The sequence below is a fragment of the Enterococcus lactis genome (genome assembly GCF_015751045.1).
Classification (GTDB): Bacteria; Bacillota; Bacilli; order Lactobacillales; family Enterococcaceae; genus Enterococcus_B; species Enterococcus_B lactis.
The window spans coordinates 57,672-112,130 of sequence record NZ_BNJW01000008.1 but is presented as its reverse complement, the minus strand read 5'-3'; the positions used below and the strand labels follow the sequence as shown (position 1 = coordinate 112,130).

The window sequence follows — 54,459 nt, the reverse complement described above, 5'->3', positions numbered from 1 at the left end:
ACCATTAACTAAACCACTTACAGTATACCACTTCTTTGCCCAGATCGAAAATTTTTTACGAACGGGGCTTTATTTGGTGTGCCTTGATTTTGTCGCTTTCGTTTACGAGCTATTTTTCTTGCACCTTTTACTTGACTAATCGTAGGAAGAAGGCTGTGACGGGTCTTTGCCAGCGGAATAGTCGATTTTATCTAGTTGAGCTTGTTCGAAAGTCAATGGGTAATGGCGGTATCCAAGATGGAAATGGATATCTTGCATAACACCATTGCGAATCCCTTTTGATTGGGAGGGACTATTCAATTTTGCACCGTAATTGACTCTTCCTAAATTCTCAACTAGAACATCTAATGTGATAGTGGGCTGATTTTTTTGTCCTTCAATCATCATTTCATCACCCAGTGTTTCTTGTGTTTGCGTTTGATTGTATTTGCCGTCAATATATATTTGTGCACGATCGTTTGTTTCGATTAAACGTAATTTATTTTTATGTCCGTAGTTTTTTAAGGTAAGTGAATATAATAAATAGCCGTAGCCATTGCTTGCTTGTTCCATTGTCAAAGGGTAATCTGTTTTGATTTCTTCACAAATCTGTTCTTTTATATGAAATAGAGAAACGCTTTTATTTACCGGATAAGTCCCTAGATTTTTTAACGTTTTTGTTCGGGGCTCTGCTTGCCAAACAGATGGACAAACTTCTTTGATGACCCTTTGAACTGCATAATATTTCTCAGTAGGTTGTCCAGCTTCGTTTAATAGTGCATCGTAATCATAGCTTGTGATTTGCGGAAGATCTGTATTGCCTCGAGCAGAACACCCATTATAAAAACCAAAATTTGTTCCCCCGTGGAACATATAAAGATTCAAGGAACCAATTTCTAACATCTCTTTTACTTCAGTTGCTAATTCTTCGGGATCACGCGTAATGATAGGTTCTCCCCATCGATTAAACCATCCATCCCAATACTCCATACACATGATCGGCCAATTTTTTTGATGATTCTGCATAAATTCTTTTAAGACCTGCGCATTTTCTTTTGAGTGGCTTCCAAAATTACCAGTCACAAAAATGTCTTCATCAATTAATGTACCAGCATCTAACACCTCTAGCCAAGCACCATCGGAGGTAAATAAAGGAACATCAATCGAATGTGCAAGCATCAATTCTTTTGTTTGGCGTAAATAAGATTTTTCCATTCCGTAAGAACCGTATTCATTTTCGAGCTGCATCATGATGACTGGACCACCTTGTGTGATCTGAAGAGGTGCAAGTTTTGGTAGAAGTACTTGATAATAATTTTTCAATTTTTCCATAAATCGAGGATCGGTAGAACGTACTCTTATATCAGGTTCTTTCAATAACCAAGCAGGTAATCCACCAAATTCCCATTCAGCGCAAATGTAGGCGCAAGGACGTAAAATTACCATCAAGTCTAATTCTTGAGCAATTTTTACAAATTGAACGATATCTTTGAATCCGGAAAAATCAAAGGAACCTTCTTGTGGTTCGTGAAGATTCCACGGAATATAAGTTTCAACCGTATTTGCTCCTAGTGCTTTTAAATTATATAAACTGTGCTCCCATTGAGAAGGGGGTATTCTGAAATAATGGATTGCCCCACTAATGATTTTTGTAGGAATACCGTCGACTAAAAATTCGTCTTTTATTTTAAATGTTTGCATGTCTATTCATTCTCCTTACCAGTAAGTGTTCCATTCAGGTTTTGCTAAACGCATAAGTGCTTCTAAATAAAAGTAGTCGCCCCATAGATTTGGCTCATCGACTCCTTTTCCTTCCGCATGAGCATAAACGCCACGTAAAAGCAATCCTTCATTTTCTGGATCATTTTTAGCAGTATAGTGTGTTCCTAATTGATAAATCATTCCTTTTGCTATTTCTTTTGCTTTAGGATACGCTTCCATTTTTTCTGCTTCTAATAATCCACATGCAGCAATCGCTAGAGAAGAACTGTCTTTATCTGATGGAAAATCATCATTGAAATCAAAATCCCAGTAAGGTACAAAATCTTGAGGTAAATGTTCTAAGAAAACATCGACGATCGCTTTGTAGTTCAATGGAAAAGGAACAGAATGCAAGTATCGCTCGTTTAGTGGAATCCCTAAAATCGCCCAACTTTGCCCTCTAGCCCAGATCGACTCATCACTATGACCTTGATGCGTTGCACCATGTGTTGGAACTCCTGTGTTTGAGTCAAAGTAATAGGTATGGAAAGTGGTGGCATCTTCACGAATCACGGTATGCAACAATGTCTGGTAATGCTTGAAAGCCACTTCTTTATAATGTGGGTCATTAGAAAGCGTACATGCTTGGAACAACAAAGGAAGATTGATCAAAGAATCAATAATCAAACGGTATTCGAGAGGATCACCGTATGCTCCCCAAGCTTGGATAAAATTCCCTTTGTTCTGAAATCTTGCCACTAAAATATTTGCAGCTTGTAAAAACGATTCTTTACACAACTGACTATCCACGACTTTATACCCGGCTCCAGCGGATAAACTATAAAGAAAACCGATATCATGATGATCAAGGACGAAGTGTTGGTCTAAGCGTTTTTGAAAGCTATGGATATTTTCCATTGCACGTACTAGAAATTTCTCTTCTTTTGTCCATTCATAAGATAACCAAAGCATTCCCGTCCAAAAACCATTTGTCCAATCATCATTTTTTTTGATTCGATATTTTCCGTTTGTTGCACAAGCTGAAGGGAAATCTAACCCGAAACGAACCATATTTTTTTTGATACGCATCATGCACCATTCAAATTGTTCATCCAACCAATTTTTATCTACAAATGTTCCCAATTCAATCAACATTTCCTTTTTTTGTTGAATATTCATAGTTACCTCCTCTTAAAATGTTAACATATTAACTTAAAAGTAGTATACCGTATTTAGGAAAAAAAAGCGAGTATTGAAGAGGATTTAAAAAAGTTTATTAGAAGAGAGCAAACAAAAAAGTGAAAGCTATTCCGCTTCCACTTCAATTTTTGTTTTAAAGTATTTCCAATGTTTATAACTGATGATATATTCTGCTACACTTTGATCTGCTAAGTAAGAGTGTTTGATTTGTTGGACAACAGGTTCTCGGAAACTTAGATTTAATAGATTAAGTAGTTCTGCATTCTCTGGGAAAACAATTTCATTTGTTTCCACAGAAGCAAGGGAAAAAAGATCAATCCCAAAATCTTTACGAACTTTTTCGTATATACTTGAATAGACAGAAATATCTTTTGCTATTGGTTCTTTCACTAATTTTTTTGGTAAGTGAGTGATGTGGACCAAAAAGGGTGTATCTTCAAAGAAACGAACACGTTTAATTTTATAGTAAGAAGCATTTGCTGGTAAGCCTAATTCCTTTAAAATATCCATTTCATTTTCTTCCTCAATCGAGAGTACTTTAACTTTTTCTTTATCTAAAGAATGTAGTTCGATATCAGAGAATTTCACACTTTGAGAAACTTTTGATTTTGAAACGAATGTTCCTTTTCCTTGGATACGATAGAGATAGCCTGCAGCAGTTAGTTCATTGAGAGCCTTGACTGCAGTAATTGAACTAACAGAATATTTCCGTTTGATATCTGCTTCTGAGTAAAATTTATCACCAGGAATAAAGTGGTGGTTTTTGATTTCTTCAAGTAAGTCTTGCTTGATTTGCTCGTATTTAGGAATCATACTAGAAGTCTTCCTTTCTTACAACATCATTATCTAATAGGATAACATGTTAACATATCTAAATCAATTAAAACCCATGAATTCTGCTGTTGCAGAAGTAAATAAAATTATGATGGTAGATGAAATTAGTGGAACTTTATAAAAATAATAGAAGTAGAATTGGAATAAATCACACTTTAGAAAGCGGATACAAAAATGTCTGATGCAATGGACAAATTTTAGTGAAACAGATGGAATAAAAATGGTTATGATAAAGATGCAAAGGGGGAAGGATCATGACTAGTCAAATGAATCGAGAAAATAAATTAGTGTTGCTCTTGTCAAAACAAAATCATTACATGACTTCAGAAGAATTAGCTGATTTATTAGATACCTCGACTAAAACGGTCTACCGCTTAGTAAAAAAAATAAATACAGAATTTCAAAATGGTCACTTGATTTTATCAGAAAAGGGGAAAGGGTATAAATTAGACTACGAAAAATTTATTGAACGAAACAAAGAAACAAATAATCTATCGATTAGTCTATCGCCAAATGAACGTCAGAATCGTGTAATGGAGGAACTTTTACTGTCTTCACCAAGAGCAATCAGGATATCTGAGCTTTTTAGTGCCTACGAGGTGGGTGATTCGGCAATTTCCAATGATGAGAAAAGTATCGCACAAAAGTTGAGGAAGTTTGATCTTCAATTGATTCGAAAAAATCGGACATTAGCCATCAAAGGTTTAGAAGAAGATATACGTAGAGGGCTTGCAGAAGTTATTTGGCGCATGAATATCCTTGATATCGATGAAATAAATGCTTCGAAAACGTTCAACTTCAATCGTTACGATGTCTTGTTCGTTTCAGATCAATTAAAGCTAATCGAAAAAATATTAGAAGGTGGACTTCCTTATCCTTACAATGTCAATATTTTTTCACATCTGTATATCTTGATCAGTCGCTCAAGGAAAAGGAGTGCTCCCGCCAGAGAAGAGGAACTAACCACGGAACAAATTGAATTCTTTGAAAAAGATAACCAAATTAAAAAAACAGCCGAAATCGTTATACAAAATGTTGAAAAATATCTGGCAACTTCGTTATCTGTGAATGAATCTTACTATCTCTATCAGTATCTAGTTTCCTCAAGAATGGAAAAAACAACAAAAGAAATAAAAAAATTTCCAGAAGAGGTAGAAAAAATCACTACTTACTATTTAGAAGAAGTAGGCAAACGAATCAATATGAAAGTGACAAATGAAAGTATTTTTATTGATCTAGCCAATCATATCAAACCAATGATCAATCGCTTAAAAAATCGTATCCACGTAAAAAATGGCTTGTTGGACCAAATTCAGCTGACCTATGAAAAAATCTATAACAGTGTGTCTGAAGTATCTAAAGAAGTCAGTCAGCACTTCAAATTACCTCTAATCAATGCAGATGAGATTGGCTTCATAACGTTGTATTTCGCACGGATGTTAGAAACACAACAATTACCGATTCAGACATTGATTATGTGTACGACAGGTATTGGAACTTCTGAATTGTTGAAAGCAAAAATCATCAAAAAATTTCCAGACTTAAATATAGTAGATGTCATTGCGACAAAAAACTATCGTACGGCTTTAGAAAAAAATCCGAACATCGAATTGATTTTGACAACTGTTGGAATCCGCTCACGATTAGGAGTCCATACATTACTTGTTAGTGCGATGCTAACAGCAGATGATCAATCACGAATCCAGAAAAAGATTGGGGAAATCTATAATGAAAGATGAGTTCATCGAAAGAATCGAAGTATCCGTTACTTCTCAACGAGAGGCATATCATTGGTTAGCAAGTTCACTTTACCCTGGAGAAGAAGAGAAAATAAGCATATTGATGGAAGCTTTTCTTATGCGTGAACAAAATGGAAATATTCAAATCGAAGAGGGGATCATTCTTCCTCATATTGAACATGAGTTGATCACTGAATCAAAAATCATCATTTTGTATCCCAAAAAAACCATTTTTCAATGGAACGAAGCAATCGAACAAGTCGATTTGATTCTTTTTGTATTGCTTTCACCAAACGAAACTACGGAAAAAAAGAAGAAAATAGCAAATTTTATGAGATGTTTAGCGGACGAAACATTTATGCAAACATTAAAGAAAATAAGGAGAGATAAAAGATGAAAATCGTAGGAGTAGCCGCATGCACAGTTGGGATTGCCCATACGTATATTGCACAAGAAAAATTAGAAAATGCAGCCAAAAAAGCAGGATACGAGATGCATATCGAAACGCAAGGAACGATTGGTATCGAGAATGAATTAACCCCAGAACAAATAAAAGAAGCAGATTTCGTGATTCTGGCAATTGATGTAAAAATAAGTGGCAGAGAACGATTTGAAGGAAAACGTATCATTCAAGTACCGACAGAAATCGCCATCAAATCACCCAATAAACTAATCGAAAAAGGCGTTGAAGTCGTAAAACAAGCGTGAAGGAGTGGAAATGCCATGGAAGTAACAAACATTATCGATCCGAATACGATCAAAACAAACTTAGCAGGAACGACAAAAGAAGAAGTACTTGAAGAATTAGCAACTATATTGTTGGAAAATGCGTATATCACCGATGTAAAAGAATTTATGAAAGATATATATGCTCGTGAGAAAGAAGGGCAGACAGGTATTGGGAACTACATTGCAATTCCTCATGGAAAAAGTGCATCTGTCAAAAAGATCGGGGTAGCAATTGGAGTGACAGCTCGAGAAATCCCTTGGGAAACATTAGATGGTAAAGGGGTAAAAGGAATTATTTTGTTTGCTGTGGGCAATGATAATGAAGGGGCTAAAACTCACTTGAAGTTGTTATCTTTATTTGCAAGGAAACTAGGAAATGATGAAGTTGTTGAGCAATTGATCAAAGCAAAAGAGACAAAAGAGGTCATCGCAGCATTTGCATCATAAAAAGGAGGAAGAAAACATGAAGATCATAGGAGTAGCTGCATGTACAGTTGGGATTGCCCATACGTATATTGCACAAGAAAAATTAGAAAATGCAGCCAAAAAAGCAGGACACGAGATGCATATCGAAACACAAGGAACGATTGGAATCGAGAATGAATTAACCCCAGAGCAAATAAAAGAAGCAGATCTCGTGATTCTGGCAATTGATGTGAAAATAAGCGGCAGAGAACGATTTGAAGGAAAACGTATCATTCAAGTCCCCACTGAAATAGCCGTAAAGTCACCCAATAAACTGATCGAAAAAGCACAAGAAATAATTGAAAAACAACTTGTTTGATCATAAGGAGGGAAAAAAGATGGAAAAGATAAAAAAGTTAAATTTAAAGGGACATTTATTGACAGCGATTTCTTATTTGATTCCAATCGTTTGTGGAGCAGGGTTCTTGATTGCTATCGGGATGGCGTTCGGTGGAACAAGTCAAGGGACACTGGTACAAGGTAAATTTTCTTTTTTTGATGCTTTAGCAACAATGGGAGGCGCTGGTTTAGGGTTACTTCCTGTAGTCATTGCAACAGGGATTTCTTATTCTATTGCAGCAAAACCAGGGATTGCTCCAGGGTTCATCATCGGATTGACAGCGAATGCTATTGGGGCTGGTTTTATTGGGGGGATATTAGGTGGCTATCTTTCTGGATTTCTCGTGTTAGCTATTTTAAACCATGTGAAAGTCCCAAATTGGGCAAAAGGACTGATGCCAACATTGATTATTCCATTTGTTGCTTCTATCCTAGGTGGGTTAATCATGGTCTATATCATTGGAACACCTGTTGCCTTGTTTACGTCTTTTCTTACGAATTTCTTAGATGGATTAGGTAATTCGTCCTTGTTGATTTTTGGCGGTGTAATCGGCTTACTAAGTGGCGTTGATTATGGTGGACCAATTAACAAAACTGTTTTTGCCTTTGTTCTCACAATGCAAGCAGAAGGAATCAATGGGCCAATTACAGCCCTCCAATTGGTAAATACGGCGACGCCTATCGGTTTTGGATTAGCTTACTTTGTCGCAAAAATATTTCGGAAAAACATCTATACAAAAGTGGAAGTCGAAACATTGAAATCAGCTGTTCCAATGGGTGTGATCAATATCGTCGAAGGTGTGATCCCACTAGTGATGAATGATATCGTCCGAGGTGTGGTTGCTACGGCTATTGGCGGATTTGCTGGTGGTGCAACGACAATGATCCTAGGCGCCGATGCAACAGTACCCTTTGGCGGCGTATTGATGATTCCGACGATGTCCAGACCTTGGGCAGGCGTGATAGCAATCTTAGTGAATGTTCTTGTGACAGCCGTTGTTTTGGCAATTATCAAAAAAGATGTGGGGAAAGAAGTCGAATCCGTAGTGGAAAAGGAAGAAGAAGATATTGACTTGGGAGACATTCAGATTTTCTAAGTCCTACATTTAGTCGGGGATTCAATCATTGATTTTTAAATAAAGGAGTCTTATATATGAGTAAAGTTTTGTTCTCACCATCTTTAATGACGATGGATCTAGATAAATTTAAGGAACAAATTGAATTTTTGAATCAGCATGTCGATTCTTATCATATCGATATCATGGATGGACATTATGTACCTAATCTGACATTGTCTCCATGGTTCATTGAGGAAGTACGAAAAATCAGTCATTTACCAATGTCTGCCCATTTAATGGTCACAGACCAAAGTTTTTGGGTGAATCAATTGATTGCACAAAAATGCGAATGGATTTGTATGCATGTCGAATGTTTAGACGGGCTAGCCTTTCGATTGATCGATCAGATCCATGCTGCAGGGCTAAAAGCAGGAGTCGTATTAAATCCTGAAACACCTATTGAAACTATTTTCCCTTATATTGATTTAGTGGATAAAATCACTATCATGACAGTCGATCCCGGTTTTGCTGGACAGCGCTTCATCGAAAGCACATTAGATAAAATCGTTGATTTAAGAAAACTTCGTCAAGAAAAGGGATATCATTATTTGATCGAAATGGACGGATCTTCGAATCGAAAATCATTTAAGCGAATTGATCATGCCGGACCAGATATCTATATCATCGGCCGTAGTGGATTATTTGGTTTAGACGAAGACATTGAGAAATCATGGACCATCATGAAAAGAGACTATGAGGAAACAACTGGAAAAAGTATAGAATAAGGAAATAGTTAAAAAGGTGAGAGGCAAAAGTTTAAGAGCTACTTTTGCCTCTCACCTTTTTTGTATGCTGATACTTTTTAGATAATTGTACAGAAATAAAAAAACATAACATGTTAAGATGTTAGGTTTACGAATGAGATAAACTATGTTATAGTGTGTTTGTACAAAAGATAATATGTTAAGTAGGATTTTATTTTTGGGGAGGAAAAGTGATGCAGAATATTATATTGATTAGTCATGGCAGTATGGCTGAAGGCGTCAAGGCAAGTTTAGAAATGATCGTCGGAAAGCAAGATCATGTTCATGTCGTTGCGTTGACGCCTGATGGAGACAATCGGCAATTCGAAGAAGAATTATTAAAAAAAATGAAAGCCCTTAACGGCTCATCCTTGATTATTGCAGATCTTTTAGGTGGTACGCCATGTAATGTAGCATTAAGCAACTATCTAGAATCAGAAAATGTAGAAATTATTGCAGGGATGTCTTTACCATTAGTCATAGAAGCAACGTTGAATTCAACTGCTACGGTAAAAGAATTGATCCAAGCAGCAACAACTGGCATTGTTGATGTGAAGCAAAAAATGAAACAAACAGAAATCGAAAAAGAACCAAGCCTTCCAATGGATAATAGCCAATTGTATGAGGCATATAAAGGAAAAGAAAATATCGTGAATGTCAGGATAGACGAGCGTTTGATCCATGGACAAGTTGCGGGCATCTGGGCGCCCAGTTTGCACACACAGCGAATCATTGTGATCAACGATGAAGCAGCAGCAGATACGTTACAAAAATCTTCCTTAAGAATGGCAGCGCCTACATCAATGAGACTTTCAGTTTTGTCGGTTGAATCTGCTGCGAAAAATATACGTTCAGGAAAGTATGGAAAACAGCGTCTATTCCTAGTATTCAAAAATCCAACAGATGTCTTACGTTATTTGAAAGCCGGAGGAAAGCTAACACACGTAAATGTTGGAAATATGAGTTATAAAGAGGGATCAAAAGATATAACAAAAAGTATCCAAGTATTAGAAGAAGAAATTGATGTGTTCGAATCAATTGCAGCAATGGATATAAATGTAACCGCTCAATTGGTACCAAATGATCCAGTTATTGACTTCATGGATAAACTGAGAAATTAAACAAAAATGAGGAGGAAGAAAGTATGCACTTAGCAGCGTATCAAATTATTCTTATTACGGTTTATGCTTTTATTGCAATCAATGATTCGCTTATTTCAAATACATTAACACAACCAGCCATCGCAGGTATGATTTCTGGAATGATCATGGGAGACTTAAAAACAGGCTTGATGGTTGGAGGTACATTGCAACTAATGAGACTAGGGATTGCGGCTTTCAGTGGGGCATCAGTTCCTGATTATTTCACAGGAGCCGTCTTGGGAACAGTATTTGCGGTTATCTCTGGGAAAGGTGCAGAGTATGGTATAGGATTGGCTGTTCCAGTATCTTTATTGATGTTGCAACTTGATGTAGTCGCTCGCTTTTGTAATGTTTATCTCTTGCATCGTGTAGATAGAGCAATTGATGATATGAAAATCAATCGTATACCGCGATTAGTCTTATCTGGCTCTTTTCTTTGGGGATTGTCACGAGCCATTCCGATTTTATTGATGCTTTTAGTCGGTGATGCTGCTGTTTCAACGATCACAGAAAATACACCAGAATGGTTGATGAATGGACTAAAAACTGCTGGTGGGGTGTTACCAGTCGTTGGTGTAGGAATCTTGTTGCATTACCTTCCAACAAAACAATATATTCCTTATTTACTATTGGGTTTCTTTTTAGCCGCTTATTTACAAGTGCCAATGCTTGGTATCTCAATCGTCGGTGTGATTGCTGCAATTATTGTATTTAAAAAAGATAGTGAAAAAGCAGAACATCCGACAATGACAGCCACAAATAATGGAACATTTGAAGGAGGATATGATGGGGATGAATAACCAGAAATTAACAAAGCAAGAGCTGAATGCGATTAGTTGGCGCTATATTTTAGGAAGTCAGCTGAACTGGAACTATGAACGAATGATGAGTTCTGGCTATTTATATGGGATATTACCAGTATTGAAAAAATTCTATGGTAATGACGAATCACAATTACAGGATATGATGCGTACACATAATCAATTCTTCAATACCAACGCGATTTTCGGAAATTTGATCATGGGGATTGATGTGGCAATCGAAGAAGAAGATGGTTACAAAGCAAAAGACACAATCATTGCCTTAAAAACAGCTTTAATGGGTTCTCTTGCTGGCGTAGGTGATTCATTGTTCCATGTGATTTGGGGAACGATTTTTGGATCGATCGCAGGAACATTAGCTCAAAGTGGCTCAATTGTTGGGTGTGTGATTTGGGTCATCGCGAATATCGCTTTATTATTTGGACGGGCTGCATTATTACCATTAGGATACAAACAAGGAGTCAAACTTGTCACAACTTTGAAAAACAAATTATCTGCATTCACTAATGCCGCAACAGTTTTAGGTGTCACGGTAATTGGTGCTTTGATTCCTTCCGTGGTAAAGGCAACGGTCCCATTTGTTTATAAAAAAGATGGGGTGGAATTAGTTATCCAAGATACATTAGACGCTATTTTACCCTCTCTTGTTCCAGTATTACTTGTTTTATTAACTTATTGGATGTTGGGACAAAAGAAATTGAATTCCACACGAGTAATCTGGATCATTTTGATTCTTTCCATTGCATTAAGTGCGTTTGGTATTTTAGCTTAAAAAAGGAAAAGTGAGATACGTCCGTTCACACATTTGTCCAAAAAGTAGAGGCTAAGCGGTTTTCTCATTCACTAAGATAAATGTGATTTTAGCCTCTGTATATTCATACAATCTGATGAGAAAGAGGGAGCAAAGATGGAGAAAAAAGGTTTGGGTAAAAGGCTTCTTTTGATGAGTATGCTTAGTTTAATTAGTTTATTTGGAATGAGTATATCAACCTTTGCCGAGGAAGATGAATTTCAAAAGATGGAAGAACGATGGAAAAGTCAACTTGTCTTTGAAAAAGAAAGTCCGGAAAATGAGTCATTAAGAGCATATATAGAAGCGTTATCAAAAGAAGCGGAAAATTTATATCAAACATTGGATCAATCACCTGACCGGACCTATCTATGGCCACTTGAATCGGGAAATACTTCTTCAGCAGATTTGACGACACAATTTATGAAACTCCAGAAACTTACTTATGCCTATAAAACAAAAGGGACAACACTTTATCAACAGCCAGAGGTTGCTGCAGCAATTAAAGAGGGAATCGATTTTATGATTACCAAAAAAGGATATGATGGGAAAAAGTATTATGGAAATTGGTGGGATTGGCAAATTGGTATCCCACAAAAATTTGTGAATATCCTTCTACTGTTGCACCAAGAGCTATCCAGTGAAAAAATCCAACAATATACAGCTATTTTGAGTCAATATGTACCTGATCCATTCCAGCAATTATATACTAAACCACAAGATTCATTTGTAGACCTTGCATTTATCCCTAACTTTTCAACGACCGGTGCCAATCGAACAGACTTATCATTGACTGTTTTAGGAGTAGGTATTTTACAAAAAGATGCCACAAAAATCCATCAAGCAGTGAATGGGATCAAAGATGTTTTTCAACTCGTGGCAAGTGGAGATGGGTTTTACGCAGATGGTTCCTTTATCCAGCATAATGATATTCCTTATACAGGTTCTTACGGGAATGTACTAATCAAAGGAGTTGGACAGATTTTTACGATTGTGGATGGGACTTCTTATACAGCAGCTTCTGATGCCATTCACGCTTTCGTAGAAAATGTAGAGAAGGCCTTTATTCCTTTGATTTACCAAGGTGAAATGCTTCCCATGGTGAATGGACGCGCTATTTCACGTGCGCCTTCAAAGACGAAGGTAGGATACGGGTCTTCAACGATGTATAATTTATTGATTGTTTCAAAATTTGCACCAGAAGATAAGCAAAAGGAACTAAAAGAAGCAGTCAAATATTGGATGCAATTGAACCCTTCGTATTATATAACGAATGTAAGAGATTATAATGACCTGGTCATGACACTATCCTTATTAGAAGACCAGACGATTTTAGGGAAGGATTTACCATTCATAGGGACAAAAATGTATCATAAAATGGATCGTTTTGTTCAGCGTACCAGTAAGTATATGGTAGGAATCAGTATGTATTCGAACCGTATCTCTTCTTTTGAAGCAGGAAATAAAGAAAACAAACGTGGCTGGCATACATCGGATGGGATGGTCTACTTATATAATGAGGATGATGTACAATTCGGTAAAAGCTATTGGCCGACTGTCGATCCTTATCGATTGCCAGGAACAACGGTCGATACAGTCCCTTTAAAAGATGAAATCTCTTCTTTTACGACTGTGCGATCAAATGAAAAAGCCGTTGGCGGTGTATCAAATGAAGGTCAGGCAGTGGTAGGTATGGCTCTAAATAAAACTGGAACAAAGAATAATGGGACAGTTTTGCCAATGGATGTCAAAGGGAAAAAATCGTGGTTTGTGCTTGACGATCAATTGATTGCGCTTGGTTCGGGAATTACCGGTAACACAAATGCGTCTATTGAAACGGTTATAGATAATCGTTTATTAAACGATCAGTTTACTTATAAAGTTGTAACAGAAACAGGAGAAGTTACCCAGCCAACCGAACAAAGTGAAAAAGAATGGTTATTGTTACAATCAAGTCAACCAGAAACATCGATCGGTTATTATTTTCCTGAGAAAGAAACAGTAAAAGTGATAAGTGAAGAACGGCAAGGTACTTATAGGGAAATAAACGAATCATTTCCCAGTGATGAAGTTTATCATGGAAGTTATCGGAAGTTTTTGATCAATCATGGAAAACATCCAATCAATGAAGCTTATGCATATGTGATATTACCAGGAGTGAACGAAAAAGGATTAAAAGAATATGCAGAAAAAGAACCAGTTACTATTCTTCAAAATACTCCAAAAATTCAAGCAGTAAAAGTAAAAGAATCCGGTTATTTGGGTATCAATTTTTGGGATAATACTGGTGGAGAATTAGATGGATTAAAAACAGATAAACCACTTTCTGTATTAAAGAAAATAAACGAACAAGAAAAAAGTTATACGTTTGCTGATCTTGCTCATACAAAGACGAAAATAACAATTGAATTACCAAATAATTTTGAAGCTATTCGAAGCATGAGTGAAGGAATCACCTATGATGAGCAGATGGGTCGCTTTACTATTGATTTTTCGCAAACATCGGATACACAAAAACAAATTGTCGTGGAATAAAAAAAGCGCACAAGAATAGAATATTCTTGTGCGTAATTTTTTATCCTTATTCCAATCCAATCAAATAATCGTCATCTTTCATGGCTTCTACATGACCTAACAAATAGCCGTTTCCGACTTGTGAGAAGAAGTCATGGTTGCTTGTGCCTGTTGAAATCCCGTTCATTACGATTGGGTTGACATCATTGGCAGTATCTGGGAAGAGTGGATCCATCCCTAGGTTCATCAATGCTTTGTTGGCATTATAGCGTAGGAATGTTTTGACTTCTTCTGTCCAACCGATTGGATCGTATAATTCTTCTGTATAACGTTCTTCGTTTTCATAAAGTTCATAAAGAAGGTTGTACATCCAGTCTTTCAACGTTTCTTGTTCTGCTTCAGGCAATTCGTTGAAACCTAATTGGAACTTGTAACCGATGTAGGTTCCATGTACCGATTCATCTCGGATGATCAGTTTGATGATCTCTGCTACGTTTGCCAATTTGTTGTTTCCTAAATAATAAAGAGGAGTATAAAAACCTGAATAGAACAAGAATGTTTCTAAAAAGACGCTGGCAATTTTCTTTTCTAGCGGTGTACCGTGTTTGTAGATTTCATTGATACGCTCAGCTTTTTTTTGCAGATAAGGATTCGTATTCGTCCAGTCAAAAATTTCTTCGATTTCTTTTTTCGTGTTCAGTGTACTAAAAATAGAAGAATAACTTTTGGCATGAACGGATTCCATGAATTGGATATTGTTCAAAACGGCTTCTTCATGGGGAGTGCGGACATCTTTACGCAACTGATCCATGCCGCTTTCAGATTGGACAGTATCCAGCAGTGTCAAACCGCCGAATACATGTCCTACTGTATCTTTTTCCAATTGAGACAATGTGCGCCAATCATCTAGGTCATTTGAAAGTGGGATACGTGTATCTAGCCAAAATTGCTCCGTCAGCTTCTCCCAAGTGGATTTATCAATGATATCTTCAATTTCATTCCAGTTTATTGCTTCATAATATGTTTCTGACATGAGAATGCTCCTTTAATTAAAATATGAATAAGCGAATCTATCTATGATATTAGATCACGCAGCTTTCACATTGATTGCTTCCGATTTCTTCTGCATCATCAGTAAAGGTACGTACATAATAAATGGATTTGATTCCTTTATGGAAAGCGTAATGTCTTAAAATATTCAAATCACGTGTCGTTTGCTTCGTTGTTGTCTTCCATTCATAAATACCTTCTGGGATTTCAGAACGCATGAATAAAGTCAAACTCATGCCTTGATCGACGTGTTGTTGTGCTGTTGCATAAACATCGATCACTTTACGCATGTCCATATCATAAGCAGAAGTGTAATATGGAATCGTCTCATTGGATAAATAAGGCGCTGGGTAATAAATTTTACCGATTTTCTTCTCTTGGCGTTCTTCGATCATGCGAGTGATAGGATGAATGCTTGCACTCGTATCATTGATATATGAAATTGAGCCATTTGGTGCTACTGCCAAGCGATTTTGGTGATATAGCCCATCTTTCATTACTGCTTGTTTCAAGGCATTCCAATCTTCAGCAGTTGGAATAAAGATTCCTTCAAATAATGCTTTGACTTTTTCTGATTTTGGCTGGAATTCTCCAGTTACGTATTTTTCGAAATAAGTGCCATCAGCATAAGCTGATTTTTCAAAATTATGGAAAACTTGTTTTCTTTCACGAGCGATATTATTGCTTTCAACAAGTGTCCAATAATTCAACAGCATGAAATAAATATTTGTAAAGTCTAATGAATCCTCTGAGCCATATTCCATTTGTTCTTTTGCAAGATAAGTGTGTAAGCCCATGGCACCTAATCCAATCGTATGATTCAGCTTATTTCCGTTTTGGATCGGCGGTACGACATCGATATCAGATGCATCTGTAATAAATGTCAATGCACGAGTCATCGTACGCACAGATTTACCAAAGTTAGGGCTTTGCATCAAATTCACGATATTTGTCGAACCTAAGTTACATGAGATATCTGTTCCTAATACTTCATACTCCTGTTTGCCGTTGATCACAGAAGGCGTTTGAACTTGTAAAATCTCTGAACATAAATTACTCATGATAATCTTGCCGTCGATTGGATTCTCGCGGTTCGCTGTATCAATATTGATTACGTAAGGATAGCCAGATTCTTGTTGTAATTTTGAGATTTCATTTTCAAGATCACGCGCTTTGATTTTTTGTTTGCGAATGTTTGGATTTGCAACTAGATGATCATACTCAGCTGTAATATCTACATAAGAGAATGGGACACCATATTCTTTTTCGACACTATACGGACTAAATAAATACATGTCTTCGTTTTTACGTGTCAATTCATAAAATTTATCAGGTACGATCACACCAAGAGAAAGAGTTTTTACGCGAATCTTTTCATCTGCATTTTCTTTTTTTGCTGAAAGGAAAGCAATAATGTCTGGATGGAACACATTCAAATAAACCACACCAGCTCCTTGACGCTGACCTAATTGATTAGAATAGCTGAAACTATCTTCGAATAATTTCATGACTGGAACGACACCACTCGCAGCACCCTCGTATCCTTTGATAGGAGCGCCGGCTTCACGAAGATTTGATAAAGTAATCCCCACGCCGCCGCCAATACGGGACAATTGCAAAGCAGAGTTGATTGAGCGCCCGATAGAGTTCATATCGTCAGTGACTTGAGTCAAGAAACAAGACACCAATTCGCCCCGACGTTTACGTCCAGCATTCAAGAAAGAAGGTGTAGCTGGCTGATAACGTTGATGGATCATTTCATCTGCAAGAGCAAGTGCTAATTCTTCATCTCCGTTCGCAAAGTAAAGCGCATTGAAGGCTACTCGATCTTCATAAGTTTCCAGATAAGCGGAACCGTCGTTGGTTTTCAACGCATATTGAGAATAAAATTTGTAAGCAGCCATAAAAGATTTGAAAGAAAAATGTTGTTCGTCCAAAAATTGATATAGCTTTTCAATAAATGATGGTGAATATAATTGGATGAATTCTGCTTCTATATATTCTTGATCGATCAAGTAATTGATTTTTTCCATAATAGATGGAAAAGTCATCGTATTTGGTTTGACATTTTCTTCAAAAAAGGCAGCCAAAGCTTCTTTATCCTTATTCAAAGGGATTTGACCATTGACTGGTCGATTGATTTCATTATTCAGCTTGAAATAACTGACATCTTGTAAATTTTTAAGACTCATACGTACGCCCAACCTTCATTTCGTATTTAATGATGCTTGATTGCAAATCATTGCATTGTTTTTAAGCTTTAAAAAAGGATTTGGAAGTTTGCGACAAAAACTGGTGCTGTCTCAAGCCCTTCAAATCCATGTATCTTGTTTTGATTCTTTTAGTCATGTTAGCTGGCAAGTTTACGCAACTGATCAGGACGGAATCCGATAACTGTTTCTGCATCGGAAGTAATGACAGGAACACTTTGGAATCCTTGTGCTTTCAACCAGTCTACTGCTTCCGGTTGTTCATCGATATTGACTTCTTCAAAAGCGATTTGATTTTCTGTTAAAAAACGTTTGACCATCTTGCATTGCATACAATTATTTTTAGAAAAGATTTTTACGTTCATGATGAGTGCCTCCTCTAAACACATTCTTATTATCTATAATAGATAGTATAAAACTCTTAGTAAAAAAGTCAAACAACAAACACTACATATTGTGTTGTGGAAACTGTGGAATACTAAGTTTTGTGTTTTTGAAAAAAGAGCTGAAAACAAGTATCGTGTGGGAAAATAGCAAATCTAATAGAGAAAAAATTGTGGAAAACTATGAAAAAATATTTTTTTCTTATTTTTGTCTATCAATACTAAAGATTCGCTCATAATATCACAAGTGTAATTGACATTCTCAATTACCGAGAGTATTCTATGTGAGAATGATTCTCATTTATTTGCGTAATACGTAAGAAAACTAGAACATAGAATGAATGGTTTCAACACATGGTTTATTTCACAAGAGAGGAATCAATATGCAGACCTTAGCGCAGGCAAAGCAAAACTTCGTTTATCAAGTCGAACGAATTGAAACAGAAGAAAAAACAAAACGCCATTTGCAAAATATTGGGGTCGTTGTCGGAAGTAAAATCGTCGTCGTCAATTTATCAGGCAACAATGCCATTTTACTGATAAAAAGTCATCGAGTGGCAGTAAGTCGGGAAATACTAAGTCAGATCTTTGTCAATAAAAAGACTGCTTCCTCTGAAAGCTGGACTTCTCTTGATCAATTAAAAGCAGGAGAGACGGGGATCGTCGTAGCCATCCACGGACAAGGCGCAGTGAAGCGGCGGTTGATGGATATGGGATTGACGCGAAATGTAAAAATAGTCATCCGAAAACTAGCCCCTCTAGGAGATCCAATCGAACTGACAGTGCGAGGATATGAATTGACGTTACGAAAGTCAGAGGCTGAACTAATCTTGGTACAAAGGGAGGAAAACGAATGAATATCGCGTTAGTCGGAAATCCAAACAGCGGGAAAACGAGCTTGTTCAATCTCTTGACTGGTTCGAATCAATATGTAGGGAATTGGCCGGGCGTAACAGTAGAAAAAAAAGAAGGATCGTTGAAAAAAAATCCGAACATTCACATTCAAGACCTACCCGGTATCTATTCTTTGTCTCCTTATACACCCGAAGAAGTGATTGCAAGAGATTATTTGGTTCATGAACAGCCTGAACTGATCATCAACATCATTGATGCTACCAATTTAGAGCGGAATCTATATTTAACTACGCAGTTATTGGACTTAGACATTCCTATGATCATTGGTCTGAATATGATGGATGTCATCAAAAAAGAAGGAAAAAAAATCAACCTAGAAAAGCTTTCCTATGGTCTTGGTGTACCAGTTTTACCAATCAGCGTATCGAAAAAGCAAGGAATCGAAAAATTAATCGAAAAGATTCAGGAGTCTGCAAAAAAACGGCCTTCTATTCCTGTTCCCTGTACATACGATCCGCGTTTAGAAGCAGCTTTACATGAAATTGAAGATGTACTAGGAGAAAAAAGCAGCAAGAAACGCTGGTATGCAATGAAATATTTTGAAAGAGATCAGAAGGTGAATGAGGATGATGAGATAACAATTTCTCAGCAAAAAGAAATCGAACAACTGATCCAGTTGACAGAGAAACTATTGGATGACGATAGTGAAACGATTCTAGTCAATGAACGTTATGAATTTATTACCCAATTATGTGCACTATCTGTCGTGTCAAATGATTCTTTCCAATTATCGATGAGTGACAAAATCGATCAGATTGCAACGAATCGTTGGTTAGCCTTGCCAATCTTTGCATTTGTGATGTGGCTGATTTATTACTTGGCTATTCAAACAGTAGGAACAATGGGGACAGATTGGATCAATGATACATTGTTTGGAACGTGGCTACCAGAACATGTTGGCAGACTGCTAGCTGAATGGCAAGTAGCGGAATGGATGCAGGAGCTGATCTTGAACGGCATCATCGCAGGCGTAGGAGCAGTATTAGGATTTTTACCGCAATTGATCGTATTGTTTTTATGCTTGAGCTTTCTAGAAGACTGCGGATATATGGCGAGGATCGCTTTTGTCATGGATCGACTTTTCCGGAAATTCGGGCTTTCAGGAAAATCCTTTATTCCTATGCTGATTGCCACAGGATGTGGCGTACCAGGCGTCATGGCTACTCGCACGATTGAAAACGAGCAAGATCGTCGGTTGACGATCATGGTCACGACATTCATGCCTTGTTCTGCAAAATTGCCGATTATTGCCTTAGTGGCAGGGGCCTTTTTTCCTCACCAATCTTGGGTAGCTCCTTCTGCCTATTTTCTTGGTATGACTGCAATTATTTTCTCTGGAATCAGCTTGAAAAAAACGCGTTTGTTTGCTGGAGAAACAGCTCCGTTTATCATGGAATTGCCCGCATATCATTTTCCTCAATGGTCGACGATCCTAAGACAAACCTATGACCGCAGCAAGTCTTTTGTAAAAAAAGCAGGAACGATTATCTTTGTTTCTAGTATCGTGATCTGGTTTAGCTCTTCTTATAATTTTTATGCTCAACCTGTTCCTGAAGACCAAAGTATCCTAGCCTTTTTCGGACGAATCCTAGCTGTTGTTTTTCAGCCGCTTGGTTGGGGGAATTGGCAAGGAACTGTCGCAGCGATTACAGGATTAGTTGCTAAAGAAAATATTATTGGCACATTCGGTATTTTGTTTGGACATGCGGAAGTATCCGAAAATGGCAGAGAAATCTGGCAAGTGCTACAACACACATATACTCCCGCAGCAGCTTATTCATTGTTAGCCTTCAATTTACTTTGTGCGCCTTGTTTTGCGGCAATTGGGGCTATCCATCGGGAAATGAATGCCAAGAAATGGACTTGGATCGCCATAGGCTATCAATGCGGTTTAGCTTATTTAGTTAGTTTTGTGATCTATCAGTTGGGACACTTATTGGAAGGTGGACAGGTAGCGTTAGGGACGTATCTTGCTATTTTATTGATGATAGGACTCGTTTATGTTTTGTTCCGTCAGCCAAAATCCAAGAACCAGTTTTATGCTATATTGTCATTAGAAGGAGAGGAATAGGATGGCGACATTCTTATTAAGTGTATTAATCTTTGGAAGTGCAGGGGCGATTGTCTATACTCGTTTAAAATCCGGAAAGAATTGTGATGACTGTCAAACAGCTTGCCCAGTAAAAAAGGAACAGATCAAGCGATGATCAGTCGTTGCAAGAGTCTGTTCTCCCCTTTTTTGCTTATTTTGCTAGAGCATAGTAAGATGAGGGAAAGTAAAAAAAGAAAGAGGAAAGAAAATGTCTGGAAAGAAAAAAATCGTCCGCCCGCGCTATCAGCAGATTGCTGTTGATTTAGCCGAACGTATCGTTGAAAACCGATATAAAGTGGGTGAGAAGATCCATGCTCGCTCAACGCTTGCCAGTACGTACAATGCTTCTCCTGAGACTACTCGAAAGGCTATCAATGTGCTGGTAGATCTTGGGATCATGGAAGTACGGCATGGGAGTGGGGCATTTGTTGCCTCGAAAGAAAAAGCAAAAGATTTCCTATTGCAGTATCAAGATGTACAATCTATCCAAGATACAAAAGCAGAAATCATGGCGAGTGTGGAGAAGCAACAAGATGAGCTGAATCATTTTTCTCAATTATTGGATCAGCTGGTCAATCAAACGAAGCGAATACATAAGATGAACCCTTTACTTCCGTTTGAATTGTCTTTATCAGAAAAAGCAATGCATCTGGACCGCTCGATTAGCGAGTTGAATATCTGGCAGGCGACTGGTGCTACAGTTATCGCAATTTCTCATAACGAAGAACTACTTGTTTCACCTGGACCTTATGCTAAATTTACGGCAGGGGATATCGTTCATTTTATTGGAAATGAGTATACGCTACAGCGTATGACAAACTTTTTTTACCCGGAACATCAGCTTGCAGAATGATTGTGTGAAATATTATAAAAATATTAACTTGGCTAAACCTTTTATTTATAAAGATTTAACCAAGTTTTTTTTCTGTTTGGACAAGCAAATTTCTTTCATTTTTGACAAAGTGACTACATGATGTTAACATAGTGTGGTCACTTTTTTCAGAAAGAAAAATGAATTTACATAAAAAAGGAGAATTTGTTTGGTAAAAGTAGAAGTAAAACATTTAACAAAGATATTTGGTAAAAAGACACAAGCCGCTTTAGATATGATGAATGATCACCAGCCGAAAACGGAGATTTTAAAGAAAACCGGTGCGACGGTTGGTGTGTATGACGTGAATTTTGACGTAAAAGAAGGAGAAATCTTCGTGATCATGGGGCTTTCCGGGAGTGGGAAATCCACATTGATCCGTCTATTGAATCGTCTGATCGAGCCAACTTCAGGCAGTATCTATATTGATGGAGAAGATGTATCGAAGTTAAGCAAAGAAGAATTGCGAGAAGTCCGTCGTCATAAAATCAATATGGTTTTCCAAAACTTCGGTCTGTTTCCACACCGAACGATCTTGGAAAATACAGAATACGGGTTAGAAGTCCGTGGTGTACCTAAAGAAGAACGACAAGAAAAAGCAGAAAAAGCATTAGAAAATTCTAGTCTGCTTTCATTTAAAGACCAATATCCTAGTCAGTTATCTGGTGGGATGCAGCAACGGGTCGGCTTAGCCAGAGCTTTAGCGAATGATCCTGAGATCTTGCTGATGGACGAAGCGTTCTCGGCTCTTGATCCGCTGATCCGACGAGAAATGCAAGACGAATTACTGGACCTGCAAGCCAATGTTCAAAAAACGATTATTTTCATTACCCATGATTTGAATGAAGCTTTACGGATCGGGGACAGAATCGCATTAATGAAAGACGGCGAAATCATGCAGATCGGAACAGGTGAAGAAATATTGACCAATCCAGCAAATGATTACGTACGTGAATTTGTGGAAGAAGTCGATCGTTCCAAAGTGCTTACTGCTCAAAACATCATGGTACCTGCATTGACGACGAATATCGAATCTGATGGACCAAATGTCGCATTGACAAGGATGCGTAATGAAGAAGTCAGCATGCTGATGGCTGTTGACCGAAAGAGAAACCTGAAAGGAATCATTACTGCAGATCAGGCGTTAGAAGCTAGGAAGCAAAAACGTCCATTGATCGACTTCTTAGATGAAAATGTGACGGTGATCGGAAAAGACATGGTTGTAAGTGATATTTTCAATATTATTTATGATTCACCGACTCCGCTTGCAGTTGTAGAGGATGGAAAATTAAAAGGTGTCGTCATCCGAGGTAGTGTGATTGAAGCATTAGCAGAAACAAGCGAGGTGAGTGAACATGAATAATCTATTAAACTATCAATTACCAGTGGCAAACTGGGTAGAAAATATCACAGAATGGTTTACGACAACTTTTTCTGGCCTATTTTCATTTTTACAAACGATCGGACAGGCAGTGATGTCTGGGATTACAAATTTACTGTTAGTGATCCCAGCGCCTTTGTTTATCTTGTTATTGACGATAGCAGCTTTCTTTATTTCTAAGAAACGTCCAGGACTTACGTTGTTCACATTGATTGGTCTATGGTTTATTTATAACCAAGGTCTATGGAATGACTTGATGAATACTGTCACACTTGTTCTTTTATCTAGTGTGATCTCCATCATCATAGGTGTACCGTTAGGGATCTTGATGGCAAAAAGCAGTAAAGCTCAAAGCATCATCAAGCCAATCCTTGACTTTATGCAGACGATGCCAGGATTCGTTTATTTGATTCCAGCAGTTGCATTTTTCGGTATCGGGATGGTGCCAGGGGTATTTGCCTCAGTCATCTTTGCTTTGCCACCAACCGTTCGTTTTACGAATTTAGGGATTCGACAAGTACCGAAAGAGTTAGTAGAAGCTTCTGATTCATTCGGGAGCACAAGTCGTCAAAAACTATTCAAACTAGAATTGCCTTTAGCTAAAAGTACGATCATGGCAGGGATCAATCAAACAACGATGCTGTCACTTTCAATGGTCGTTATTGCCTCTATGATCGGTGCACCCGGCTTAGGACGGGGAGTATTGTCCGCTTTACAAAGAGCACAAGTCGGGAATGGATTTGTCAACGGGGTTGCATTAGTTATCTTAGCAATCATCATTGACCGTTTTACCCAGCATTTGAATCAGCCGAACAATAAGAAAGTTGCAGGAGCTGCAACACAAAAAAGTAAAAAACGTCAAGGATTGATCATTGGTGCTGTAGTAGTAGTGATCTTAGGTGCGATTGGTATAGGAAGTTTTTCTTCTGCCAAAGAAACAAAACGTATCAACTTGTCTTATGTCGAATGGGATACAGAAGTTGCTTCAACAAATGTAGTCGGTGAAGTATTGAAACAAATGGGCTATGATGTAACGATGACACCGCTAGATAATTCAATCATGTGGAAATCTGTTTCAAATGGCGAGTCAGATGCCATGGTTTCAGCTTGGCTACCTAAAACTCATGGTTCACAGTATGCACAATATAAAGATCAAGTCGAAGACCTAGGTGCCAATTTGACAGGAGCAAAAGTCGGTTTAGCAGTACCAGCCTACATGGATGTAAATTCGATCGATGAGTTAACCGATCAGGCAGGTAAGAAAATTATAGGAATTGAGCCAGGAGCTGGTGTAGTTACGGCTGCTGAAAACACGATCCAAAAATATGACAACTTGAAAGACTGGAAAGTCGAGACATCTTCTTCAGGAGCAATGACCGTTGCACTAGGACAAGCAATCAAAAAACACGAACCAATTGTAGTTACAGGATGGACACCTCATTGGATGTTTGCCAAATATGATCTGAAATACTTGGAAGATCCTGAAAACGGAATGGGAAGCGAAGAGCAGATCCATACGATGGTTCGAAAAGGATTGAAAGAAGACCAGCCAGAAGCTTATAAAGTATTAGACAATTTCCATTGGTCAGAAAAAGATATGGAAAAAGTCATGTTGGAAATCAACAATGGAAAAGATCCACAGCAAGCGGCAAAAGAATGGATCAAAGAGAACCAAGAATTAGTCGAAAGCTGGAAAAAATAAAAAAAAACGGAAACAAAATAAATGGAGCTTCCAAAATTGGATCAAAAATCCAGTTTTGGAAGCTCCATATTCGTCTGTCTCTTTTTTTGCCTATAAAAAAAGAGAATGCGCAGTTCGTCTTCGAAACGTCCGAAGACGCCGACAAACTACCATTCTCGTGGGTTTGGCACCCAATGGGCCGTGAGGGGCTCGAACCCGCGACCCGCTGATTAAGAGTCAGCTGCTCTACCAACTGAGCTAACGGCCCATACAAAAAGTACTTAATAATAGTAGCACTAAGAATTTTAAAATGCAAGACTACATTTAAAGAAAATCAGAAAAATCTTTACTTCCTTATAGGAAATCATTCATAGATTATTCACATTTGCTCGTTATTATATAAGCATACCAACAAACAAAGTTCTTGCAAGAGAACAAACCCTAACACTTTTTTCATTTTTTACTCCTTTCCCGCCGTCTCCCCGGCGGGTCTCCTGTTCTTAACGATAAAAGACAAGAAGGCTTGGCCTTCTTGTTTTTTTGCTTTTATAAAATTCCATTAATTAAATCATCTAGTTCAAATAACTAGATTGAATGTTTATGGTAACTTTGGTATCATGTTAATGAAATGAAAAAAGGAGCGATTACGATGGAAAAAATGCGTCAGCAATTAATGGAGTGGGGAAAAGAACTGGAAACATTCCGTCTGCCTCACTGGGAAGAGCTCCCCGACCTAGAACTTTATATGGATCAAGTCAGAACGTTAGTTGATCGTTATCTTTCACCTGTGATACAAGGAGAAAAGCATCCATTGCTGACCTCCTCTATGGTAAACAACTACGTTAAACTGGGTTTGATACCAGCACCAGTTAAAAAAAGATACAATAAAGAACATGTAGCATTTTTACTTGCAATCACTACATTGAAACAAGTATTGACTATTCCTGAAATCAAAGAAGGAATATTATTCCAAGGAAAAACAGTGGGGATTCGTGAAGCTTATAATCTATTCTGTGATGAACAAGAAGCAGCTGTATGGATGGTCAGCCAATTAGCACAAGGCAAATCCCATCCCCAAAAATTCGACCAGGCGACCCCTGTAGAATATATTGCTGTAAGAGCAGCAACTTTATCGTTTGCAATGAAACTTCTTGCGGAAAAAACGATTGTTCTAGAAACCGAATACTTAAAAGAGGAGAAAACAAATGAAAAATGATAAAATCGCGATTTTAGTAGATTCTGGTACGGATGTGCCAGAAGAATTGATAAAAAAATATGAGATGTACATGATTCCTTTGAAAATTATTTATAAAGATCAGGTATATACAGATAAAATAGATATTACACCTGAAGAAATCTATCAACGTTTGCCAGAGGAAATTCCAGGTACATCTTTGCCTGATGGTGAGTCGATCACAGAAATCTTTGAGCAAATCAAAAAAGATGGTTATGAAAAAGTACTTGCGGTAACGATTTCCAGCGGATTGAGCGGGACGTATAACGTGGTTCGTTTGATTGCAGAACAGCAAGAAGAACTAGAAGCGTATGTACTAGATACGAAAAATATCGGTATTGGTGCGGGTTTTTCTGCAATACAAGCAGCGAAATGGCTAGAAGACGGTGTCGAGTGGAATCAGCTGATCAGTAATTTGAATGAATTAGTCGAAAGAACAAAAGTTTTCTTTAATGTTGCGACATTGGAATATCTCCAAAAAGGTGGACGGATTGGTTTGGTTGCTTCTATTTTAGGAACCGCTTTAAAGCTTAACCCGATCATCTCCTGTAATGATGAAGGAATCTATTACACAGTAGGAAAAGCTAGAGGGCGTAAAAAAAGTTTGGATAAGACGGTTGCTTATGTCAAAGAAAAAGTCGGCAATGCCAAGGTTTTTAACTTAGCCGTTGCCCACGGTGATGCGAAAGAAGAAGCGATTGAAATGGAAGCGAGGCTCAAAAGAGAGTTTCCACAAGCAAACCAAATCTACTTTGGTCAAATTTCTCCGGCATTAGTAGTCCATACTGGTCCGGGATTATTAGGTGTCGGTGTACAAGTTTTAGAAGGATAAATCAAAAAAAGGAAAACAATGAGGTGAAAATCAGTGTTTTCCTTTTTTTATTGAAGTTAGAACAAAAAAAGAAAGTATTTTGCACTCCCATGTTAATTTTCTCTTTTGTTTTATAGGCAAAGATGAAACAAAACCAGAAATACGGTATAATGAAAAGGTGTGACAATAATATATAAGAGGTGGCTCTTTATGAAAAAAGTTTTAGTTGTCGATGATGAGAAGCCGATTTCGGATATCGTCAAATTCAATTTAGCCAAAGAAGGCTATGATGTTTATACTGCATATGATGGGGAAGAAGCCTTGGAAAAAGTTGCTGAGGTAGAACCTGATTTGATTTTACTTGATTTGATGCTACCTAAAATGGACGGCTTAGAAGTGGCTCGTGAGGTACGCAAAACGTATGACATGCCAATCATTATGGTAACAGCCAAAGATTCTGAAATTGATAAAGTCCTAGGCTTAGAATTAGGCGCGGATGACTACGTGACTAAGCCATTTTCCAATCGAGAATTAGTGGCAAGGGTCAAAGCGAATCTTCGTCGTGGTGCCACGGCTACGAGGGAACCAGAAGATGCGGCTCCTGCGGAATTGACGATTGGTGATTTGACCATCCATCCAGAAGCTTACATGGTGACGAAACGAGGAGAAACAATCGAGTTGACACATCGTGAATTCGAACTACTCTTTTACTTGGCGAAGCACCTTGGGCAAGTGATGACAAGAGAACATTTATTACAAACGGTTTGGGGCTATGATTATTTTGGAGATGTACGAACAGTGGATGTAACTGTACGTCGGTTGCGCGAGAAGATCGAAGATAATCCAAGCCATCCAAATTATTTAGTGACACGTCGTGGTGTCGGTTACTATTTGCGTAACCCAGAACAGGAGTAATTGGATGAAAAGAAAAGTCCGCTTTTTTCGATCAGTCAATTTTAAGATCGCTATTACTTTTATTTTGATTTTATTGATCTCGATCGAAATTATTGGCGCCTATTTTATACGTGGATTGGAACGTTCCACGATCAATACATTTATTAAAGATATGAATCAAACGGTGGAATCATTAGCGACGACAATCAGTCCGGAATTAAATCGAAAAGATAACGTAGATGACGAAGAGGTAAATGCGAATATCAAGAGATTCATTGAAAACAGTGCGACTAGCGATATCATCGAAATACGGGTCGTTGACGAAAAAGGGATCATCCGAGGAACAACTGATGTCAATGAACAAAGCGCTGTGGGAAAGAAAAATGATTATGTCGATATCAATGATTTCACAACTAAACGGTATGTTGCTTTAGATAACGACGATAAACGGGTGAATATCAATGTTCAACCGATCCTGTCCCCGACCGGCGATGCCGTTATCGGGGCTCTTTACGTCAAAAGTAATATCGAACAAAAATATTCGGAGATCAATAATACAGCAGTCATTTTCTTTACTGCCTCACTGATTGCTGCGTTTATCTCAATGATCGTCTCCGTTTTAGTTGCTCGTTCGATTACTCAGCCAATCGGTGAAATGAGAGAACAAGCCATTCGAATCGCCAGAGGAGACTACAGCCGGAAAGTCAAAGTGCATGGACAAGATGAACTAGGGCAGTTGGCTGATACCTTCAATCAGTTAGCTGAACGTATCGAAGAAGCTCAAGATACAATGGAAGCTGAACGCAATCGGTTGGATAGCGTGCTGTCTCATATGACAGACGGCGTCATCGCGACAGACCGCAGGGGGAAAGTCATTACGATCAATGATATGGCTGTTTCCTTGCTAGATGTCAAAAATGAGGAAGCAATTGGACAATCGATTTTGACACTTTTGGATATCGAAGAAGAATATACCTTGCGTAAATTATTAGAAGATCCAAACGAAATGGTACTTGACCGTTCAACCAGTACATTGGAGAGCGATCAGATGATCTTACGAGTAGACTTTTCCATGATCCGTCGCGAATCAGGTTTTATCAGCGGATTAGTAGCTGTCTTGCATGATGTGACAGAACAAGAAAAAACAGAACGGGAACGCCGTGAATTCGTTTCTAATGTTTCCCATGAGCTTCGTACACCACTGACAAGCATGCGCAGTTATATCGAAGCATTGAGCGAAGGTGCATGGAAAGACGAAGAAGTAGCACCAAATTTTTTGAAAGTAACATTGGATGAAACAGATCGGATGATTCGAATGATCAATGATCTTCTGAATCTATCTCGCATGGATACAGGAAATACCCAGCTTCAATTAGAGTATGTCAATTTTAACGAGTTAGTGAATTTTGTTCTTGACCGTTTTGATATGATGGTGGGAAACCAAGAAAAAAATTATAAGATCCGTCGCGAATTCACGCAAAGAGATCTTTGGGTCGAAGTAGATACAGATAAAATCATCCAAGTAGTCGATAATATCATGAATAACGCGATCAAGTATTCACCAGATGGGGGAACGATCACCTGTCGCTTATTAGAAACGCATAATAACGTGATTTTAAGTATTACCGACCAAGGATTGGGGATTCCTAAAAAAGATCTGAACCGAGTGTTCGAACGATTTTATCGAGTAGATAAAGCACGTGCTAGAGCACAAGGTGGGACAGGACTTGGATTAGCTATTTCTAGAGAAGTAATCAAGGCGCACCGAGGCGCGATTTGGGCAGAGAGCAAGGAAGGAAAAGGATCGACTTTTTATATCTCGCTGCCATACGAACCTTATGAGGAGGAATGGTGGGAATGAGAATTTCTGAAAAAGTCGTTCGCGTAGGACTTATTTTGATGGTTGCATTAAGTTTATATTTCTCTTATGCCATCTGGCTGAGTCCAGCAGGGAAAAGTTCGATCAGCGTCGATGAGACAAACACTCAAATGATCGAGTCTCAAAGCAGTCGGAAAACTTCTGAAGTTTTTCTTCCGCTTCATGTCACGTGGCACCATTCGGGAACGATCCAAGAAACCAACAGTGAAAATCTCGTGTACCGATTGCAATTGATCATCGATAAAGCAAGATTCGGGAAACTTTCTGAAGTCGTTTCGGGAGATGAATCACAATTCGAACAAGTGAAAAACCTGACATCTGGTTTCGAGTTGGCCTATAATGCGCCTTTTTTGCTAAGAGAATATAAGGAAGCATTTGATTTAGATGTAGACGTCTCGAATTTGGCAAAAGAAAGCGAAAATATGTATTTTACTAGAATACAATTCGATCAAGAAAACAAAAAAATCCGATTTTTGAATTATTCGAACCACCTTGTATATGAAGCGAATATTTCGTTGAATTGGGAGGATATCAACAAAGAATTAACAGCAAACGACACGAAATGGACAGAAATGTCAACAGAACCGTCGACGATCGACACCCAATATGCTACGAAACATTCAATCAAGTTGAAAAAGTACAGCTATATCCTTTCGCAGCAACCCTATACACTTTTTAGAAATGCTTTTTTCCAGAAACCAGATAGCGTGAAGAATAATGATGAAAGCAATGAATTGATTTTTTACGGTGGGAATGAAACGATGTCTATCCATTCGGAAACGCAAGTAGTTGATTTTCGAGGAGAGCTGCCAGAGAAAAAAGAAAATGCTAGTGTATTTTCTGAAAGTTTTCCCTATATTAGCAAATTAGGCAGTTCTTTAGGGAATCTCAGATATTTTGACCGCAGTGACAATACCATCGATTACCGGATCTTCGTGGAAGGCTTCCCGGTTTTTGGGACGGACAGCAGAGGACAGATTGGTGTGGAAGTTGGCGGTGAAACGAACGGTTCGGTGCAAGTGAATATTCAAACCAGTTTGAATACGATTCAAGTACCGATACCGTCAGATGAAGAAGTAGAACTTGCAAGTACGAATGAAATCATCCAGCAGCTGGAAGCTAAGGGAGCAGATAGCAACAAGATTGGTTCAGTAATCGTTGGCTATACATGGCAAAATGTTAAAGAAACGAATCGCGTCGTTGATCTCTTACCTGAATGGTATGTGAAATATGAAGATAACTGGTATTCAGCTAACGACCTTCTGGAAAAATTACCTGGATTGGAGGCGAATTAATTGGATTTTAAAAAAATCGAATGGATATTTTTCGTCGCTTTTTTAGGGTTGAATGTGTTTTTATTCAGCAGTTATCATGATGCGGTATACCAAGAAAACAATGTTATTCGTTCTGATCAGACTGAATCCATCCAACAACGTCTGGCTAGTGACGATATCACTTATACGGGGAAGATTTCTTCTGAGAGCAAGCAAGGCTATTATCTTAGCGCGGAACAGACCAATCTTAGCACTTCATTAGCAAATTATCGCAAGGCTGGTAAAAGCGGATTGTTGGAAAGTGGCGTGTTTTTAGACGGCGATGTTTTGACAAAATCCTTATCCAGCTCAGAATCTGAAAAGAACGTGATTGATCCAGATAAGATCAGCAGTTCTTTGGAAGATTTTTTAGCTAACAAAGACAATATTTTGTTCGGTAATGAGTATGTGTATACGAAAAACTTTTCTCATTTAGAAGAAGAACCACTAGAAATCCAAGCAAGCCAAGAGTATGAAGGTATTCCGTTCAATGATGATACAGCAAAAATCGTTCTTTCTTTAGAAAAAAACGATAACGATTATAGTATCACGAAATACATGCAGACGCATTTATCTGATATCGAGCAGCTGCGTGAAAAGACGGAACTGTATACAGAAGAGGAAGCAATCAATACATTGTACATCAATAACAAAATACCAAGAGGATCAAAAATCTTATGGCGTCAACTAGCTTATTCCTGTATTCTGAAAGTCCGGGAAAAAAATGTGTATGTTCCTGTTTGGCATGTAGCGATCGAAACAAGTGATAAAGTGGTTCAAATCGAGAGCGTCAACGCTTTCAGCAATACGATCGTGACAAACAACACTGTACCAAAAGTGGAAGATCAATAAAAAAGCGAGTATAATGAAAAAAGTTTACAAAGTAAGAAGGGAAGTAGGAGTCAAATGGCTGAAGAAAAAACAGCTTTTAAAATCAGTATCCTAGCAAGTGGAAGTTCGGGTAATTCACTTTATATCGAAAGTGAAAAAAAACGGCTTTTGGTCGATGCAGGACTTAGCGGTAAAAAAATCACTTCCTTGATGGCTCAAATTGATCGGACACCGGACCAATTAGATGGAATACTTGTGACGCATGAACATCGAGACCATATACATGGTGTGGGTGTCTTGGCTCGTAAGTATCATTTGGATGTTTTTGCCAATCAGCAGACTTGGGAAGCGATGGAGCCGCTGATTGGGAATGTACCAGTGGAACAAAAACATCTATTTGAGATGGGAAAAGTAAGAACATTCGGCGATATCGATATTGAGAGTTTCGGCGTCTCCCATGACGCAGCAGCTCCGCAATTTTATCGTTTCCATAAAGAAAACCGTTCATTCGTCATGTTGACGGATACCGGATACTGCAGTGATTACATGCGAGGTGTCATTGAAAATGCCGATGGTTATTTGATGGAAAGTAACCATGATCTTGAGATGTTACGCATGGGGCCTTATCCGTGGAATCTAAAACAGCGTATTTTAGGAGATAGAGGGCATCTTTCCAACGAAGATGGTGCACTTGTCATGACTGATGTGATCGGTAATCGGACCAAACGGATCTATCTTGGTCATCTTAGCAAGGAAAACAATATGAAAGAACTCGCTCATTTAACGATGGAAAATGTTTTGAAAGAAAAAGATTTTGGCGTTGGACATGATTTTGAAATCTATGATACAGATCCAGATGAAGCAACTGAGCTATTTTCGATTTAAACAGTGCAGTCAATAAAAAATAAAAACAGAAGATAAAATCAATTAGTGTTGGTTTTATCTTCTGTTTTTATTTTTCAGAACATTGACAAAACAACCGTGTTATCGGCTGACTACACTGATATGCTGTTTTTCATGTTGTTTATCCAGTATCTCATCTACTAATGCAATCGCGTAATCTGCCATGCTGATCGTACTGTCGCCAGCAGCGTTTCTTTGTAGATAATCATCACTTAATAAATAAGTGCCTGTACGCTTGCCGTGTGGATCAAATAAAGAAGCTGGACTGATATAAGTCCACTGTAGATTTTTAGATTGTTTCAATTTTAGCAATCCTTCGTACATATTGAAAGCTGTTGGATAGAAGGGTGCATTTTTAGGTACTTGGTCAATCATACGAGTCGTCTTTTCTGTATCCAAGAATAACGAAGAGGCACCCCCAACGACGATTAAGTGTGTATCGGTTCCTTCAAGTATCTCAATCAAATGGGACAAAGAAGTTTGATGCATTTCTTCTTTTCCTTTAGGAGCGTTGAAAGCATCAACGACAACATCAAAAGATGCAAGGTCAGTAGCTGTCAACTCAAATAAATCCTTTTGTATAAACGGAACATCTGATGGTAATTTTTCTGGATGACGCACGATTGCCGTCACATCTAACTCTCTGGACAATGCTTCGTCTAAAATAAATGAACCTGCATGACCAGTAGCGCCAATGATTGCGATTTTCATAAAAAACCTCCTTTTTTATTTCTGTCCATTGTAAGCAGTTACTGGATATTCGTCAAAGAATCCGTTTTTTGAAAAGCTTAGTGCGCATTCCTTTCATGGTTCGTGTTCATTAGGTATAGTTAAATTAAGAAAACTGGTTAATCAAATAGAAGATGAAGGAGATAAGAAATGAAAGAGTGGTTAGATCGTGCCTTTTTACCAATGATAACATCTGTTGTGAATCTTAGACCCTTAACTGCTTTGCGTAATGGAATGACTTATACGATCCCGATAATTATAGCTGGCTCGCTGTTTTTCTTATTTGCTCATTTTCCTGTAGATTACATCGCTCAGTGGATAGACAAAACAGGATTTTCTATGTATTTTACACAAGTATACCAGGCTACATTTGACGTGATAGCCTTTTGGATCGTTTTTGCTATTGCGTATGCTTATGCAAAAGAAGAAAACATCGATCACTTGCCAGTCGGCATGACAGCCTTGTCTGCTTACCTACTACTTATTCAGCCACTTAATGTTCAGGGAGAGATAGATAATATCTGGACAGGCGGTGAAGGGATACTAGGAGCAGTTGCAACCGGGCTCCTCATCGGATGGGGCTATGCACGTTTAGCAAGATTTGCGAAAGGGTGGAGGCAAAGAGGGAAGATTCCTGAAAATGTTTGGCAGTCTTTTACTTCATTGATTCCAATACTTGCTATAGTCATTTTTACGCTTATAGGTTCAGCTGTTTTTCAACAGTTGTTCGGGATGACTGTTATTCAAGGAATATGGACGTACGTCCAGCTTCCGATCCAATCGTTGATAGACACGTTATTCGGTGTGCTTTTATTAGGTTTTTTTGTCCCGTTTTTATGGCTATTTGGTCTTCATGGATCTGCGATGGTCAATGGGTTGGTTAGTCCGATCTTACAAGCAAACTCATTAGCAAATGCAGAAATCTTAGCCTCTGGAAAAGAATTGACTGTGGCAAATGGCGGGCATATCGTTACTCAGCAATTTCTTGATCAATTCATGACTGTTACCGGAGCAGGTTTGACGTTAGGGGCTGTATTTTTTATGATGTTTTTTGCGAAATCGAGGAAATACCGAGAATTAGGAAAACTTTCTCTTTTACCAGCCTTTTTCAATATCAATGAATCGATTATTTTTTCCACACCGATTGTGATGAACCCGATGATGGCTGTTCCTTTTATTTTCGCGCCGATCCTCTCAGGATTGATTACCTATTCCGCTTTATATTTTGGATTTGTTCCTTTATTTACAGCGGTCCAAGTTCCTTGGACAACACCGCCGATCCTCTCGGGTTTTTTAGTAGGCGGAGTGCCTGCAGCGATTTTACAAGGTATCGTGCTGGCAATTAGTTTTTTTATTTATTTCCCATTTTTGAAAAAAATAGATTCTGCAAACTTCAAAAAGGAAAGACAGACAAAAAATGCTGGAACAGCAGAAAAGATCATCGACTAAAAAAACAAAAATACTCCTGTCGCTTTAGATTGGAAAAATCACCAATCTAGGATGACAGGAGTATTTCTAATCATGTTTATACCAGTCCTTTTTGGACAGCTAATTGAACAAGAACAACTAATGTGTTCATTCCTACGTGTGTGATCATTGATGTCCAGATCCGACCAGTAGCTTTGTACTCTAGGCTGAAGAAGAAACCTAAGAAAAAGTAAATCAGCAAATGACCATCATTATGAGCGAACGCAAACAGCAAAGAGCTGATCACTGCCCCGACCCAAAAATTTGAATACCGGCTGATGATCCCCAGTATGCTGCGGCGGAATACGAACTCTTCCATGATGGGTCCTGCAATAGTTGTCGCCAAAATAAAAGCAGGTGCTTCCATGATCATCTGGATGATATTTTGTGTATTCTCAGAAGGGGTTGCTTCGCCAAACAATACAGATTCCAGCATGACAGCGATGCTTTGCAGAAGCAATGCGACAAAGATCCCAACTAATCCATAAATAACGATCTTTGGAACAGAAGCTTTTTTTACTGCTGATTCGATCGCTAAAGGCTCACGTTGCTTAAAATAAAAAATAGCTAGGACAACCGCGCCCAATATATACATGACTGCAGTTGCTGTGATCAATTCAGACGTAGATTTTACAAGTCCTATCGAAGCGAGGATCAAGGGTGAGATAAAAATTAAACCATAGCAAAAAATGCTGAGGAAACTATATTTTTTTAAAGACATGTAATTCCTCCTTTTAAGGGATAACAAGCATGCAAGGCAAGCTTTTATCGATTGATTTCAATTATATCATAATTTCAATAAGCAACTGTCAGAATAAAATTTCTTTTCTTTGATTTAAAAGCTTGCAAAAAAGAGGGAGAATGAGTATTATTAAAAATGTAGGTTAGCACTCGAAGGTTAAGAGTGCTAACGAATTAAAAAAAGAGTTATCGGAGGGATTTATCGTGTTAAAACCATTAGGTGATCGCGTCATTATCGAAGTCGCAAAAGAAGAAGAAAAAACTGTCGGAGGAATCGTTTTAGCTTCTTCAGCTAAAGAGAAACCCCAAACTGGGACAGTTGTTGCAGTCGGTGAGGGCCGTTTGTTGGAAAACGGTGAAAAAGTTCCTGCCGCTGTGAAAGCAGGCGACCAAGTTATGTTCGAAAAATACGCCGGTACAGAAGTAAAATACGAAGGAAAAGAATATCTGATCGTCGCAGGAAAAGATATCATGGCGATTGTTGAGTAAATTTTGAAGATAGAAAAAATAATCAAAAATAATCGATGAGGTGAATCAATCATGGCAAAAGAATTGAAATTTGCAGAAGACGCACGCGCAGCTATGTTACGCGGGGTAGATAAATTAGCAGATACAGTGAAAGTAACATTAGGACCTAAAGGCCGAAATGTCGTACTAGAAAAATCTTACGGCTCTCCATTGATCACAAATGATGGTGTGACGATCGCAAAAGAAATCGAGTTAGAAGATCATTTTGAAAACATGGGTGCAAAACTTGTATCAGAAGTAGCATCAAAAACAAATGATATTGCCGGTGACGGAACAACGACAGCAACTGTTTTGACACAAGCAATCGTTCGCGAAGGTTTAAAAAACGTAACTGCAGGTGCTAATCCTCTAGGCATTCGTCGCGGGATCGAATTGGCAACAAAAGCCGCAGTGGAAGAGTTGCATAATATCTCAACTGTTGTTGATTCAAAAGAAGCCATTGCACAAGTAGCAGCTGTTTCTTCAGGATCTGATAAAGTTGGACATTTGATTGCTGATGCAATGGAAAAAGTTGGAAACGACGGTGTCATCACAATTGAAGAATCAAAAGGAATCGAAACAGAACTAGATGTTGTAGAAGGTATGCAATTTGATCGTGGTTACTTATCACAATATATGGTAACAGATAACGACAAAATGGAAGCTGTTTTAGAAAACCCATATATCTTGATTACAGACAAAAAAATCTCTAACATCCAAGACATTCTGCCATTGTTAGAACAAATCTTGCAACAATCACGTCCATTATTGATCATTGCTGACGATGTAGATGGCGAAGCATTACCAACGCTTGTTTTGAACAAGATCCGCGGAACATTCAATGTAGTAGCTGTAAAAGCTCCTGGCTTCGGTGATCGTCGTAAAGCAATGCTTGAAGATATCGCTATTTTGACAGGTGGTACAGTAATTACTGACGATCTAGGTCTAGAATTAAAAGATGCAACAATCGAAAACTTAGGAAATGCGTCTAAAGTTGTTGTAGATAAAGACAATACAACGATCGTAGAAGGTTCAGGAGAAAAAGAAGCCATCGAAGCGCGTGTGCAATTAATCAAAAACCAAATTGCTGAAACAACTTCTGATTTTGACCGCGAAAAATTACAAGAACGCTTAGCTAAATTAGCAGGCGGTGTAGCTGTTGTTAAAGTCGGTGCAGCTACTGAAACAGAATTGAAAGAATTGAAATTACGCATTGAAGATGCATTGAATGCTACACGTGCCGCAGTAGAAGAAGGAATGGTCTCAGGTGGTGGTACAGCTCTAGTGAACGTTATCAGTAAAGTTTCTGCTGTAGAAGCAGAAGGAGACGTGGCAACAGGTATCAAGATTGTTGTTCGTGCCTTAGAAGAACCAATTCGTCAAATCGCTGAAAACGCTGGTTATGAAGGATCAGTGATTGTTGATAAATTGAAGAACGTAGAACTAGGTACTGGTTTCAACGCTGCTACTGGAGAATGGGTAAACATGGTTGAAGCAGGTATCGTAGACCCAACTAAAGTAACACGTTCTGCCTTGCAAAATGCCGCTTCCGTTTCTGCCTTGTTATTAACAACAGAAGCAGTCGTTGCAGATAAACCAGAACCAGCAGCACCAGCAGCTCCTGCAATGGATCCATCAATGATGGGCGGTATGATGTAAGAAAAGCACCTTGCTTATCTAGCGTAGCCCATTATTTGAGAAAGATAGATAAAAAGTAGAAAAGGAAGCGAAATACTTCTTTTTCTACTTTTTTTGTATGCTTATTCATAATAAATGTTATTTAAAGGGTATCATTTGCTTTTGCGAGTAGTTGGAAACTATACTATTTATAAAGGATTATGCATATTTTTTGAATTTGCATAGTTATTTATTTTATCTGATAAAAACAGATAGCCAGATAGGAATAACTATGCTATATTTATAATATCATTATAATGTATGCGTATTCGAAACGGAGCTTCGGTAACAATAAAAACAGGAGGAGAAAAAATGAATGGATTAATGAGTTGGATGGAGAAGTATATTTTGCCAGTTGCAACGAAAATCGGGTCGGAGAAACACTTGGTTGCATTGAGGGATGCTTTTATTGGTACAATGCCAGCTACGATGGCAGGAGCAATTGCTGTTTTACTGAACGCATTTATGCGGGATTTTCCGAATACGTATCTAGGTGAAGGGAATGCAATCACGACATTTTTTACCCCAGTCATTGGCGTAAATGGATTGATCTGGAATGGTACTTTAGCTATTATGGCAGTGGTCTTTGCCTTATCACTAGGAGCGAATCTAGCGAAAGCCTATGAGGTCGATCCTGTCTCAGGAAGTATTGTTTCTCTGGTTGCTTTTATTATTGGCTTACCCGATGCAGCAACAGCGGTGTTGACATTGCCCGAGAAGCTTTCGCAAGACGCAGCAGATTTGATTACTTCTGCAGGTGGTGTGATTGCTGGAACGCCAGACGGAGGACAAACATTATCAGTAGGCGCATGGGGCTATTTTAATTTTGGTAAATATATGGGTGGGTCTGGTTTGTTCACTGCTATGATCTTTGGATTTATTTCTGTCATTATTTTTGCGATTTTGATTAAGAAAAAGATCATCATACGGATGCCGGATTCTGTGCCACCTGCTGTAGCAAGAGCTTTTGCGGCGATTATTCCTGCATTAGTTTCTTTATACGTCGTTGGTGTGATTAATTATATCTTTAGACAAACAGCTGGCGAGCCGCTGATTGACTGGATTTCTGAAGCCATCCAATCTCCTTTGATGAACTTGTCACAAGGTTACGGAGCGGTCTTTATCATTGTTCTTCTTGTGCATGTTCTTTGGTTTTTTGGTCTTCACGGCACAAATATCATGTCGCCCGTTTTGCAGACCTTATATGGTACCGCGATGGTCGAAAACACGAATGCCTTTCAAAATAATGAGCCCATCCCTTTCAAATGGGTGGCAGGTTCTTTTGAAGCTTTTGTCTGGCCGGGGGGAGCTGGAGTCACGCTGGTGTTGATCGTTATGATTTTATTTTTATCTAAACGGGCAGATTATAAAACGGTAGGAAAGTTGGGGCTTGCACCAGGAATCTTCAATATCAATGAACCAGTGATGTTTGGTCTTCCAGTTGTGTTGAATCCGCTGTTGATGATTCCGTTCATCTTGGCACCTCTTGCGACTGCAACGATCGCCTATTTTGCCACGATGGCTGGGCTTGTTCGTCCGGTTGTAGTAAATGTGATTTGGGTCATGCCAACGATCATTAGTGGATTTTTAGCTACTGCGGGAGATTGGCGAGCCATCGTTTTAACAATCATTAATTTAATAGTAGCTGCTTTGATCTGGGCGCCATTTATTTTAGCAGCAAACCGCTTAGATCCAAATTTAGGTGAACCAGAGGAATAGAACTTTTCTATTGCAAAACAAACTCCTTGATATGAGACGCGTTTCATACACTATACTCAAAGTATCAAAAGGAGGGCTTGCAATGAATACCTATGTAGAGATAACAGATGGCACAACGAACAATTATTTTTATGCGTTTGTCGAGTTTAAAGAATCCATATTAACGTTGTACAGTTTTCAAGGACTGAATAAGAATATAGTAAAAGAAATACCGATGAATGAAATCGAAACGTTGACAAAAGATATATATTGGGGTGGACAGCGGATTAGTTTTTCTCATGATGGAAAAATGTATCAGTTTTTTGAATGCGGTCCAGCTGTGGTAGACTATTTACAAGAAAATCTTTTTGTATAGGTGGCGAAGCAGCAGTGGCAAATATTCGAGATATCGCAAAGCTCACAGGTTATTCAGTTTCTACTATTTCACGTGTAATCAATGGACATCCATATGTAGATGAGGAAAAAAGAAAAGAAATACTTGCGGTCATGAAAGAAGTCGATTATATCCCTAATGCAAAAGCCAGACAGTTGAGTTATGGAAAAACGAAAAGTATCGGAGTAATCTTGCCTTATACCAACCATCCGTACTTTGATCAGCTGATCAGTGGGATCATTGAAGAGGCGTTTGATTATGATTACAAAGTGACGCTTTTACCGACGGGTTATCAGAAAGAAAAAGAGCGAAGCTACCTTGAAGAATTTGCAGCTAAAGCGTTCGATGGTTTGATCATCACATCTCGTGCCAATACACTAGAAGATTTGCTAGATTATCAAAAATATGGTCCTCTAGTTTTTTGTGAAGAAATCAAGGAAAAACAGGCAAGTTGCGTCTTTATTGATCGAGAACAATCGATTACAGAAGGTCTTTCTTATTTGAAGCAGCAAGGGGTAAAACGATTGGGCATCACATTGGGGCGAAGTGGCAGGCTGAGTTATAATTCAAAGATCACTTTGCAACTATGTCGTCGACTTTTTCCATTTTTTGATGAGTCACTTGTTTTTTGGGATTGCATAGATGCAGAGAAAGGAAAACAAGCAGGTATCTTTTTTAAAGATCATAGAGTTGATGGGGTCTTTACAAATTCGGATATGGTCGCAGCAGGCATCTTGCAAAGCTATCTGCAAGATAAGACACCAGTGGTGATTGGACGCGATAATTTGCTGATCAGCGAGCTTCTTGGCTTTCCAACGATCGATCACCATCTGGAAGCTTGCGGAGAAATGGCTTTTCAATTGTTTCTTACAGAAAAAAAGGATAAAGTGAAAATACCTTATACGTTTATTCAGCGCTGAATTTTGGCAAAACACTTGTAAAAAATGAATCAGACACCAAATGTTAGTATAAAAAATCTAACTTTGGTGTCTGATGTTTTGTTGTTCGGTCGTTTTTGTCGGATCATGTAAACTATTATGCCTTTTTTTGGATGATTTCATTTAATGCTTTCGCTGCACCTTGACCACTTCGTTCGTCATAATATGCACTGAATCGTTCATCGGCCTCGTACATCATCCCTAATCCTTTATGCACTTCTGGCTGATATTCAGACCAGCTGTAAGATAACCACTTCTTATGAGCTTGAAAGATGCGATCTGCTAAGTTTTCATCTGCAGAGGCTTGTAAATAAAGAGTGAGATCAGCTAACATCTGCTTTTCAACAGTTTGCATTTCTTCATACGTTTCTTTATCCATATTCATCCATTTTTCGTTGGATGCTGTAACCTTTTCTTCCCCGTATTTTTGTCGAATCTCTTGTCCATAAGTTTCTTCATTTTCTTTCAATTTTTGTTGTTTGAACCCTTCAAATTTTTCTTTATCACTCATTTTTCTTCCTCCTTCGTACCTATCAAGTGTTTGTTGGACAGTTGCCAAGAGGATGTCGATTTGTGCCCGTTTTTCTAGAAGCATCTGCTGATGTTCGATTAAAGCTTTCTGGTGGTCAAAATACGGATTATCTAAGATTTCTTGAATATCCTCCAACTTGAATGCCAACGTTCGATAAAATAAGATATGTTGCAGACGATCGACTTCTTTTTTGCCATAAATCCGATAACCTGAGGAATTGATCCTAGCTGGCTTTAGCAGTCCAATCTCATCATAAAAGCGCAAGGTTCTCGGACTGACTCCCGATATCTCTGACATTTTCTTTATTGTGTATTCCATTATTTTTCCTCCTGACAAATGTAAGCATAATCCTTTACGTAACGAGAAGGTCAAGAAAAAAGTGTATTTTTTTCTCATAAAATTATGTTATACTATTAAGTGATAAAAGGTAAATCCTTTTGTTTTTTAAGGTTCAATTGTAACCGATTCCTTCATGTTGGGGACGACGGGGAATATATATGGGATTGAATCTAAATCGACTATATAGAAAAGAGGAATGAGATGAAGCTAATCGAAACACCTGTGAATAGTAATTTAAATATTAAGACATTTTATCCTAAAGTAGTAGAATTTTTTTTTGGGAATACGGCCATTAATTATTACAAATTATTTTCGTTAGATCGGACACAGTTGCTGCTAGTGGACACATATGACAAAAAGCAAGTTGTGATGATCAATACGAAGAAAAAAATCACAAGGCAAGAAATCGACTATGCGATTCATCACGTTTTAAAAATGACACGGGAAGATGTCAAAGTCCATATAGGAGTGAAACAGGAGCTGGAACGTGCCGGAATACAATTCAAACGTCCAAATAAAGATATTGTAGTTGTCGAACAAAAGAATCCGATGGATTGATGTCCTAACGACTAAACAGTATGCTAAACCGCTCCATATTTATGATGTATACAGCAAAAAGAGGTTGTGAAAAAGCTGTTCTGCATCACGTAATAAGAACAGCCAAACGAAAATAGTTCGTCATATTTTTTGTTTGGTTGGGCTTATTACCGCAGATGCAAGCTTTTGAGCACCGTTTAAGGAAGAGGTTGTGAAATCAGCGTTTTGACCTGAGTATTAGAGAAACAAACGGTAAAATAGTTCCTCATATTTTGCCGTTTGTTGAGCTAATACCGAAGGTCAGCTGATGGAACACCGTTTATTCGGAAAAAAGGGAATGTGACAGACTTTTGTCGCAGCCCTTTTTTGCGATTCAATTATACGAACAGTTGTGGTTTAATTGACGGCAGCTTTTTTCTTTCAGGTCTTTTTAAAAGCAAGTGAAACTTCTTATTTTCATGAGCTTTTTTCAATTCAAGGTACAACTTGACATAATCTGTCTTTCCTTCCAAAAAATTCACTACATAATAACTTGTATCCGTTTCTTTGGGCATAAGATGTACAGAAGAGACGATCAGAAAATCAATGGGTTGTATTTCTTCATAGGATAATTCCTTCAGTTCGATAAAGGACAAGTCTTTTAAAAAATTCTTGATATCTTGGGTAAAAAAATAATTTGTTTCCATCACTAAAGAAACTTGTAACTTAGTTGAATTTTCATTGTCCTCGCAACATTGCAAAGTCAGCCATGCAAATATTTCAGCTAAATCGTTACAGCAAATAGAAAGCCATTGATAATTATGTCGCCGCCCCATCTTATTCAAGAAAAAGGTAAAATGCTCTTTTAAATAGTAATAACTTGAAGACTTCTTTTTATGAAAGTAATTCATTAGAAAGAAGAGTGTCGGTACACGCTTTGGAAAAAGATAATAACAAAAAAGAATATTAAATAAATGGAGGTGAACAATTTGATTGTGTTGAAAAACACGGTCATCAGGAAAAATCTCAGTTTGCCAATAATTGTCAAGTTCTTTCAATAAGGAAGAAAGCAGCTGTCCTTTTTTGTCGAATATGTCTAAAGCTTCATTAAGAGTAGGCTTCTCATATTGAAAGGTCGGTGCATAAAACACCATAAATTGTGCAAAACGAAATTCACTATCTTGATGAGAGGCGGGAATAGAAAAATGTTCACCAAAAAGGCATTTTATTCGATGATCATTACTAAAAACTGCTTCGCTATAGCGAGGGTCATCCTCTACATAGTGACCTTGTGCAATTCGCTGAGTGGTAATCCCAGCAAAAAGACAAACTTCTTTTTTTCCTACGAAACTCCAATTTAAAGATGTATGCTTAGTAAGTTCAGCCAATTTTTTTAATAACTCAGATTTTGAGACGTAAAAAGCATAATCTTCATTTCCGCGAGAAGCTGCCCAAAGAATATTGAATAATATCAAGCGAATCAAGCGTTCGTCTCCTTTGAAAGATAATTGGCTGCGATTAAAAATGACATCGAATTCCTGTACATAATCGGCTAATGACTGCAGATGCCGCATAGCAGAAGCACGACTAATGAAATTTTCTTGGCAGAATTCCATCAGATTTTTCTCTGGATAGAAAAGAGAAGATTTAATCGCGCGATAAGGGAGGCTCTGCTGGATAAGATAGGAATAATAATAATCATAGTTTAAATCAATTGGCAGATTCTGATTGATCTTGTTTTTTGACAATAATTTGAATCCAGAAAAGCAAAAGTCATCAAATTCATTCTCCATTTCATTCAATATATTTTTTACGACACTAGAAGATAAATCAAGTTTTTTACTGATTTCTTTGATAGTTAATTCATGTTGCTCCTCCAATAGATGAAAAATTGCTAACTTGCGGCGTTCTTTCTGGGTAAACACAATATTGAAAAACATAGGACCTCCTTTTTGATTGCTTATTTCTTTAAATAATTAAAAATACAAATATTTTATAAACTATTATTCAACTCCAGATCATTTCTAGATACCTCTTCATTTTTCTTTATATCCGCTTAAATTATATTTTTCTCATTTTTTTAGTTTTATTCCCATTTTATTGTCTCAAATTTGATCGATAAATACAATTTATTTGAGAAAACACTTCCATTTTTTATGAGTTAATGTTTTTTATTAAGTTGGTTGCTACCTTTTATTATGGATTTAATGGCTGTTTACGGTATTTTTTTGTTATTATATTTTTTAACAACCTCTTTCTAATCTATTTGCAATCTTATTTTAATTAAGTTAAATTTTGGTTGTCGGATAAAAGATGAGAACGACTATATCGGAGCTTTTTGAAAAAATCTCACTAATATTCAAGAAGGGGAAGAGAGGAAATGAAAAAAACGAAAACTGTCTCACATTATGGCAGTGTAGTTTTTATGGTTGCTGTCCTATTTTTATCGCAACTTACGGGACTGTCGCAAATCGCTTTTGCCAAGACTGAGTCTGAAAAAGTAGTAGCTGATGAACATGCGAATATTGTGATCGATTACGAAATGGATGAGGAACTGAAGCAGATACAATGGAGTATGACATATGAGAAGCATGCAAAAGATGAAGCTGAATATCAAATGCAATTTAAGCTGGAAATAGTTGAACACGAAGGATTATTACTGAGAGAAAGCATTCAGGAAATCGAACGAACCTTTGGAAAAGTAGGACCAGTTGATGAGGAATGGTACTACGCAGGTGATTTTTCTTCAGAGAATGAGAGAATTGCAATCGTTTTTAAAACCCTCATAGTAGAAGAATACAATCAATACCATCTAAAAATTACGCCAAGACTAATGAAACAAACAGGAGATGAATTAGAAGAGATACTCATCGGTGACCAGACAGAGTACGTAGTCGCAGTCGATTTATCGGAAAATACTGCCGTACCTGAAATAAATGGGGAGCCTACTGAGATTTCTGATAAGCCAGAAGCATCAAGAGAAGAACCAGTGGAAGAAGCTCAAACAGAAGCGGAAGAAGTTGAAAACTATGCCGCTCCCAGTATATTAGATCCCAATTTGAATGGTGCTTTTGCAGATGCTATTCCTTTAAATCACTTGTTTGCAAGATCAAGTCATATTTTCACACTTGCACCTAATGTCGCAACATTAGATCAAGACTACCGATTAAGTTATATGACGCCTTCAAATTTGAGTTCATTGCTATATAACAGAGGGCATATGGTTTCAACAAGTTCTAATAGGATTGATTTTACGAACATGTCTACGGATATCGGATTTACAAGTTATCTCTATTTTGATGAAGATACAGAGGGAATCACGTTCTTTCTTCATGATGGGAATCCTACTAATTTGTTTTTCAGCAGACGGGGTATCTACAATATGTATGATCCTACAGCAGGGCATTCACCTAAGTCATTAGGAGCGTATTATCACCCAGACCTTTTGACAGGTATAGCTCCTATTGATAAGTATATAGCGAATGGAATGATTCTTGAATTCGATAATAAAATTTCTACTGGCCCTCTTCTAAATATCAATGCATTAGGAGATCGAGAATTCTCTGGTGCCCATATTGCAGCAGCGTCTTCAGGTAATCCGACTACTAAATCTTTTAAAAAAGACTTTGGCATAAACAGTGAATTTTCGACTAACAGCTGGTGGAAATTGGATATCAACATTACCCCAGCAGGGATGCTTACCTTTACAATGGAGGATCTGCGCCAAACAGGAGGATATGGCATAACAGAAGGCACCATCAATATCAATGACTATTTTACCAATCTTCCATCGAAGAAACTATACTGGGGATTCACTGCGACTGCTGAATTTTCTCTTCTTAGTCCTCGTGCAGATGCAGCAATCTTTTTAACCAATCCACGATTTGAGGTCCAAGGGGAATTGGTGCATGAAATTACAACGCAAGAGCAAGGCGTGACGGTGAATGTGAATGGCAAAAAAATCCCTATCAATACAGAATTGGAACACGCAGTTACATTTTACAACGAAGAAGGCGATGGTAGTATCTTCCTTAATCCTAGTGAAGATAATGGCATCACTATCTTGACTTCTGATGAAGAAGAAAGCAAATCCAATCCTTTTGAGTTTACTGAATTAATCTTATCAGAAGATGGCTATCAACCATATTTTACGTATCAAGAACTAGATAGTAACGGTGAAAATGCTACAAGAATAGATGTAAATGCTTTTTATGATTCATCCACCCAGCGCTTTTATCCAGAGGAAGCTATCGAGATTCCTATAGGAACAGAAGTGACGTTGCATTACAAAACAAAAGTAAAATCAGAGTTTCAAGGGCTTGAATATCATAACGTCTATGAGCGGGTAGAGTTTATTGGGAGAACAGGCACTACAACCGGTGAGTATTATCATGCTCAAGTCGAACATGCAGTTGAATACGAGATTCAGCGTGAACCTAACCACCCACCAGAAATTGACAACTTACGAACGACAAATGCAGTGTTTGGCGAAAAAGATACATTTATTGATTTTCAAGATCCGTTCCACTTTACATTTGATTATCTTGATCCAGACTTAGATCGTTTGTATTACAGTGTATGGATCAATGATGAGTTATTGATTGAAAATCAGATAATCACAGATGCAGAAGAAGAATTCAAAATGCATCAATCAAGAGGGTTCAAAATCGATCTAAAAGATTCAGATGGTGTTTTCAAACTAGGAGAAAATACAATCAAGCTCACCCTTACTGATAATCGGCCTATCAATGATGATATCACTTATCTAGAGCTAAATGGAACCTTCACTGTTGAAGGATTTATCGGATTTGAATTCGTGACAGAAGAATACAGCTGGAAGTATGCTCGATCACAATTGCCAATGAACAGAAAAGCACAAGCTCGTGAAGAAGGGATGCGTGTTGTTACTAGAAACACGTTGAATACATCGGATTCATATAGAGTGACCGTATCCGCTGAAGAACTAAATCATCTGGATATGCAACATGCGATTAGTGAAGAGTATCTTGTGTTCAAAAATGAATGGGGTGAAATCGCACTTTCTGCTTTAACGCTTGAGATTGACAAAAAGTATGAATTTTCGGAGGAAGAAGGGCTATTGCTGCGGCTAAACAATCAAGATGAGTTAGGTGTATATTCTGGAACGATCACGTGGAAAATTGAAGATGTGTTATAGCAAGAAGCTAGCTTTGAAAGGGGGGATCGTATGGCTGGCTAGATACTAGAAAAAAAGTGGAAAGGAGAAAACAATGAAATCAAAAATCCGATACTGGATAATTTCTGTTCTTCTTCTACTCCTGTTCTCGTTATCGATGCCAGTGGTGAATGCTGCTACCCAAGCTGGTGAAACGCATGCAGTCATAGAAATCAATGAACGGGAGATAGGAAAGCAGACTGAAATGGGAGAAGAAAAACAGAAAAGCAGTTTTCCAGAGGCAAGTGAAGCAAAGGCAGGATTAATTTCATTTGCTGGGACGCTGTTGATTATCGGTGTTATTTTAGTCTATCGTCATCAAATACGTGGAGGCGAAAAACATGAAAAATAGATTTTCGCTAGCGTTATGGAGTGCATTATTCATAGGAATGTTTAGCTGTTCTTCTGCTGTTCACGGACAGACCGAGGGCACGACTTCTCTGAAAATCATTCCTTTGAATGAAGAATTTCCACGGATGCTATACATTGATGATTTACTGTTCGTATCGCGCTATACAGATGAACACAATCAAATCCATCGAGAGAGCAACGATTTATCGATTACCTTTCTTGATTCTCGAAAAGAGAGCACAGAATGGCAACTACAACTGAAAACAGAAGACTTCCGTTGTAAAAAAGATGGCCATCTTTTGACTGCCGATTATCAATTAGGCAGAGGCATGTTCAGCGGAAAGAACGAAGAAGCTGTCGAAGGATTGGAAGCTTTCGAATATGATCACCAAGATGCAGGAAAAGAGTATCGTACGATCATCCAGTCAACAGGAAACAAAGAACGTGGAATCGTTACATATACGATTCCTGGCGAGCAGTCAACACTCTCTTTTCCTGAGGGGACATCTAGTGGTCATTACTACTCGAAACATTATTGGCGATTTGTGAATGCAGAATTTTGATGAGAAAAAAGGAGGACAAAAAATGAAAAAATTAGTAGGGGTTTTAAGTACAAGTGCGATGTTATTTACATGTTTTGCACCAACAGTCATGGCAGCAGAATTTGGTGAACCGATAGATGGAACGACTAGAGTGGAGATCACTGACTTTTTAGTAGTGGATGATCTTCCAACTTACCCAGGAATTTTTACACTAGATTCTGTTCCTGATATCGATTTTGGTGAACATACGGTTGCGCAAATCAGCGCAAATACAACTGTCAATGGTACTTTTGATGGCGCATTGCAAGCTTCCGATTTTCGTCCGCTAGAAGCCAGCAAAACAGAAGCTTTAGAATTGATCAGCGAATACACTGGTGTTGAAGATACAACAGAGCTGACAGCAGCTTGGGAGAATGCTGTAGTTGCGAGAGATTGGGTATTGACAGTCAGTGCAACAAACTTAACAGATGATATTGCTTCTGCTCTTACGATCAATGGAGAAAATGTATTAGAATCTGCAACAACTCTTCCGATATCTTATGTTTCCGGTACATTTGATCATATAAGTGAGCTCACATCAGAAGCGCCAACACTAACAGTCAAAGCGAATACATCGGTTGGAGAGTATACTGGGACAGTTACTTACACAGCAGTTGATTCGATCTAACAGCAGTATTTCAAGTAAAATAATTTGTTTTACTTGTAAACAACCGCAAAGGGATGGAGCGGATAAGCTAACTCCATCCTTTTTACATAAAATGGAGGGATGAAAAGTGAGACGACATTTAGTATTGGTTTTGATAACTTTGTTAATACAGCTAGTTTTTCCTGGAATCGTCGTTTTTGCTGATGAAAATCATGGAGCAGACTATAGCGTCCATCCTATTTTACCGGACAATCAGCGAGAAGGACGTTCATTCTTTGATTTACGAGTAGAACCTGGAACAAAACAGACACTACAGATCCAGATCAATAATTTTTCTGATCAGGAGCAAACGTACTTTATCAATGTCAATACAGCTCAGACAAACGGAAACATAGTGATTGACTACGGACAAAATGAATTACCAGAGGAATCAATCGTTCAGCAACCCATCTGCGCATTGGTCGATTATCCAAAAGAAGCAGTGATCCCAGGGAATAAAGCAGGAGTCGTTACTTTAGAAGTGCAAGCACCTGATACTTCCTTTGATGGAATCTTATTAGGCGGGATCCAAGTGAAAAAAGATTTTTCAGCCGAAAAAGAAGAAAGTAATCAGCCTTTTTTTAGCGAATACGCTTATGTGGTTGGGTTGATGATGAGCGCAAATGACAAGGAAGTTGTGCCGGATCTGAAGTTGAATGAGGTACGTTCCGAAGTGATCACCAATAATGCTGGTGTGGTTGCTGTGCTAGAAAATCCTCAACCAATCAATATCAAGGGAGTGAATGTTGAAGCAACTGTTCACTCAAAAGGACAGGAAGAACCGATAATGACACGAAAAATCGAAAATGGTGGTATTGCTCCTGAATCAGTTTTTGCTATGCCTATTTATCATGGGGAAGCTGGAAATACGAAACCTTTAGAATCGGGGGATTATCAACTTTTAGTCGAAGCGCAAGATGAGACAGGGCAAAAGTGGTTGCTGACAAAAGACTTTACGATTACGAAAGAACAAGCAAGATCAGTCAATCATGAGGTTTTTACTGTAGAAAATAATACAAATTCTTTGTTGTATATCATTATTGGAGCCCTAGCAGCGGTTCTTTTAGTCGGTGGTTTCTATGTATATCGCAGAGGAAAGAAATTCCGCAGAAGGTGATTCATATCGAATATTAAGTGAAATCTGTTTTATAAGAAGTAGTAAAAATAAGAGTAGGGGCTGTGACAAAAGTCTTGTTGCAGCCCTTTTTTCAGAAAATAATGAAGATTTCTTTTCCTATTAATTTTTTTTGTTATAATGGGTAGGAAATGAAAACTTGCCAAGAGGAGTAATACAAGATGAATAATACTTACCCAGACGACAGTTTGACGCTGCATACGGATCTATATCAAATCAATATGATGCAGACATACTGGGAATTAGGTCGAGCTGATTTACATGCTGTTTTTGAATGTTATTTTCGAGAAATGCCTTTTAACCACGGGTACGCGGTTTTTGCAGGATTGGAACGGTTAGTCAATTATTTAGAGAATCTGACGTTTAGTGATTCTGATATTGCTTACTTACGTGGCTTAGAAGTCTATCCTGAAGGGTTTTTGGAGTATTTACAAAATTTTGAATTTAAAGCAACGGTTCGTTCTGCTCGTGAAGGTGAATTAGTTTTTGCAAATGAACCATTGATCCAAGTGGAAGGTCCTTTGGCACATTGTCAATTAGTAGAAACAGCACTGTTGAATATGGTCAATTTCCAAACGTTGATCGCGACAAAAGCAGCTCGAATCAAATCTGTGATCGGAGAAGATCCGCTCTTGGAATTTGGGACTAGACGAGCACAAGAATTGGATGCGGCAGTCTGGGGAACTAGAGCGGCATATATCGGCGGAGCAGATGCTACAAGCAATGTACGTGCTGGAAAGATATTTGGGATACCAGCTAGCGGGACTCATGCGCATTCGTTAGTCCAATCTTATGGAAATGATTATGAAGCATTTATGGCGTACGCTAAAACCCATAAAGACTGTGTGTTCTTAGTCGATACTTATGATACGTTGAAATCAGGTGTGCCAAGTGCAATCCGCGTAGCAAAAGAATTAGGTGATAAAATCAACTTCCAAGGCGTACGTATCGACAGTGGAGATATGGCCTATATATCTAAGCGTGTTCGGGAACAATTAGATGCAGCTGGATTTACGGAAGCAAAAATCTATGCTTCAAATGACTTAGATGAAGCAACGATTTTGAATTTAAAGATGCAAAAAGCTAAAATTGATGTATGGGGTGTCGGAACAAAACTGATCACCGCTTATGATCAGCCAGCCCTTGGTGCAGTATTCAAACTAGTATCAATTGAAGATAGCGAAGGAAATATGGTGGATACGATCAAGTTATCAAGCAATGCGGAAAAAGTGACAACTCCAGGAAAAAAACAAGTATGGCGTATTACTCGAAACTCTGATGGGAAATCTGAAGGAGACTATGTCACATTATGGGATGAAGATCCTCGAGAAGAAGAAGCTATCTTTATGTTTCATCCAGTGCATACGTTTATCAATAAAACTGTTCGGGATTTTACCGCTCGCCCCGTTTTACAAGATATCTTTATCGAAGGAAAAAGAGTATACGAACTACCCGTGCTAAACGAAATCAAAGAATATACAAAAGAAAATCTAGATTCACTGTGGGAAGAGTACAAACGAGACTTGAATCCGCAAAAATATCCGGTCGATCTATCTACTGAATGCTGGAACCATAAAATGGCTACGATGGAACGAATGAAAAAAAGCGTAGCAGAACTTCATACAGAAGCATAGGAGGAGAATAAATGAGCCTGCAAACAGAAATCATCCATGAATTAGGTGTCAAACCAACAATTGATCCAACAGAAGAAATTCGTAAAAGTATTGATTTTATGAAAACTTATTTGAAAAAATATCCGTTTCTTAAAACCTTCGTATTAGGTATTAGCGGTGGTCAAGATTCTACTTTAGCCGGTCGTTTGGCGCAACTAACGATGGAAGAAATGCGTGAAGAAACGAAAGATGAAAGCTATCAATTTATCGCTGTTCGTCTTCCTTATGGTGAACAAGCAGATGAAGAAGATGCAAAAGCTGCCCTTGACTTTATCCAGCCTGATGTCAGTCTGCGAGTAAATATCAAACCTGCTGTTGATGCACAAGTACAAGTATTAAGTGAAGCAGGTGTGGAAATCAGCGATTTTAACAAAGGAAATATCAAAGCACGACAACGAATGATTACACAATATGCCGTAGCCGGAGAAAGAGCAGGAGCTGTATTAGGGACAGATCATGCTGCAGAAAACATCACTGGTTTTTTCACGAAATTTGGTGATGGAGGAGCCGATATCTTACCATTGTTCCGTTTGAACAAACGGCAAGGGAAACAATTGCTTCAAGCATTGAATGCACCGGAAAAGCTATACACAAAAATTCCGACTGCAGATCTTGAAGATGGAAAACCAATGATTGCGGATGAAGTCGCACTAGGTGTTACGTATAACGAAATCGATGATTATCTAGAAGGAAAAGAAGTTCCCGCTCAAGCACAAGAAAAAATCGAAGCGTGGTGGAATAAGACGCAGCATAAACGTCATTTACCAATTTCTGTTTTGGATGATTTTTGGAAATAACAATAAAATAAAAAAACAGCCAATCCCTTCATAGGGATTGGCTGTTTTTTCTTTATAAAATAGAAAAGAAAACTATCAGCTGTAGTAAACTTTTAATTTGATATCCTGGTCGTAATTACCGAATCCTTTACCAAATAAAGTACAGCCACCTACATGTTCGGCATCTTCTTTTACTTCGATTCGCAAATGCCAAGTGTCTTGATCTTTAGGAATGTCGTTGATCGTGATGTCTGACAAAGGTTCCCCATTCATATTTGTCAAATGTTTGGTGATTCGGATCGTCTTCAGCAAGCCGTATTGATTAAGATTATCTGGATACCAATCAGGCGTATATTTCCCACGGATATCAGCAAAATCTCCAGGACTCGTCCATGTTCCTAGCTCTACGCCATTTAGGCTGAAAGTGATATCGGAAGGCCAATTGTCATTTGAAAAAGGAAATTCAGAAGAAATTTCCACAGAAACTTCCAACATTTCTAATGTATCCTCTGCATTCAAAAAATTAGGTGACTGATACTCGACAAACCCGCTGGTGAACCAGAGGATACGAGCATCCATCCTTCGAGGATCCACAAAATAGCGTGGTTCATCCACTTTTCCGATAAAGTCATGGATCGTCGCTAAACCACATGTCGGTTCAATTGCATAATTCGTATAGTGACCAATAGGTATCGATGTTTCTTTCGTGTCAAAAGCATTGAATATTTTTTCTGGGAAACTGATATCTATTTTATCGACACGAAGGCTCGAAATTTTTTGTTGTCCTATTTTCTCTGTTTTGATGATGTTCGCTTCTTCTAACTTTTTCACGTGCATCGTCGTGATCGCGCTGCTTACTCCAAGTTCTTTTGCCAAATCTTTGACATTCATCTTCTTTTTGGAAAGCAGCTGAATGATCCTGATTCTTGTCTTGCTAGCTAATGCTTCATATACCGGTAAGGATTCCTCGTTTATTTGTAGTTGCATATATATCACCGCTTAAAAGGTTTTTCTTCTATATTAACATATTTATTAATGAAAGCTATATTGAATTATTTGATTTAATCGTAATTAATATTTACATTAATTATAATGGATAAAAATAAATAGATTTAACATTTTTATTATTGATAACGATTTCAACAGGGTGTATTATTCATGTATAAATTAAAGGAGGTCAGTTATGGAAGCCACAATGTTGATTAGTAGTGTCAAGCGTGTAGGCAAAGTTGATCCGCGGTTGTATAGTTCATTTATTGAACATATGGGACGAGCAGTATATGAAGGGATTTATCAGCCAGATCATCCATCAGCTAATGAAAGTGGATTTCGCCAAGACGTCATTCACTTAGTAAAAGAATTGAACATTCCCATGATTAGATATCCTGGTGGAAATTTTGTGTCAGGATTTCGTTGGGAAGACAGTATTGGTCCCATAGCAAGTAGACCCAAAAGGTTGGATTTAGCTTGGCGGACAATTGAAACGAATGAAGTTGGGATTCATGAATTTTATAACTGGTGTCAGCATGTAGGGGCCGAAATCAATATGGCTGTCAATCTGGGTACTCGTGGGGTAGATGCAGCTCGCAATTTAGTCGAATATTGTAATTTTCCTAAAGGAACTTATTGGAGTGATTTAAGGTGTTCGAATGGTCAAGAGAGCCCTTTTGGAATTAAGACATGGTGTTTAGGGAATGAAATGGACGGTCCTTGGCAGATTGGTCATAAAACAGCAGAAGAATATGGACGGTTAGCAGCGGAAACGGCTAAGGCGATGAAACTCGTAGATGATTCAATTGAGGTGGTTTTATGCGGAAGTTCTAATCGGCAAATGCCTACATTTGGTGATTGGGAGTTAACAGTCCTTGATCAAGCATATGATCAAATAGATTATTTGTCTCTTCATCAATATTATGGCAACCAAAAAAATGATCTTTCTCATTATCTTGCACGTTCCTTGGACATGGATCGGTTCATTTCTGAAGTGACAGCGATGTGCGATA

At 38.1% G+C, this 54,459-nt stretch carries 49 protein-coding genes, 1 tRNA gene and 1 pseudogene (1 of these 51 cut by a window edge); 39 read left to right on the top strand and 12 right to left on the bottom strand.

The genetic code is table 11. The annotated features are described in order from the left end of the window. Nucleotides 1-141: 141 nt before the first annotated feature. The 3 genes and pseudogenes from KFO35_RS06120 to KFO35_RS06110 all read right to left on the bottom strand — a co-directional run. Nucleotides 142-1,680: pseudogene (locus KFO35_RS06120) on the bottom strand (glycoside hydrolase family 35 protein); the annotation flags it as partial. A 15-nt stretch (nt 1,681-1,695) separates the two neighbouring features. Then, nucleotides 1,696-2,859 carry a glycoside hydrolase family 88 protein gene (locus KFO35_RS06115; RefSeq protein ID WP_156271954.1) on the bottom strand — a complete coding sequence of 388 codons (1,164 nt, stop codon included), beginning with the start codon at nt 2,857-2,859 and terminating at the stop codon, nt 1,696-1,698. Between the two features lie 126 nt (nt 2,860-2,985). Then, nucleotides 2,986-3,693, bottom strand: coding sequence for a GntR family transcriptional regulator (locus KFO35_RS06110; RefSeq protein WP_002315678.1), 708 nt, complete (start codon nt 3,691-3,693; stop codon nt 2,986-2,988). 275 nt (nt 3,694-3,968) lie between these two features. On the opposite strand from KFO35_RS06110, the gene KFO35_RS06105 reads away from it, so the two are divergent. From KFO35_RS06105 to hylB, 11 genes are all read left to right on the top strand, one after another. Beyond that, the gene (locus KFO35_RS06105) at nt 3,969-5,453 is read left to right on the top strand and encodes a BglG family transcription antiterminator (protein ID WP_002315679.1); all 1,485 of its coding nucleotides are present in this window, start codon (nt 3,969-3,971) and stop codon (nt 5,451-5,453) included. After that, on the top strand, nt 5,443-5,850 hold the full coding sequence (locus KFO35_RS06100) for a PTS sugar transporter subunit IIA (RefSeq protein WP_002315680.1): 408 nt from the start codon (nt 5,443-5,445) through the stop codon (nt 5,848-5,850). The genes KFO35_RS06105 and KFO35_RS06100 overlap by 11 nt, the downstream gene beginning before the upstream one ends. Then, entirely contained in the window at nt 5,847-6,161 is a 315-nt protein-coding gene (locus KFO35_RS06095; protein ID WP_002290570.1) for a PTS fructose transporter subunit IIB, read from the top strand. The genes KFO35_RS06100 and KFO35_RS06095 overlap by 4 nt, the downstream gene beginning before the upstream one ends. Before the next feature lie 15 nt (nt 6,162-6,176). Then, nucleotides 6,177-6,629, top strand: a complete 453-nt coding sequence (locus KFO35_RS06090; protein WP_002290571.1) for a PTS sugar transporter subunit IIA — start codon at nt 6,177-6,179, stop codon at nt 6,627-6,629. Nucleotides 6,630-6,645: 16 nt separating this feature from the next. Continuing rightward, entirely contained in the window at nt 6,646-6,966 is a 321-nt protein-coding gene (locus tag KFO35_RS06085; RefSeq protein ID WP_002315681.1) for a PTS fructose transporter subunit IIB, read from the top strand. Between the two features lie 19 nt (nt 6,967-6,985). Next, on the top strand, nt 6,986-8,083 hold the full coding sequence (locus KFO35_RS06080; protein ID WP_002315682.1) for a PTS fructose transporter subunit IIC: 1,098 nt from the start codon (nt 6,986-6,988) through the stop codon (nt 8,081-8,083). Nucleotides 8,084-8,139: 56 nt separating this feature from the next. Continuing rightward, nucleotides 8,140-8,829: a D-allulose 6-phosphate 3-epimerase gene (alsE, locus tag KFO35_RS06075; protein ID WP_002315683.1), complete on the top strand. Its 690-nt coding sequence runs from the start codon at nt 8,140-8,142 to the stop codon at nt 8,827-8,829. Between the two features lie 212 nt (nt 8,830-9,041). Continuing rightward, complete coding sequence (locus tag KFO35_RS06070; RefSeq protein ID WP_025477311.1) at nt 9,042-9,968, top strand: PTS sugar transporter subunit IIAB; 927 nt, start codon at nt 9,042-9,044, stop codon at nt 9,966-9,968. A 23-nt stretch (nt 9,969-9,991) separates the two neighbouring features. After that, nucleotides 9,992-10,789, top strand: a complete 798-nt coding sequence (locus KFO35_RS06065) for a PTS mannose/fructose/sorbose/N-acetylgalactosamine transporter subunit IIC (RefSeq protein ID WP_156271956.1) — start codon at nt 9,992-9,994, stop codon at nt 10,787-10,789. Beyond that, nucleotides 10,776-11,582 carry a PTS system mannose/fructose/sorbose family transporter subunit IID gene (locus KFO35_RS06060; RefSeq protein ID WP_033650113.1) on the top strand — a complete coding sequence of 269 codons (807 nt, stop codon included), beginning with the start codon at nt 10,776-10,778 and terminating at the stop codon, nt 11,580-11,582. Before KFO35_RS06065 ends, KFO35_RS06060 begins: the two co-directional genes overlap by 14 nt. Nucleotides 11,583-11,717: 135 nt before the next feature. After that, nucleotides 11,718-14,135 (top strand): hyaluronate lyase HylB, encoded by a 2,418-nt coding sequence (gene hylB, locus KFO35_RS06055; RefSeq protein ID WP_002315687.1) that lies wholly within the window; start codon nt 11,718-11,720, stop codon nt 14,133-14,135. A 46-nt stretch (nt 14,136-14,181) separates the two neighbouring features. Here the strand turns inward: hylB and nrdF are convergent, their stop codons facing one another. The 3 genes from nrdF to nrdH form a co-directional block, all read right to left on the bottom strand. After that, a complete protein-coding gene (nrdF, locus tag KFO35_RS06050) occupies nt 14,182-15,147 on the bottom strand; it encodes a class 1b ribonucleoside-diphosphate reductase subunit beta (RefSeq protein WP_002287792.1) in 966 nt (321 codons plus the stop codon). 49 nt (nt 15,148-15,196) lie between these two features. Continuing rightward, complete coding sequence (gene nrdE / locus KFO35_RS06045; protein ID WP_002315688.1) at nt 15,197-17,356, bottom strand: class 1b ribonucleoside-diphosphate reductase subunit alpha; 2,160 nt, start codon at nt 17,354-17,356, stop codon at nt 15,197-15,199. Between the two features lie 158 nt (nt 17,357-17,514). Beyond that, nucleotides 17,515-17,739, bottom strand: coding sequence for a glutaredoxin-like protein NrdH (nrdH, locus tag KFO35_RS06040; protein WP_002287795.1), 225 nt, complete (start codon nt 17,737-17,739; stop codon nt 17,515-17,517). Nucleotides 17,740-18,140: 401 nt separating this feature from the next. On the opposite strand from nrdH, the gene KFO35_RS06035 reads away from it, so the two are divergent. The 6 genes from KFO35_RS06035 (at nt 18,141) to KFO35_RS06010 (ending at nt 24,718) form a co-directional block, all read left to right on the top strand. After that, nucleotides 18,141-18,614, top strand: coding sequence for a FeoA family protein (locus KFO35_RS06035; RefSeq protein WP_002290585.1), 474 nt, complete (start codon nt 18,141-18,143; stop codon nt 18,612-18,614). Next, nucleotides 18,611-20,743 (top strand): ferrous iron transport protein B, encoded by a 2,133-nt coding sequence (gene feoB / locus KFO35_RS06030; protein WP_156271958.1) that lies wholly within the window; start codon nt 18,611-18,613, stop codon nt 20,741-20,743. The genes KFO35_RS06035 and feoB overlap by 4 nt, the downstream gene beginning before the upstream one ends. A 1-nt stretch (nt 20,744) precedes the next feature. After that, nucleotides 20,745-20,879 (top strand): hypothetical protein, encoded by a 135-nt coding sequence (locus tag KFO35_RS06025; protein WP_002290587.1) that lies wholly within the window; start codon nt 20,745-20,747, stop codon nt 20,877-20,879. Between the two features lie 93 nt (nt 20,880-20,972). Beyond that, nucleotides 20,973-21,617, top strand: a complete 645-nt coding sequence (locus tag KFO35_RS06020) for a GntR family transcriptional regulator (protein ID WP_002287801.1) — start codon at nt 20,973-20,975, stop codon at nt 21,615-21,617. A gap of 187 nt (nt 21,618-21,804) precedes the next feature. Then, complete coding sequence (locus tag KFO35_RS06015; RefSeq protein ID WP_002290588.1) at nt 21,805-22,998, top strand: quaternary amine ABC transporter ATP-binding protein; 1,194 nt, start codon at nt 21,805-21,807, stop codon at nt 22,996-22,998. Continuing rightward, entirely contained in the window at nt 22,991-24,718 is a 1,728-nt protein-coding gene (locus KFO35_RS06010; protein ID WP_002290589.1) for an ABC transporter permease/substrate binding protein, read from the top strand. Before KFO35_RS06015 ends, KFO35_RS06010 begins: the two co-directional genes overlap by 8 nt. Nucleotides 24,719-24,892: 174 nt before the next feature. On the opposite strand, the gene KFO35_RS06005 is transcribed toward KFO35_RS06010, so the two are convergent. After that, nucleotides 24,893-24,965, bottom strand: a tRNA-Lys gene (locus KFO35_RS06005). Between the two features lie 381 nt (nt 24,966-25,346). Between KFO35_RS06005 and KFO35_RS06000 the strand changes: the two genes are divergently transcribed. The 7 genes from KFO35_RS06000 to walJ all read left to right on the top strand — a co-directional run bounded on the left by KFO35_RS06000 (nt 25,347) and on the right by walJ (nt 32,544). After that, nucleotides 25,347-25,913 carry a DUF1836 domain-containing protein gene (locus KFO35_RS06000; protein ID WP_002290590.1) on the top strand — a complete coding sequence of 189 codons (567 nt, stop codon included), beginning with the start codon at nt 25,347-25,349 and terminating at the stop codon, nt 25,911-25,913. Beyond that, the gene (locus tag KFO35_RS05995) at nt 25,903-26,763 is read left to right on the top strand and encodes a DegV family protein (protein WP_002315692.1); all 861 of its coding nucleotides are present in this window, start codon (nt 25,903-25,905) and stop codon (nt 26,761-26,763) included. The genes KFO35_RS06000 and KFO35_RS05995 overlap by 11 nt, the downstream gene beginning before the upstream one ends. Before the next feature lie 189 nt (nt 26,764-26,952). Continuing rightward, a complete protein-coding gene (gene yycF / locus KFO35_RS05990; protein ID WP_002290592.1) occupies nt 26,953-27,657 on the top strand; it encodes a response regulator YycF in 705 nt (234 codons plus the stop codon). A gap of 4 nt (nt 27,658-27,661) precedes the next feature. Further along, nucleotides 27,662-29,497 carry a cell wall metabolism sensor histidine kinase WalK gene (gene walK, locus KFO35_RS05985; RefSeq protein WP_002290593.1) on the top strand — a complete coding sequence of 612 codons (1,836 nt, stop codon included), beginning with the start codon at nt 27,662-27,664 and terminating at the stop codon, nt 29,495-29,497. Next, on the top strand, nt 29,494-30,810 hold the full coding sequence (locus KFO35_RS05980) for a YycH family regulatory protein (RefSeq protein WP_002315694.1): 1,317 nt from the start codon (nt 29,494-29,496) through the stop codon (nt 30,808-30,810). Before walK ends, KFO35_RS05980 begins: the two co-directional genes overlap by 4 nt. Next, nucleotides 30,811-31,680, top strand: a complete 870-nt coding sequence (locus KFO35_RS05975) for a two-component system regulatory protein YycI (protein ID WP_002290596.1) — start codon at nt 30,811-30,813, stop codon at nt 31,678-31,680. It begins immediately after the preceding gene. Nucleotides 31,681-31,734: 54 nt separating this feature from the next. Then, nucleotides 31,735-32,544, top strand: coding sequence for an exodeoxyribonuclease WalJ (gene walJ / locus KFO35_RS05970; protein ID WP_002315695.1), 810 nt, complete (start codon nt 31,735-31,737; stop codon nt 32,542-32,544). Between the two features lie 99 nt (nt 32,545-32,643). Here the strand turns inward: walJ and KFO35_RS05965 are convergent, their stop codons facing one another. Beyond that, the gene (locus KFO35_RS05965) at nt 32,644-33,273 is read right to left on the bottom strand and encodes an NAD(P)-dependent oxidoreductase (protein WP_002315696.1); all 630 of its coding nucleotides are present in this window, start codon (nt 33,271-33,273) and stop codon (nt 32,644-32,646) included. 168 nt (nt 33,274-33,441) lie between these two features. On the opposite strand from KFO35_RS05965, the gene KFO35_RS05960 reads away from it, so the two are divergent. Beyond that, complete coding sequence (locus KFO35_RS05960; RefSeq protein ID WP_002315697.1) at nt 33,442-34,740, top strand: PTS sugar transporter subunit IIC; 1,299 nt, start codon at nt 33,442-33,444, stop codon at nt 34,738-34,740. Nucleotides 34,741-34,816: 76 nt separating this feature from the next. Here KFO35_RS05960 and KFO35_RS05955 read toward each other — a convergent pair whose 3' ends face one another. Beyond that, entirely contained in the window at nt 34,817-35,479 is a 663-nt protein-coding gene (locus KFO35_RS05955; RefSeq protein WP_002290604.1) for a CPBP family intramembrane glutamic endopeptidase, read from the bottom strand. 224 nt (nt 35,480-35,703) lie between these two features. On the opposite strand from KFO35_RS05955, the gene groES reads away from it, so the two are divergent. The 5 genes from groES (at nt 35,704) to KFO35_RS05930 (ending at nt 40,695) form a co-directional block, all read left to right on the top strand. Next, entirely contained in the window at nt 35,704-35,988 is a 285-nt protein-coding gene (gene groES / locus KFO35_RS05950) for a co-chaperone GroES (protein ID WP_002315699.1), read from the top strand. A gap of 51 nt (nt 35,989-36,039) precedes the next feature. Beyond that, nucleotides 36,040-37,665 (top strand): chaperonin GroEL, encoded by a 1,626-nt coding sequence (groL, locus tag KFO35_RS05945; RefSeq protein ID WP_002290607.1) that lies wholly within the window; start codon nt 36,040-36,042, stop codon nt 37,663-37,665. A gap of 330 nt (nt 37,666-37,995) precedes the next feature. Beyond that, nucleotides 37,996-39,402 (top strand): PTS sugar transporter subunit IIC, encoded by a 1,407-nt coding sequence (locus KFO35_RS05940; RefSeq protein WP_002315700.1) that lies wholly within the window; start codon nt 37,996-37,998, stop codon nt 39,400-39,402. Between the two features lie 82 nt (nt 39,403-39,484). After that, a complete protein-coding gene (locus tag KFO35_RS05935) occupies nt 39,485-39,757 on the top strand; it encodes a hypothetical protein (RefSeq protein WP_002315701.1) in 273 nt (90 codons plus the stop codon). Between the two features lie 14 nt (nt 39,758-39,771). Further along, nucleotides 39,772-40,695, top strand: coding sequence for a LacI family DNA-binding transcriptional regulator (locus KFO35_RS05930; RefSeq protein WP_002293627.1), 924 nt, complete (start codon nt 39,772-39,774; stop codon nt 40,693-40,695). A gap of 115 nt (nt 40,696-40,810) precedes the next feature. On the opposite strand, the gene KFO35_RS05925 is transcribed toward KFO35_RS05930, so the two are convergent. After that, on the bottom strand, nt 40,811-41,563 hold the full coding sequence (locus KFO35_RS05925; RefSeq protein WP_002315703.1) for a MerR family transcriptional regulator: 753 nt from the start codon (nt 41,561-41,563) through the stop codon (nt 40,811-40,813). Nucleotides 41,564-41,785: 222 nt separating this feature from the next. Here KFO35_RS05925 and KFO35_RS05920 point away from each other — a divergent pair, with 222 nt between their 5' ends. Beyond that, nucleotides 41,786-42,142 (top strand): DUF1827 family protein, encoded by a 357-nt coding sequence (locus tag KFO35_RS05920; protein WP_002293629.1) that lies wholly within the window; start codon nt 41,786-41,788, stop codon nt 42,140-42,142. 356 nt (nt 42,143-42,498) lie between these two features. On the opposite strand, the gene KFO35_RS05915 is transcribed toward KFO35_RS05920, so the two are convergent. Beyond that, a complete protein-coding gene (locus KFO35_RS05915) occupies nt 42,499-44,040 on the bottom strand; it encodes a helix-turn-helix domain-containing protein (protein ID WP_070703947.1) in 1,542 nt (513 codons plus the stop codon). Nucleotides 44,041-44,480: 440 nt separating this feature from the next. Here KFO35_RS05915 and KFO35_RS05910 point away from each other — a divergent pair, with 440 nt between their 5' ends. The 7 genes from KFO35_RS05910 (at nt 44,481) to nadE (ending at nt 52,477) form a co-directional block, all read left to right on the top strand. Then, complete coding sequence (locus KFO35_RS05910; RefSeq protein ID WP_156271960.1) at nt 44,481-47,276, top strand: L-type lectin family protein; 2,796 nt, start codon at nt 44,481-44,483, stop codon at nt 47,274-47,276. A 73-nt stretch (nt 47,277-47,349) separates the two neighbouring features. Further along, nucleotides 47,350-47,646 carry a hypothetical protein gene (locus tag KFO35_RS05905; RefSeq protein WP_002315707.1) on the top strand — a complete coding sequence of 99 codons (297 nt, stop codon included), beginning with the start codon at nt 47,350-47,352 and terminating at the stop codon, nt 47,644-47,646. Beyond that, nucleotides 47,636-48,208 (top strand): hypothetical protein, encoded by a 573-nt coding sequence (locus KFO35_RS05900; protein ID WP_025477312.1) that lies wholly within the window; start codon nt 47,636-47,638, stop codon nt 48,206-48,208. The genes KFO35_RS05905 and KFO35_RS05900 overlap by 11 nt, the downstream gene beginning before the upstream one ends. A gap of 22 nt (nt 48,209-48,230) precedes the next feature. Then, the gene (locus tag KFO35_RS05895; RefSeq protein WP_025477313.1) at nt 48,231-48,854 is read left to right on the top strand and encodes a WxL domain-containing protein; all 624 of its coding nucleotides are present in this window, start codon (nt 48,231-48,233) and stop codon (nt 48,852-48,854) included. A 106-nt stretch (nt 48,855-48,960) separates the two neighbouring features. Then, nucleotides 48,961-49,989 carry a WxLIP family cell surface protein gene (locus KFO35_RS05890; RefSeq protein ID WP_070703949.1) on the top strand — a complete coding sequence of 343 codons (1,029 nt, stop codon included), beginning with the start codon at nt 48,961-48,963 and terminating at the stop codon, nt 49,987-49,989. 179 nt (nt 49,990-50,168) lie between these two features. Next, nucleotides 50,169-51,641, top strand: coding sequence for a nicotinate phosphoribosyltransferase (locus KFO35_RS05885; RefSeq protein ID WP_002291453.1), 1,473 nt, complete (start codon nt 50,169-50,171; stop codon nt 51,639-51,641). A gap of 11 nt (nt 51,642-51,652) precedes the next feature. Further along, on the top strand, nt 51,653-52,477 hold the full coding sequence (gene nadE / locus KFO35_RS05880) for an NAD(+) synthase (protein ID WP_002315712.1): 825 nt from the start codon (nt 51,653-51,655) through the stop codon (nt 52,475-52,477). Between the two features lie 75 nt (nt 52,478-52,552). On the opposite strand, the gene KFO35_RS05875 is transcribed toward nadE, so the two are convergent. After that, a complete protein-coding gene (locus KFO35_RS05875; protein ID WP_002310057.1) occupies nt 52,553-53,443 on the bottom strand; it encodes an ArsR/SmtB family transcription factor in 891 nt (296 codons plus the stop codon). A 196-nt stretch (nt 53,444-53,639) separates the two neighbouring features. Here KFO35_RS05875 and arfA point away from each other — a divergent pair, with 196 nt between their 5' ends. After that, nucleotides 53,640-54,459, top strand: the 5' portion of a protein-coding gene (arfA, locus tag KFO35_RS05870) for an arabinosylfuranosidase ArfA (protein WP_070703951.1). Its footprint extends 698 nt past the window's final position; 820 of the gene's 1,518 nt are visible here — the first part of the coding sequence; its start codon is at nt 53,640-53,642; its stop codon lies beyond the right edge, outside the window.

What these genes read in the sequence shown, in the direction of transcription:
- nadE (WP_002315712.1), top strand. Translation starts at nt 51,653, where the DNA reads ATGAGCCTGCAAACAGAAATCATCCATGAATTAGGTGTCAAACCAACA.
- KFO35_RS05885 (WP_002291453.1), top strand. Translation starts at nt 50,169, where the DNA reads ATGAATAATACTTACCCAGACGACAGTTTGACGCTGCATACGGATCTA.
- groL (WP_002290607.1), top strand. Translation starts at nt 36,040, where the DNA reads ATGGCAAAAGAATTGAAATTTGCAGAAGACGCACGCGCAGCTATGTTA.
- KFO35_RS05935 (WP_002315701.1), top strand. Translation starts at nt 39,485, where the DNA reads ATGAATACCTATGTAGAGATAACAGATGGCACAACGAACAATTATTTT.
- KFO35_RS06025 (WP_002290587.1), top strand. Translation starts at nt 20,745, where the DNA reads ATGGCGACATTCTTATTAAGTGTATTAATCTTTGGAAGTGCAGGGGCG.
- KFO35_RS06115 (WP_156271954.1), bottom strand. Translation starts at nt 2,859, where the DNA reads ATGAATATTCAACAAAAAAAGGAAATGTTGATTGAATTGGGAACATTT.
- nrdE (WP_002315688.1), bottom strand. Translation starts at nt 17,356, where the DNA reads ATGAGTCTTAAAAATTTACAAGATGTCAGTTATTTCAAGCTGAATAAT.
- KFO35_RS06010 (WP_002290589.1), top strand. Translation starts at nt 22,991, where the DNA reads ATGAATAATCTATTAAACTATCAATTACCAGTGGCAAACTGGGTAGAA.
- KFO35_RS06095 (WP_002290570.1), top strand. Translation starts at nt 5,847, where the DNA reads ATGAAAATCGTAGGAGTAGCCGCATGCACAGTTGGGATTGCCCATACG.
- KFO35_RS05955 (WP_002290604.1), bottom strand. Translation starts at nt 35,479, where the DNA reads ATGTCTTTAAAAAAATATAGTTTCCTCAGCATTTTTTGCTATGGTTTA.
- yycF (WP_002290592.1), top strand. Translation starts at nt 26,953, where the DNA reads ATGAAAAAAGTTTTAGTTGTCGATGATGAGAAGCCGATTTCGGATATC.
- KFO35_RS06110 (WP_002315678.1), bottom strand. Translation starts at nt 3,693, where the DNA reads ATGATTCCTAAATACGAGCAAATCAAGCAAGACTTACTTGAAGAAATC.
- KFO35_RS05925 (WP_002315703.1), bottom strand. Translation starts at nt 41,563, where the DNA reads ATGGAATACACAATAAAGAAAATGTCAGAGATATCGGGAGTCAGTCCG.
- feoB (WP_156271958.1), top strand. Translation starts at nt 18,611, where the DNA reads ATGAATATCGCGTTAGTCGGAAATCCAAACAGCGGGAAAACGAGCTTG.
- KFO35_RS05965 (WP_002315696.1), bottom strand. Translation starts at nt 33,273, where the DNA reads ATGAAAATCGCAATCATTGGCGCTACTGGTCATGCAGGTTCATTTATT.
- KFO35_RS05940 (WP_002315700.1), top strand. Translation starts at nt 37,996, where the DNA reads ATGAATGGATTAATGAGTTGGATGGAGAAGTATATTTTGCCAGTTGCA.
- alsE (WP_002315683.1), top strand. Translation starts at nt 8,140, where the DNA reads ATGAGTAAAGTTTTGTTCTCACCATCTTTAATGACGATGGATCTAGAT.
- KFO35_RS06070 (WP_025477311.1), top strand. Translation starts at nt 9,042, where the DNA reads ATGCAGAATATTATATTGATTAGTCATGGCAGTATGGCTGAAGGCGTC.
- KFO35_RS05915 (WP_070703947.1), bottom strand. Translation starts at nt 44,040, where the DNA reads ATGTTTTTCAATATTGTGTTTACCCAGAAAGAACGCCGCAAGTTAGCA.
- KFO35_RS06100 (WP_002315680.1), top strand. Translation starts at nt 5,443, where the DNA reads ATGAAAGATGAGTTCATCGAAAGAATCGAAGTATCCGTTACTTCTCAA.
- KFO35_RS06085 (WP_002315681.1), top strand. Translation starts at nt 6,646, where the DNA reads ATGAAGATCATAGGAGTAGCTGCATGTACAGTTGGGATTGCCCATACG.
- KFO35_RS05895 (WP_025477313.1), top strand. Translation starts at nt 48,231, where the DNA reads ATGAAAAAATTAGTAGGGGTTTTAAGTACAAGTGCGATGTTATTTACA.
- KFO35_RS06105 (WP_002315679.1), top strand. Translation starts at nt 3,969, where the DNA reads ATGACTAGTCAAATGAATCGAGAAAATAAATTAGTGTTGCTCTTGTCA.
- KFO35_RS05995 (WP_002315692.1), top strand. Translation starts at nt 25,903, where the DNA reads ATGAAAAATGATAAAATCGCGATTTTAGTAGATTCTGGTACGGATGTG.
- KFO35_RS06090 (WP_002290571.1), top strand. Translation starts at nt 6,177, where the DNA reads ATGGAAGTAACAAACATTATCGATCCGAATACGATCAAAACAAACTTA.
- KFO35_RS06080 (WP_002315682.1), top strand. Translation starts at nt 6,986, where the DNA reads ATGGAAAAGATAAAAAAGTTAAATTTAAAGGGACATTTATTGACAGCG.
- nrdF (WP_002287792.1), bottom strand. Translation starts at nt 15,147, where the DNA reads ATGTCAGAAACATATTATGAAGCAATAAACTGGAATGAAATTGAAGAT.
- walK (WP_002290593.1), top strand. Translation starts at nt 27,662, where the DNA reads ATGAAAAGAAAAGTCCGCTTTTTTCGATCAGTCAATTTTAAGATCGCT.
- KFO35_RS05960 (WP_002315697.1), top strand. Translation starts at nt 33,442, where the DNA reads ATGAAAGAGTGGTTAGATCGTGCCTTTTTACCAATGATAACATCTGTT.
- KFO35_RS05900 (WP_025477312.1), top strand. Translation starts at nt 47,636, where the DNA reads ATGAAAAATAGATTTTCGCTAGCGTTATGGAGTGCATTATTCATAGGA.
- KFO35_RS05920 (WP_002293629.1), top strand. Translation starts at nt 41,786, where the DNA reads ATGAAGCTAATCGAAACACCTGTGAATAGTAATTTAAATATTAAGACA.
- KFO35_RS05910 (WP_156271960.1), top strand. Translation starts at nt 44,481, where the DNA reads ATGAAAAAAACGAAAACTGTCTCACATTATGGCAGTGTAGTTTTTATG.
- KFO35_RS05875 (WP_002310057.1), bottom strand. Translation starts at nt 53,443, where the DNA reads ATGCAACTACAAATAAACGAGGAATCCTTACCGGTATATGAAGCATTA.
- KFO35_RS06065 (WP_156271956.1), top strand. Translation starts at nt 9,992, where the DNA reads ATGCACTTAGCAGCGTATCAAATTATTCTTATTACGGTTTATGCTTTT.
- KFO35_RS05905 (WP_002315707.1), top strand. Translation starts at nt 47,350, where the DNA reads ATGAAATCAAAAATCCGATACTGGATAATTTCTGTTCTTCTTCTACTC.
- KFO35_RS06035 (WP_002290585.1), top strand. Translation starts at nt 18,141, where the DNA reads ATGCAGACCTTAGCGCAGGCAAAGCAAAACTTCGTTTATCAAGTCGAA.
- nrdH (WP_002287795.1), bottom strand. Translation starts at nt 17,739, where the DNA reads ATGAACGTAAAAATCTTTTCTAAAAATAATTGTATGCAATGCAAGATG.
- hylB (WP_002315687.1), top strand. Translation starts at nt 11,718, where the DNA reads ATGGAGAAAAAAGGTTTGGGTAAAAGGCTTCTTTTGATGAGTATGCTT.
- walJ (WP_002315695.1), top strand. Translation starts at nt 31,735, where the DNA reads ATGGCTGAAGAAAAAACAGCTTTTAAAATCAGTATCCTAGCAAGTGGA.
- KFO35_RS06000 (WP_002290590.1), top strand. Translation starts at nt 25,347, where the DNA reads ATGGAAAAAATGCGTCAGCAATTAATGGAGTGGGGAAAAGAACTGGAA.
- KFO35_RS06020 (WP_002287801.1), top strand. Translation starts at nt 20,973, where the DNA reads ATGTCTGGAAAGAAAAAAATCGTCCGCCCGCGCTATCAGCAGATTGCT.
- KFO35_RS05980 (WP_002315694.1), top strand. Translation starts at nt 29,494, where the DNA reads ATGAGAATTTCTGAAAAAGTCGTTCGCGTAGGACTTATTTTGATGGTT.
- KFO35_RS06060 (WP_033650113.1), top strand. Translation starts at nt 10,776, where the DNA reads ATGGGGATGAATAACCAGAAATTAACAAAGCAAGAGCTGAATGCGATT.